Origin of the sequence: Maricaulis sp. (assembly GCF_030149425.1) — a bacterium.
GTDB lineage: Bacteria > Pseudomonadota > Alphaproteobacteria > Caulobacterales > Maricaulaceae > Maricaulis.
The window spans coordinates 1-54,498 of sequence record NZ_JASBRQ010000010.1 but is presented as its reverse complement, the minus strand read 5'-3'; the positions used below and the strand labels follow the sequence as shown (position 1 = coordinate 54,498).

Below are 54,498 nucleotides of genomic sequence, written 5' to 3'. Positions count from 1 at the left end.
AAGCCTTCGGCATCACCGAAGAGCACGACCTCTACCTGCCGCCGGAAGAGCGCGTCTCGATCTGGTAAGACGCCAGAACCGACAGCCTAAAAAGCGGCCCGGTGCAGTCTTGCGCCGGGCCGTTTTCTTTGTCCGCGTATCAACGGCTCTGGACGGCTGACGTTACAAGCCCCACCTTGGACCCATGACCCAGCGCGACTTCATGATCGGATACGGCTCCATTCTCAGCCGCGAGAGCCGCCAGCGCTCCGGTCTGACCGGCGTGGCCCACAAGGTCGACCTCCTGGGCTGGCGTCGGGCCTGGTCGGTGCGCTATCGCGACGAGGCGGCGACCTATCTCGGCCTGGTGGCCGATGAGACGGCGCGTCTGCATGCCGTCCTGGTCCCGGTCGAAATCAACCCGCATATGCGCCATCGCGAGCGCGGCTATTCCTGGACCGAAGTGGATGGATCAAGGCTGCATGTCGAGGGCGATCTGCCGGAAGGGCGGTTCTGGATCGTGGTCAACCATGCGCACGAACCTGCCGATGCAGATCACCCGATCCCGCAAACCTATGTCGACACCTGTCTGATCGGCGCGCTTGAAACCGGCGGTGAGGCCATGTTGCGCGACTTCATCGCCATGACCGATCATTGGGATACGCACTGGGTCGATGACCGGTTCGAACCGGTCTATCCGCGCCGCGCGCCACTGGACAAGGCAAGCCACACCCTGATCGATGACCACCTCAACGATGCCGGCGTTCTCCGGCACCGCAAGACCCGCTAGAGCAAGCGGTCCGGCATGACGGCACCGTCACTGCGCTGGCGACGGTGCGTCCAGCTGCCTTCCACCGCATCGCAGCGATAATCCTCGGCCATGGTTTCAGCTTCGCAGGCGATGTGCTCGACGGCGGAAATGATGCGGGAGACCTCCTCGTCATCCATCAACCAGTGCAGCGAGAGCCGGCACCAGCCGGGCCGGGCGCCGGTTTCCCCGGCCAGCACGCGCTTGCGGATAGCAGCGGTTTCCTCGGCACTGATCTGCAGCAGATCATGCCCGTAAGGACCGGCACAGGAGCATCCGGCACGGGTCTGGATGCCATAGAAATCATTCAACAATGCCGTCACCAGACGCGGAGACAGGCGCTGCCCCGCGCTGTCGAGAATGTTGAATGCAACGATCCCCAGCCGCCGTTCCGGGGCGGCCGGACCGAGGATTTCGATGTTCGGATTGTCCTGCCAGGCAGAGAATGCCCGGCGCAGATAGCTGCGCTCACGCGTCTCGATCGCGGCAAAACCGATCTCGGCCTGTAACTGCAGCGCCAGGGCGGCCCGGACGATCTGGGGCAGGCCGGGCGTACCGGCCTGTTCGCGCGCATCGATATCTTCAATGAAATCATGCCCGTCTTTCCAGACATAGCGCACCGTGCCGCCGGCGCTCTGGGTCGGTGGCAGGTCCTGACGGTAAAGCGCCTTGTTCAGAGCCAGCACGCCGCACGCCCCGGGGCCGCCGATGAATTTGTGCGGCGAGAAATAGACCGCGTCGATCGCCGCCATCGGATCTTGAGCAGGATGCATATCGATCTGGCGATACGGGGCGCTGGCGGCGCAATCGAGGCAGAGAATGGCATCGTGGCGGTGCAGCAGGCGCGCCAGAGCCGGCACATCTGTCTCAACGCCGGTTACGTTGGAGGCGGCAGAAAAGGCACCGATCTTCTGCCGGGTACGGTAGGCCTTGTCGCTCAGCGCACGTTCCAGTGCCGCCATGTCAATCCCGCCACTCTTATCGAGCGGGATGGAGACCACTTCGGCCAGGCTTTCGCGCCAGCTCAACTCATTGGAATGATGTTCGTACGGACCGACAAACACGACCGGCCGGTCTGCCGGCGCCAGCGACACCCGCTGGGCCGTGGCCGGAGGCAGGGTCAGACCGAGGATTTCCTGCAGTTTATGGATCCCCGCCGTTGCCCCGGCACCGTACAGGATCAGCGCGTCATCCTCAGAGGCGTTGATGGCGGATTTGATGCGCGCCCGGGCCTCGTGCAACCACTGCCCCGCGCGGCGGCCGGTGAGGCTGTCGATCGAATGCGGGTTGGCATAATCAGCCATCAGGCGGTCAATCTGACGCTCGACCGTCGCCAGCCCCCGCCCCGAAGCGGTGTAATCTGCGTAGAGCAGGCTTTGCTCGCCCACCGGGGTTGGGATCATCCGGCCATGACCGATCAGTGCGCTACGCAAGCGGTCGATCGGATCTGTCGTGGCATCTGTGAGAATATTGCGGTCCATGTTCACTCCCGGGGCAGTGGGAGTATTGGAACAGATTTCCACGAGCGCTTTTCACCCTTTTCCGCTATAACTGGACCCTATTCTGGTGATTTTCGCTACTAGACGGGGTCTTCGTGCAGATGGACGTGACTGATCAGCGCATTTTGCGCCATATTCAAACCAATTCGGACATGTCGATCCAGGCTCTGGCCGATGCCATCGGGCTCAGCGCCACCCCGACGGCCCGGCGGCTCAAACGGCTGGAAGAGGCCGGCTATATCCGCAAACGCGTGGCCCTGCTCGATCCGGAAAAACTGGGGTTGAACGCCACCCTCTTCGTCTCGATCCGCACCAGCCGGCATGACGCGGAATGGCTGCAGCGCTTTTCCAGCGGGGTGGAGCGCATGCCGGAGGTCGTCGAATTCTACCGTATGGGCGGAGATATCGATTATCTGCTGAAGATCTGCGTCCCCGACGTGAAGGATTATGACGAGGTCTACAAAAAGCTGATTGCCATCGCACCGCTCTCCGATGTCAGCGCCAGCTTCGCCATGGAGGCCATCAAGAATACGACCGAATTGCCGCTATGACCGCGTTCAGAGGATACGCCGCATCAAAAAGGCCAGCTCTGAACGCCGTTTGACCCCCAGCTTCAAGAAGCTGGCCTTGAGATGGGCAGCAACGGTCCAGTGGCTTATTCCGAGAAGACGCGCTGTCTCCTTGTTGGAAAAACCCTTGGCGACACAGCGGGTGATCTCCAGCTCGCGCGGCGAAAGCAAAGCCAGTTCAACCGTTTCATCCATGGGAACAGGTGGTTGTTCAACCACTGGCTGGCCCTGGACATACTCTTCCGGCTTCAACTCGGTATTCGCCGCCATATTTTCACCTCCCCTTGTTATCGATATTTTTAACACGCTAAACGCGCTATCACGTGTGACGGCCGTTACGCTGGTTTCTTAATGCGGCTAGCGGGTCGAAAATCGATCACATGACCCTGACGATCGCCGAGTTGACGGCGCAGGCCGAGAGATTCCGCACTGGTCAGCCAGTCATCACTGGCATCGACAATGGCTTCAAGCAGGGCCTCGAAATCCGTCCGCACATCGGTCAGGACATAGTCCTCCGCCAGCCAGCGCAAGATATCGCGGCCGGTCACGGCGAGGCGATTACGCTGCGAGGTAACCGGGCGTTCGTGCAAATGGCGCTTAAGCACTTCCTCCAGCACATCCCACCCGGTGTCGGCACCAAACAGGCGTGTAATGTCCGGAGCGTTGAGGATCTCGAATGCATCCCGCAGCAACACCATCACTTCCGAGCGCAACACGGCGACATTGCCATAGGAGGCCTGTTTGAGATTATGGCGCAGATCCAGTCCGGCACGCCGCACCACCGCCATGGACCCGAAGGTCTCGCGGGTATTGTTCGGCCGCAGCACTTCGGAGACCCGCTTATTCTCAAAGAAGGATGAGACATGGCGGCAGAAATTCGACATCAGGGCATGGAAGGGACCGTTCGGTTCGGCTCCGTCCGGCGGGGTCGCATCGGTATAACCAAACACCTTCCTGTAGGCCGCCTTGCGTTCGCTCGCCGTGTAGCGCAGCACACGTTTACGGTCATACTGGTACAGCGCCATGGCACCGGGACCGTCTGACAGCCGGACTTCGCCGGACTTGAACAATTGCTGCAGTTTCAGCACGACGCGGAACGTGCCCAGCCGTTCCATCTGGTAGATGTAATACAAGTCCGCCAGCGCCCAGATCCGTTCACGATTGATCTGGTCGTCGTAATTGGGCACGAGATTGCTCGAGGCGCTGTCCCCGAGCGAGCGGGCAACCTCATCACCCAAGCCGATCATCGGCATCAGGCCACCATCATCGCGCGGATCTCCCGGGGCCGGGTTGAGCAACGACATAATCGCGCCTTCGGCATCGGCAATATACTGGTTGATCAGCTCCGCCTGTCCGGGCCGGCGGGATAATTCATCACGGGCATCGCGGACCATGGTGGTGCGCAATTGTTGCAGCCGGCCGAGAATCCCATTCAATTCTCCAAGCGTGTCGACGCGTTCATCTGTCATGTCAGCTCTCCTGTATCCTGGGGCCTAGCCGGCCGTGTCCGCGAGGGCGCTGGCCCATTGCAGGGCGTTTTCCAGCTGCGACTGGAATTCGCGGGTCTGCACGTAGACCGGGCTCAGTTTGAAGGCGAAATCGAACTCATCAGCCTGGGCCATCAAGGCGCTGAGCATGTGGCATTGCAGCGCCAGTTCACCGGTCACCAGCTTCACCTCACGCGCGCTCAAACTCGCGGCCTGGTGTTCCGGACCGACATGGGGGTCGGTCAGGGTAATCACCCAATCGATCAGCTGGGCCACGCTGATCATGCTCGCCGGCCGTGTCGGACGGTAACGCGTGGCGCGAATCTTCTGGATTGAGACCGGCCGCGTCGCAAACAACATGACATTGCGTTCGCTCGCACTGGTGCCGGTGCTGGCCAGGATATCGCGCAGATCATGCGCCGAGCCATTGAGGACGTGCAATGTTTCCTCGAGCCGGGCGGCATAGGTGCCGGCATCATCGGCAGCAAAATCGCGCAGGCGCATGGCCAGGGTTCTGAAGACATAGGCTAAGCGCTGGATTCCGGCCCTGTATCGGCTGTCGTCGATAACGCTGCGTTCGATCGAGAGCTCATCCGGGTCATTGATCGTGTCAGCATCCACGACGAGCGCGAACAACCCGTACCAGAGCTCACTGCCCTGCCCGTTCGGCTGCAGTTCCGACAAATCGAGATAGCGTGCGATATCCAGCCCGACCCAGGCCAATAGCATGTTGGCGCGCGCCCGGTTGACCCCGAACGGGTCCTCCATCACGGCGACCAGTTCTTCCAGCCGCTCGGCGATACGGGCGCGATAGGTCTCCGCGGTCGGCACACCTGGCTGAACGCGGAAACGCAGGATCGTCTGCAGTCCGTCGAGCGCCGCCAGCAAGTGCTGGCTCTCCGTTTCGATAACATGGGCTTCAACGCGGGCGGCGCCGGCCAGGAGGGGCGAGTTACGGCTCACCGAGCGGCGCGATGTCGGCGCCTGGGACAGGCGATAGCTTGTTTTTCCGTCGGCCTCGACCGCTTCAAAACTGTCGCTGAGCGCATCGATCATGTCGAGCGCTGCATGGCTGCGGCGGTCATCGCGGGCGAAGGCGACACCATATTGCGGAGCACCGACAGCCTGCAGGGTCGCGTTCATCTGCGTGGGCACTTCGCGATAGTCGCCGGCACCGGACGAACCACCGGCCGCCGGAGCGGTATTGTTACGGGCCAGCTGCACGCCGATAGAGGCGACCGCATTGGCCAATTCATCGAGCTGGGGTGTATCGGGCATGGGCCTCTCCTTGCTGGTCCGGCTTGCCAGTACGCCGAGGATGTCATCGCCGGCGGCGGCTTGGGTTTCGATATCCGCGAGGACACGTTTGAGCGCGTCGATGCGCGAAAGATTGGCGCTGTGTGGCGCTTTGCGGCTCTTTGCGGCGGCCTTGCGGGCCTCCTTGGCTTCTTCCTCGACCGCATCAAGATCGAGGCGGAGCGCGGAGCTGAGCAGGTTATCCCGCACTTCGCCGAGCAGGTCGGTGAACCGCGCTTGCAGCAGGTCCTGCTCGGAGCTCGCCTTGGCCTTCTCGACCTCTGCGAGGATCAGCGTGCAGGCCTCCAGACTCTTGCCGAGGTAATCGAGCGACAGCGCCTGCAGATAGTCCTGGGAGGAGTTTCGCAATTCGGCCGTCAGGGACTGAGCCCGGGTGATTTGCGGTATAAGGGCCTGGAAGAATTCGGCGACAGTGTCCGTCGTATCGGGCTTGGTCATCATTCATCCCCGGCCTAACGATTTAAAGAAGTTACGCGCAACAATGCTGGTCTTGGCGCCGGGCCGGGCTATTGCCTGGCGACTTGCGGCAATCAAGAAACGCTCGGGCAGGATCCCGGTATTCATCCCTTTGAGCAGCCGGCTGGCCGCCTCGGCGACCAGGACCTGATCACCAGGATCATATGACACTACCTTAGATAGTTTCTTTCCGCCATACTCCGGTTTCTCGGAGAAACAAATCGCCTCCACCATGGCCGCCATGCCGCGGCCGAGCGAGGTCCGGAAGTCCTCCGGCAGATCATGGAAAGCGTCGCCCGGATAGAGCCCGCGCCAGGTTGTGCGGAATTGCTCGGCTTCTCGAGCAAACCCCATGCGGCGAAGCAGCTCGCAATTCATCAACACCCGGACAATGGGTGTTGGATGAACACCGGTAGGATTGAAGGTGGTCGCCTTACGCGGTGCCTTGCCGACAATATCGATCAGCGACTCCACATAGGCCGGCCCGATCAGCAGCACGCCGCACAGATCGGCATAGCTTTCCTTGTGCCAGCGCGCCCAGACCGCTGCGGCACTATCGGGAACAACCCCGCGCATGACTTTGCGGATGTGCGACGGCAGCACCTTCCAGAGCCCGAGATCATTCTGCAGATTATGCGCGACCTCATGCGGGATGGCGCCGAGCGTCCAGGGATTGATCAGGCGGTGCTGGGGGAGTTTGACCAGGGGGAAGGGGTTGGGCCGCTTGCCAAGCACGGTCAGCTTGACGCCGCGGCGATAAGTGGCGGGACCGCGTCCATCTTCGACATAACAGAAGGGAACCGGTGCAGGCAGGCTGCGCGGGCGGCCGATATTGAGCCAGATGGCCTGGTAACAATCGCGGGCAATCCGGTCGAGGCCGAGCAGGGACTGACCGATATCACCGGTGCGCTGCTCGAACATGCCGGCATAGAACGCCCGCAATGTCTCCAATTCCTTGATCTGCGCGATCACCGCGTCATGAGCGTTGAGAAAGCCGGCGAAGCCAGTTTCGCTGCTCGCGGCCTCGGCGCCCATGGCCGCCAGACCACCGACCTTCTCCCGCAAGCGGGCGCGAGCCTCGTCGAGCAGCTGATTGACGGCATGGATATGGGCTGCTGAAGGGGCTTCGGCACCGCGCCCGAACCCATCCGGCTTGAAGCTCTCCATTGCTGCCAGATTACGCTTGGCATTGAGGATCTGGCGCGACAGATAGCGCTGGGTGGTGAATGCGGGGAGCTTTACCGGCGGCAAGGGCTTGGCACCTTGTACCGGCCGCTCCTTCTGACCGCGGACCGGAGCCTTGCGGCCGGCCCCAGCGCTACTGTGCGGACGTATCCTTGTCTGGGCCGTCGACATCACAGCGCCCGCCGGGACTGCGCAGCCGCCAGGCTGTCCAGCGTCGTCAGCGCATCAACCAGGGTGCGCCGCAGCACCGCCAGCTGGTCGCTGTCCGGACCGGCGGCGGGCGTCTCATTGGTCTCCTGGTTCACGCTGCGCGGAGCGGCCAATGCCTCATCACCATCGAGCCGCAGCACCCGGACCGGAATCAGGTCAGTGATCGCCGCGACCAGCGCATCGGTGTCCTGCTTGGTCAGTTCATTGCGGAAACGGCGGGCCAGGCGGGCCGAGGTGCAGGCCAGAACCGGAGTAAGACGCAATTCGCGCCCAATGGCCGCCCGCTCCGCTCCTGCAGCCTGCTCATTCCGCGCAAAAAGGCGCCCGGCACACAACGGAAACTCAACAGAAAGGCCACGCATACAAGCCTGGTGCAGGCGGGCCCGCTCCGCCGGAGCGCGATAGGCCAGCAGTCCGGACTGTTGCAGGGCATGAGGCAGAATGGCGGCAATGTGCTCGCGCAGCAGACGCTTGGCTGCTTCCCGCGCCTGATTGCGCAATTGCTCGCGGCCATTGCCACTGCTGGCCACCGGCTGCGCGGCTTCACGGGGTGTGGCAGAGACCAGATCCTGGTAGCTCGGCTCATCGAGCGGGACTGTATCGTCAGCTTCAGCTTCCGTATCCAGCAGGTCTTCGACATTGTCTTCATCCCAGGCGTCGAAGTCCGGATCATCAATGTCGTAGGACGAAGGCATGGTGCGTCTCCAAACGGTGAAGGGGTCGGACGATTACAGGGGTGTTGCGTGTTCGCGTCACAGGCGCTGCCGGGCGGCGGCAGACAGGCCACCGCCCCGCAGCATCAGGCTCAGTAGAAGCGCTCGGCCTTGGCGATCGCCGCCTTGTCGAGCTTGCGGCGCTTGATCGCATTGTTGGCGAGGGCCTTTTCCAGGCGCTTGGGCGACGCCAGGGTACGCTTGGCCTGTTTGGCCATGACGCGGACCGCCGTTTTCGGCGTCACCGGCTTACCCTTGGCTGCCTTCTTACGCAGCGTACCGGCCGTCTGCTTGACGATAGTCGGCAGAGTCTTCACCAGCGGCTTGGCTGCCGGATCGCTGGCCAGGCTCTTGGCGACACGCCCCGCTGCGCTGGCCAGGGCCGGGGTGACCTTCTTGACCTCGATCGGGGTTTTCGACGTGATGGTAATCGCAATCGCACCACCCAGAGCCTGGGCATCAGTGGGACGCGACTTCGAAGCGGCGGTTGCCATGCTCTCGGCCAGGCCTTCATCAATGACCGAGACCGGCGCCATGGCGTCCATTTCGTCCTCGGAATCATAATCGTCGGCGTCTTCCAGATTTTGGACAAAACCGCCGATCTTGCTGCCGAGCGCGGCTCCGGCCGGACCGCCGATCACGCCACCGAGCAGGCCACCGATCTTGCCGGCATGGGCTTTTGCAATCGGCGCCAGCTTCTTGGCCGCGCGTTTGACGAAGCCACCAATCCGGCGGAAGGCCTTGCCGAAGAAGGGATCGACTTCGTCATACCCTTCCCAGTCACCTTCGAGATCGATGTAGTCCTCGTCATACCCGTCATATTCGCCGAGCATCTCATAGTCCGAGTAATCATCGAAATCGTCCACGAATTCGTCGCCATAGTCTTCGAAATCCATGTCGAGTTCGTCTTGCATGTCCAACATGTCGGGCCTCCGGTTTTGGAACAGTTCGCGGCCGCGGCATGCACAGCCAGTTGTCCGCAAAAGTGTCCGTCCCGCGCCGTTCGACCGCAATTGCTCGCTTGAACTAGCAAAGGCGAGCTAACCTGTTTGAGGGAGGCAGATCGTTCGCCCGCAATAAAAAAGCCGGAACGGCGCGCGTTCCGGCTTCGGGCAGACAAGGGCATTTGAGGGTCAGATGTAGAGCGCGTCGGTCTCGTCTTCGAATACGGCCCCACCCAGGCGAGCGAGCAAGCCGAGCACCGTGCGAGCAGTATTGGTTCGCGACCGGTAGGCGGCGACGAGCTGCCGGGTCAAAGCATGGGATGGTGAGGCATGGCCATGCACCTGGCGATAGACTGATCGCACCGCCTGCATGAGCAGAAGATTGCTGACTTGATTGCGGTACAGGCTGTCGCTCGCCAAACGCCGCGCCTGGAAACGGCCTCGCCTGACACCCTTGACCAGCAAAGCACTGAATACCCGCGTCACGGCCGCTAGCCGGGCGGCGTTCATGAACAGGCTGGCTTCATAACGATCGGTAGAAACCGGTCGTGCCAGGGCTCTGGAACTCATGGCGTCATAGCCGTCGAGTTCATCATCCAGCCAGCCCGCGTCTTCCAGGTCCAATACATCATATGACATTGCCGCCACTCCGGTTTGCTTGCTCTGAAGCTGACCGATCCGGAGCGGCGGCGATATTGCTTGAACAGGTTAGCTAACGCGCGCTAGGCGGCCTCAACGGCTTTGAGGAAGTTTGTCACCGAGCGACGCAGCTCACCGGCGCGGCTTTCCAATTGCTCGCCGATCTCGGCAACGGATTGCGATTCCTCGCTCGCCTTGCTGGCCGCGGCCCGGATACCACTGACATGCTCTGCGGTCTGCCGGGCACCCTCGGCGGCTTCCTGCGCGGCGCTGGCGATTTCGCTAACCGCTCCGCCCTGTTGCGCGACCACGGTGGCCGTTGCCGTTGACTGGCCGCGAATACCCTCGAGCGCCTCGATAATCTCCGTCGTCGCCCGGCTCACATCGGTCGAGCGCTCTTTGACCCCGCGGACCTTGTCGGCAATCTGCTCATTGAGATGCTGAGCCTGATTGGCCAGGGTTTTCACTTCCGAGGCGACCACGGCAAACCCCTTGCCGGCCTCTCCCGCCCGGGCCGCCTCAATGGTGGCATTGAGCGCGAGAAGATTGGTCTGTTCGGCGACGGAATTGATCAACTCGATCGAGGCGACCATATCGCTGACCGCAGTTTCCATCTCATCCAGATCAGAGCGCGCCGTATCGGCGCGGGTGACCGCTCCATTAACCAGCTCATTGACCTGATCGCTGACCCGCTGGATCTCACCGATCGATGCGCCAAGCTCCTCGGCAGAGCTGGCAACAGTCTGCACGCTGGCGCTGGCTTCCTCGGAATTGGCAGCGACGGTCGTCGTCGTTTCCTCGCTGGCCGACATGGAGCGGCTCATCTCGGCCGATGCATCGCGCAGGCTGCGCGCGAATTCATCGACATTGTCGACAGCGCCACCGACCTCCGACTGGAATTGCTCCACCAGGCTATTCAAGCGGCGGGCGCGCTCGGCCTCGGCCCGCTGCATAGCCTCACGCTCATAGCGCAATTCCTCGCCTTCCATCAGCTGTTTGCGGAAGGCGTCCATGGCGCTGGCCAGGTCGCCGATCTCGTCATGCCGGTCAACACCGCGCATCGGACGCTCGAACTCACCGGCCTCCAAGCGCTTCGTACCGCGCAACAGAGCCGCCAGAGGAGAAACAATGGATTTCGCGATCAGGAAGGCACCGGCGGCAACAGTGATCGCTCCAATAAAGGCGATGCAGACGATGATCAGTTTGGAAAGCTCCAAAGCCCCAACAGTTTGCTCGCGCAGCCCATAGGCGCTTGCCGTCAGGCGATCCGCCTCGGTTTCCGACAGGTCCAGCATTTCGGGACCGATCAGATCGAGGCTTTCACGGAACACCGCATTGCGCGCAATGATGGCTTGTTCAACAGCGTCGAGCCGGTCGACGAAACTTGCTCCCAGGGTCGCCGGAGCCAAACCGTTATCCACCAAGCGCTGGATTTGCGCCTTGGCCGCTTCTGCGTCTTCCATATTGTTATCGAGCAGGAAGCGCTCGGCGGCGAACACCGCCTGGCCGATCTGGCGCAAGTCGCCATCCTGTTGATTGAGCAATTGGGTTGCCGCGGCCCGGTACTGGGTGAAGGCCCGGTTTCGCGTCCCCTGATGTGCCAGGGCTTGGTCGAACTCGACCAGATATTGTTCAGCGAGGCTGCGCAGACGATTGCCCAGGGTCGGATTGATCTGCGCCAACTGCCCTGAATCGCGCACCACCTCACCCAGATTTTGCGCCACCTCATCGGCTTTCGCCTGCGTGCCCGTCGCACGCCAGCCGAACGCGGCCAGGCGTGCCTCGGTGACATCCTCCTGGATGGCCGCGAGTAGCCGGGCAGTATCAACCTCGGCCTCATAATCGTGGAACTGCTCGACAGAGGACGACATCGTCGCAAACGCGATCAGGCCGAGACTGATGGAAACGCAAAGCGCCAGGCCAAAACCGGTATAGAGGCGCGTCGGGATCCGGATACGGGAAAGCATGGGAGGGCTCCTGGGTTATTTTGTAAAACCCTGTGCCATCGATGGTTAACTAGAACTTTAGGCTGCATTCGATCTGAGCGCCGGAATTCGACATCGCATGACGACCCTTTGTAACTACGACCAAAAACAAAATTTTTGTGGGAAACATTAATATATACACGATCAGGGTGTGATCCACTTTATCATATATACTTGGAAAAAACGGAATTCGAAACCGATTTCCAGCGCACCGTACCTCCAGAGCCAAGCGCCATTATTTCATGGATTTCTGAATCGCTTTTGAGTTGATTTTTCATTCGAGACGGTCGGCTGCAGCCGCGTTTTTTCCAATTCACAGACTCGGAAATGGCGGGGGTTCTAGCCATCAATCCGCACCCGCCCGATCATCTACGGGAACAAGTTTTTTCCTATGATCGGGCAGTAGGTTGCAGTTAACCACCTTGGGCGAGTGTCGCCTTGCTCGAGACGCGCTTCCCTCCCGCTCGTTCGAGTTTGACCGGGCCGTCTGATCTCCCCCCGGGCCCGGATCCGCGCCCTGCCTTCCCCCCCAAGGCAGGGCGCCCTCTCATTCCGCACAGATCGCTATCCGTGGGCAACGCGCCTCGCTATGCTCACCGCTATGTCGCTCCTGATTTGTCCGCCCGAAACACCCTTCGCCCCTCATGACGCCCGGCTGAGCCATTCGGGCAAGCGATATCGCTGTGCGGTGGGACGCACCGGCCTCATTGCTGAAGGCGAGAAATGTGAAGGTGACGGAGCGACGCCGATCGGTCGCTATCGCCTGCTGAGCGGTTTCTACCGGGCCGACCGGATCGCCAGACCGCTGACTGCGGGCCTCGTCATGACCCCGATCCAGCCCGGCATGGGCTGGCAGGACGACCCAGCTTCATCTCGCTATAACTGTCTCATCCCTGACGGCTACCCAATGGAAGGCGAGGAGAGCTTTCTCAGGCAGGATGATCGGTACGATATTATCGTGGTACTTGACCACAACGCCGCCTGGCCACACCCGGAAGCCCGGCCACCAGACGTCGCGGTCAAACCCGGCGGCGGCTCCGCAATCTTCCTGCATGTCTGGAACGAGACAGATGGCAAACCAACTGGAACTGCGGGCTGTGTGGCGATGCGCCAAGCGGACTTGCTGGCCGTCCTGGCGCAGTGCGCGACGGGAGCGGAGATCGTTATCCGCGAAGCCTAATCCGCCCTCGCGGCAAACGGGGCCGCGATGCGGGAGAACACGACACGTCGCAACAGGCGACAGGCTCGGGTCGAGCGAAGCGAAAACGAAGCAAAAGTGGCGCACCGGGGAGGATTCGAACCCCCGACCCCCAGATTCGTAGTCTGGTGCTCTATCCAGCTGAGCTACCGGTGCAGGCCGTGTCCGGGGCAAGCCCCGAAGAGGCGCGGAACCTAGCGGCGTGTTTCGTGGAAAGCAAGTGGTCTTGAGCGCTTAAAGCAGAGGCTTTTACACACCGCACACCGTCGCCCTGAAAAGCCATAGAATGATTATGCGTAATCATAACTTATCTCGCGAAATCCGGCTCAATTCCCGGGGCGGGAAAGCACGCGTTAAGACCCGGGGACAACATAGTTAACGCGCATGCCGGCGCTGTCCCCCCCGTCTCAGGCGCAGCCCGGGCAAGCACCGGAACACTGGCATCGCCGATACGGCCGTGTCTTCGCTAGGGAAAATGGATTAATGGCTATCTTCAACCTCACCGCACTCTCGCTCAAGGCGCGCTTGCTTCTGATGGCGGGCGTTTCGATTTGCCTCATGCTCGCCTTTGTGCTGGCAAAGGAAACGCTCACGCGCTCGATCCAGGCGGCCGAGACCAATGCCCGCAATGCCACCGACGGTCTTGTCGCCGCACTGTCTCTGGAAAAAGACCTGACATCGCTGTTGCGAGACACTTATCTCATGGCCGGTGCGCCGGACAGTGACCGGATTGATGCGGCGATGGGCAATCTCGCCGATTTCGGCGTATCGCTTGAGGATACCGAGGCCGTCATCTCCGCCCCCGCCTATATGGCAGCCCTGGCCGATGTGCGCCGGGACTATGGCGAACTCGATGGGCTGATCAGCGATGCCGCAGCCCGCATCACGCAAATGTCGGATGCCCAGATCGGCGAATTCTTCAATGCGCTCGCGGTGTTTGATGATAATATGGACACCCAGATCGAAGTCGTCCGCGACGGCAGCCGCGACGACCTGGCTGCCGCTCAGGCCCAGAGCGACCGGCTTGCCGGAATAAGTATGTGGCTGTCCGGCCTGGCTGTCCTGATCACGGTCGGCGGCATGTTCATCCTGACCCAGCTGATCGGACGCACCATTATCAACTCAGTCGGACGGATTGAAACCGCGCTTTCCCGCATGGCCGATGGCGAACGCGGGCTGAATATCGAGGATACCGACCGCGACGATCAATTCGGCGCCCTGGCGCGTGCCCTGGTGCATTTGCAGGCAGCGCTCAGCGATGCCGATGAAGTCCGCGCCCGCGAGCGCGCCGAGGCGGAGCAACGCTCCGAGCGCGAAGCTGGACTGCGTAGCGCCATCGAGCGCTTCGAAGTGGCCTCGAGCTCGCTGCTCAATGATGTCCAGCAATCGACCACGGACCTTTCAAATGCGGCCAATCAGATGCAATCGACATCCGGCGAGGCGGCGAATCTGTCGGCCGATGCCCGGTCCTCTGCCCAGGATGCTGCCAGCAGCGTGCAGGCCGTCGCCGCCGCCGCTGAGGAATTGGCCGCCTCGATCGGCGAAGTCTCAGACCAGGTCAATCAGACCAGCGATCTTTCTGAAGTCGCCAGTGCCCAGACCCAGGCCAGTGCCAGCACCATCGTTGAACTGGTTGAATCCGCCGAGTCAATCGGCGCCATTGTTGAGCTGATCGAGAATGTTGCCGAGCAGACCAACCTCCTGGCTCTCAATGCGACCATTGAAGCGGCCCGGGCAGGCGAGGCCGGCAAGGGCTTTGCCGTGGTCGCCTCGGAAGTGAAGACCCTGGCCGAACAGACCGCCACCGCGACGCAACAGATTGCCGAACGGATCGCGGCGGTCCAGACCGCCTCGAAAGCCTGCTCGACCTCGTCTCAGAAGGCGCTCGACGCGGTCAATCAGCTCGGCGAGCTGGCCACCGCCTCGGCTTCAGCCATCAGTCAGCAGCGCTCGGCGACGGCGGAGATCGCCCAATCGGCACAACGCGCCCAGACCGGCACCACCGGTGCGGCAAGCGGGGTCGACAAGGTCGCCGCCTTTACCGGCCAAACCGATGAAGTCTCCCGCGCGGTTCTGTCGGCGGCCGAGACCATGTCCAGCCGCCAAGACAGCTGGAAGCGCGAATTCGAGGACTTCCTCTCGACCATCCGCGCCGCCTGAAACCGGCCCAGCGCCGCCCGTCTCTAGCGGGCGGCGTGCACGCCGCGGGCAATGGCCCGGGCCAGACAATCGGCAGCCAGCGAGCCGAGCCGCGTCAGGGTGAAATCACCCCCCTCGCCCAGCTCGCGCCTGGCTGTCGACAGGGCGAAAACCACATCCCCGTCAAAAGGCGTATGCACCGGGCGGATCGCCCGGGCGAAACCGTCCTGGGCCATGATGGCCAGGCGCTGCGCTTGCGGCGGGGTCAGGGCGGCGTCGGTGGCAATACAGGCGATCGTGGTATTCTCACGCGGCGCCGGATTGAGCTTGGCGTCGCCCCAATCCTCCGGTGCAAAACTGTGCTCTTCAGGCGGACGGCCTCCCCCGAACTCGCCGTCGATTTCGTAGGGCCAGGCCCAGTAGGCGTCCGAGCCGGGTAATTTGACCGAGCCAAACGAATTGACGCAGACCAGGGCCGCGACGGTGAAGCCGTCTGCGGTGACGATACTGGCGGATCCGGTGCCGCCGCGATGCGTGCCCGCCATGGCACCGAAACCGGCCCCGGCCGCACCCAGCTGGATATCGCGGGACACCGCGGCCAGGGCCTCGCGGCCGAGCTGGCGATAAGGTGGCTCTGCCCCCCAATCCTTGGCACCGCCATTGGCCAGATCATACAGGATCGCTGCGGGGACCACCGGTGACACCGGCACCCCGTCCCGCGCAACCAGGGAAAAACCGCGGCCACTCGCCCCCAGTTCGGCAGCCACGCCATCGCCAGCCGCAAGCCCGTATGAGGAGCCCCCGGATAGCACGACCGCATCGACAGCATCGACCAGTGTATGCGCAGCCAGGGCGTCGGTTTCGCGCGTACCCGGCCCGCCACCGCGCACATCGACAGCGCAGACCGCGCGCTCATCGGGCAGGATGACGGTCACGCCGGTGCGGATGTTTTCGTCATGCGCCTGTCCGACGCGGAGTCCGGCGACATCGGTCAGCGTGTTGTTTTCCCCCGGCAAAGCCATCAGCGCCCTCTTAACTGTTGCAAAGCGGCTGCTATGGTGACGGCACAATCCTCAGGGGCAAGTCTCATGATCCGAATTCTGCTGTCCGCCACAGCTCTGACCACACTTGCCGCGCTGACGGCCTGCAGCCCTCAAGCCGCTGAAACACCTGCAGAAACACCCGCCCCCGCAGGCCCTGCCATGGTCTCTGCCGCCAATCCACACGCCGTTGAGGCGGGCCTGCAGGCGCTGCGCAATGGCGGCGATGCCATCGATGCGGCGATCGCGGTGCAAAGTGTTCTCGGCCTGGTCGAGCCGCAGAGTTCCGGTCTCGGCGGCGGCGCCTTCCTGCTCTATTTCGACGCCCAGACCGGCGATCTTACCGTCTATGATGGTCGTGAAACTGCGCCCGCGAGTGCCTCTCCGGGACTGTTCCTGGATGCCAATGGGGCGCCTTTGGGTTTCTTCGAGGCGGTATTTTCGGGGCATTCCGTCGGTGTTCCGGGGGCCATTCCGGCCTTGCATGCCGCCCACCGCGATTACGGCACGTTGGACTGGGCCGAGGGCTTCGATGCGGCGACCGGACTGGCCTCGGACGGATTTGAGATCTCCCCGCGCCTCGCCGGCTTCATCGCCCGTGTCGCACCGCGCACGCCGCTCGACGAGTGGGAGGCTCCGCGCAATTACTTCTTCGATGCCGAGGGCGACCCGCTGCCGGCCGGGCATGTGCTGACCAATCCGGCCTATGCCGAAACGACCCGCGCCCTGGCGGCCAATCCGCGCGCCCTGCACGAAGGACCGATCGCCGAGGAGATCATCGCTGCGGTCCAGGCCGAACCCCGGCCGGGCGGGCTGACACTGGCTGACCTGGCCGACTATGAAATCACCGAACGCGGCCCGCTATGCCGCCCCTACCGGCAATACACGGTATGCAGCGCCCCGCCGCCGGCCTCGGGCGGAGTGACGGTGAACCAGATCCTCGGCCTGCTGGAACGCTATGACATGGCGGCAACCGGTCCGGACACGCTGGAGGGCTGGCGCCGCTTCATCGAGGCCAGCCGCCTGGCCTATGCCGATCGCGATGCCTATGTGGCCGACGCGGACTTCGTCACAGTCCCGGTCGAAGGCCTGCTCGACGCGGATTACATCGCCGCCCGCTCGGCGCTGATCGACCGGGAGACAGCCCTACCGGCGGCCCAGCCCGGTATTCCGGCCGGTATAGACCGCCCCGGTGCCGACGCCACACCGGACAGTCCGGGCACCAGCCATTTCGTTGTCGTCGACAGTGATGGCGATGTGGTGTCCATGACAACGACGGTGGAAAGCGTGTTCGGCAGCCATCGCATGGCCGGCGGCTTCTTCCTCAATAACCAGCTGACCGATTTCTCCCGCAACCCGGTCAATGCCGAGGGGGCGCTGGTGCCCAATGCGCCCGATAGCGGCAAGCGGCCGCGCTCATCCATGTCGCCGACCATTGTGTTTGATGAGAACGGCGAATTCGTACTGGCCACCGGCTCGCCGGGCGGCTCCTCAATCATCGCCTATACCGCCAAGACGCTGGTCGCGATGCTGGACTGGGGGCTGACGCCGCAAGACGCGATCGAGCTGCCCAATATCGTCGCCCGCGGCAATGTGGTGCGTATCGAGGAAGGCATGGACATTTCACTGATCGCGGGATTGCAGCAGCTGGGCTTCGAACTCGACGCCAATCGCGGCGAAAACTCCGGCATTCATATCGTGCGCCGGCTGGAAGACGGCTCGCTGATCGGCGGTGCCGATCCGCGCCGCGAAGGTATTGTCGGCACGCCATAGCGCGACGGGCCTGCCGGACACCTGTGGCGTTGGGCGCAAACGCCCTCTAAGGCGCGCCTTCGGCGGCTGTGACCGGCAGGATCACACCAAACACCGTGCCCTCATCGCCGGTTTTGACCAGGACCAGATCGCCGCCATGACCGCGGGCGAGCTCCCGGGCAATGGTCAGGCCAAGGCCGGTGCCGCCCTTGCGGGTCGATCCGGTAAAGGCCTTGAACAGGTTGGCGCGAGCCTTGTCGGGCAGGCCGGGCCCGTTATCACGCACCCATATATGCAATTGCCCCTGCTGTAATTGCGCCGAGGCCGAGAGCCGGGCCGGGCTGCCCGTAGCGTTCATGGCCTGGGCGCTCATAGCCTGGATCGCATTCCGGAACAGATTGAGCAGTATGCGGTGGGCATGATCGGGGTCGGCTTCGATCTCGATCATGGCATCAACCTCGTTGAGCCACTCCACGGATCCCTCCGACAGGCGCGCATCCTCGGCAGCCTCCTCGACCAGGTCGCGGATCTGTACCGGACGCCGTTGCGGCGGGATATCCTCGGCCCGGCCATATTCAAGCGTCGCCTGGCAGAGCCGCACGCCGCGGTCGACGGCCCGGACCAGGCGCTCACCCATTTTGCGGACGCGCTCATCGCTATCCATGGCCAGCCGGTCGGAAACAAGCTGGGCGCTGGCGAGCACATTGCGCAGATCGTGATTGATCTTGGCGACCGCTTCGCCGAGAGCCGCCAGGCGCTCACGCTGCTGCAATGCCTGATAGATCTCGCCCTGCATGCGAGCCAGTTCCTCCTCTGCCCGGCCGATCTCATTACGGCTACCGGACAGGGCGATGCGCCGGGTCGGATCGCCCGGATCGTCACGGAAATGCATCATCGCCCCGCCGAGCCGGCGCATGGGCTGCACGAAGCGGAAGAACATGGCGAGGTAGATCGCCCCGCCGAGGATAACCGCGACCCCGGTGAAATAGACCAGCAAACGTCCCGAATAGGCGCCCAGCGCCCGCTTCAGCTCGCGTTCGTAGATAATCAGGTCGATGGTCTCGTCCGCGCGGCCCTGCGGCATGGCGCGAATGCGCAGAATGCGTCCATCCGGAGCCCAGAGCGTGTCGACAGTGTCGAACAGGTGATCCATCCAGTTGGCCTTGCGCAGATCGGTCTGCACCTGGTTGGCCTGCACCTGGCCGCGATAGAGAACAAGTTCATTGCGCCCGTCGCGGACAAAGGAGACCGCGATCATCTGCTCCCCCAGCAATCGCTCCACGGTCATATCGGCAATGCGGCCGGAGTCCTCGGCGACATCCGCAGCCAGAGAGGCACGATAGGCCAGCTCGACCTGCCGCTCCATCCAGTCGAGGCGGTGCGACGCCATCGCCGGGAAATACACCAGGACCAGCCCCAGCGCCGACATGACGACAATAATCACCAGCAATTGGCCGGGAAGACTCTCGAACAAGGCACGGAACAGCCCGGTGAACGCACGCGCGGTGCGGCGCAGGACGCCGGGAGCAGCGCCAGGGTCGGAAGACGGGTTCGCGTTCATACCCTTTGGCGCTTAACCCAGCGCTCACACCGCCGCAAGGCGGCGTCTTAGCTCTTCTCGCGCCAATGCCGGTGCAAAAGCGGCACGAATGCCAGCAGGACCGACATTGCCAGCACGATGAGGAAGGAGGGGCGCTGCAGGTCCGACCAGCCCGGCATCGCGCCCGCATCGAGCAATTCGCCAAGGCCGGCGCCGAGATTGATGTAGAGCAAGGTCGCCGGCACCGTTCCGATTAACGTACCCAGCGCATATTGCCGCAAACGGGCCCCAAGCAGGGCGGCGGCGACATTGACCAGAAAGAACGGCACCGGGATCATGCGCAGGAAGATCAAATAGGTGAAATCATTGCGCCGGAATCCGGCCGCAAACTTCGCGACCCGCCCGTCAAACCGATGATGAAAGCGCTCACCCGCGACATAGCGGGCAATGAGGAAGATATTGGTCGCCCCCACCGTCACCCCGATCAATGACACGGGTATGGCCCAGACCGCGCCGAGCAAATACCCCGCACCAATGGTGAACCAGAGCGCACCGGGCAGCGAGATGGTGACGGCGAGGACATAGAACAGCGTATAGGCCAGAGCCGCCTGTAAAGGATGTTCGGCAATCCAGCCGGCCCAGCTCTGTCGATTCTCGCGCAGCAGCTCAGCCAGACCTTGCGGCGTCAGCCCCGCCATCAACGCCGCCGACAGCACGGCGACGATCAGGACGAGCATGAAAACCTGGCGCCAATGCTGCGCCAGAAATGCTTGAAATCTTGCCCACACCATGCGCTTTGTCCGGCGGCCCATCGCCCAACTGCGACGAAACCCGGCATCGCATGTGATAATTGCCGCGTCCAGACTTGACGTGAGCCCGGCTGCCGCGTAATGACCGCCGCTCTTTATTTCTACGCGATGGAGCGCCACCGTGAAACGCACATTCCAACCGTCCAAGCTCGTCCGCAAGCGTCGGCACGGTTTCCGCGCGCGCATGGCCACCAAGTCCGGCCGCCAGATTCTGGCTCGCCGCCGGGCTAAAGGTCGCAAGCGCCTGTCCGCCTAAGGACTATGATCGCGCCGCCGATCGCCGTCAGGCGACTGAAAAAGCGGCGCGAATTCCTTTACGTCGCCAAGGGCCGCAAAGCGGTTCAACGTGGTGTGGTCATCCAGGCCCGCCGCCGCGACGGCAATCCCCATTGCTCTATCGGCTTCACTGCCAGTAAGAAGGTCGGCAATGCGGTGCTGCGCAATCGCGCCAAGCGCCGGCTGAGGGAGACAGCGCGGCTGCTACTCCCCCTCCACGGAGAGCCGGGCTTTGACTATGTATTCATCGCACGCGCGGCCACGCCCGACCGGGAGTGGCCGAAGCTTATGAAGGATGTTGAGTCCGCTCTCGTCAGTTTGAAGCCTGGCGAGCCGGGGGACCGCGCTGAGAAGAAAGCCTGAGGGGCCTGCCGTTATGGGCGAAGAAAACCGTAATTTATTCCTGGCCATGGGCCTGATGCTGGTGATCTGGCTCGGCTTCACGATTTTCGTGTTCGAGCCGGCCGCACAGGAACGCCGGGAAGAACAGGCAGCGATTGAGGCTGCCGAGCTGGCCCAGCAGGCCATGGACCCGGATCTGCCGGCGGAGACGGCAACCAGCTCCGGCGTTGGCACGACGCTGGATCGCCCGGACGCGCTTGCCACCGCCCCGCGCATCGAAATCGACGCGCCGAGCGTTGAGGGCACGCTGTCGCTGGATGGCGCGCGCCTGGATGATCTACGCCTGCGCCGTCACTTCACCGAGGTCGGCTCGGACGAGATGATCGCCCTGCTCAACCCGATCGGGACAGACCATGTTTTCTACGCCCGCGACGGATGGCAATCGGCAACGCCGGGCATGAATGACCTGCCGGGCGGTTCGACGCGATGGACCCTGTTGTCCGGTGACCGTCTGACGCCGGAAACGCCGGTCGTGCTCGGCTATGAGAGCGAGAGCGGTCTCAGCTTCGAGCGCACCATCGAGATCAATGACAATTATCTCTTCACCCTGACCGACCGCGTCACCAACACCACGTCCAGCGAAGCCGAATTGCAGCGCTATGGCCTGGTGCGCCATGAGGGCCTGCCGGACGACCTGGCGAACAATATGGCCGCATTTGAAGGTGCGATCGCCGTCGTCGACGGCGTCATGACGCGCGAGAAATTCGGCGCCCTGGAAGACGGTGCCAGCGCGGAAGAGAACGGCACCGGCGGCTGGGTCGGCATCACGACCCGTTACTGGATGGCGGCTGCCATTCCTGAGCTGGACACCGCTTTCACGGCCCGTTTCCGCACCATCGAGCGCGGCGATATCGATGCCTTCGAAAGCTCCTATGTGGAACGCGCAGAAGTGCTGGCCCCGGGCGCCAGCCTGACCTCGACGACCTATATCTTTGCCGGCGCCAAGGAACTCGATGTCCTCGCCTATGTGCAGAACGAGATCGGCGTCGAGAAATTCGACATGGCCTATAACTGGGGCTGGCTCTGGTTCCTGGTGCGCCCGTTCGTGTGGCTGCTCACCCTTCTGGAAAACGTTCTCGGCGATGTCGGCCTGGCCATTCTCGCCCTGACGCTGCTCATCAAGGTTTTGATGTTCCCGCTGGCCAACCGCTCCTATGCCTCGCTGGCGCGGATGAAAATCGTGCAGCCGAAAATGCAGGAGATCCGTGAGCGCTATGCCTCGGATACCCAGAAGCAACAGCAGGCGATGATGGAATTGTATCGTCGCGAGAAGATCAATCCGCTGGCCGGCTGTCTGCCTATCCTGCCACAGATCCCGATCTTCTTCGCCCTGTTCCAGACCCTGGTAAATGCGCTGGAGCTGCGCACGCGCCCTTCTTTGGCTGGATTTCCGACATGTCGGCACCAGACCCGACCAATATGTGGAACTTGTTCGGCCTGTTGCCGTTTGACCCGTCGGGCATGTTCCTGATCGGCGGCATTCTGGGCCTTGGCGCCTGGCCGATCATCATGGGCATCACCATGGCCGCGCAGCAGGCGCTCAACCCGCCGCCGCCGGACCCGGTGCAGGCCCGTATCTTCGCTTTCCTGCCGATCGTTTTCACCTTCGTCCTCGCCGGCTTCGCCGCCGGTCTGGTGATCTACTGGGCGTGGAACAACTTCCTTACGGTGATCCAGCAGTATGTGATCATGCGCCGCCACGGTAACGAGACCCAGCTCGACAAGCTGATCGCGCGCCTGCGCAACAAGGCGTCCGGGAGCGAAAGCTGAGCTCGAACGACGATCTGGATCTCACGGCCGGGCGCAAACTCTTTGGGCGCCCGGTCAATTTCCTTATGGGTGCGGTGGATCTTGAACGACTGCCGCCGCCGGACCGGATCGAGATCGCCTTTGCCGGCCGTTCCAATGTCGGCAAGTCCTCGCTGATCAATGCCCTGACCAACCAGAAGGGGCTCGCCCGGGCCTCCGGCGAGCCGGGCCGGACCCGTGAGCTGAATTTCTTCGACATCGAAGACAGCGAGCTCCGAATTGTCGACCTGCCGGGCTATGGCTATGCCAAGGCGCCCAAGGATGTGGTCGAGAAATGGACCCGCCTGACCCGGGCCTTCCTGCGCGGCCGGGTCAATCTGAAGCGCGTCTACCTGCTCATCGACAGCCGTCATGGCCTGAAGAAAGTCGATGAAAGCATTATGGATGTCTTTGATGAGAGCGCGGTCAGCTACCAGATCGTTCTGACCAAGACCGACAAGATCAAACCGCCAGCGGTCAAGCGTATCACCGAGGAAACCGCTGCTGCCGTCATCAAGCGTCCCGCTGCGTTTCCGCGCGTGCTGAGTACCTCCTCGGCCAAGCGTGACGGCGTCGATGAGCTGCGCGCAGAGATCGCCGCCCTTGCCAAACTGGGCTGATGGCGCCAAGACAAATCCCATGTGGATCCGTCTTGTTCTATTGCTTGCCCTGATGACCCCGCTCTCCGCCCCGTCCCAGGCGGCGGAGCTGTGCAACTCCACCAGCTATGTCATCCGCCTGGCGACTGGCTGGACTACGGATGAGGGAGTCGCCATCCAGGGCTGGCAGCGTATCCGCCCCGGCGAGTGCACCGAAACCCCGGCGCAGATCGATTTCGACAGCGAGCTGCCTGTTTTCTACTACGCCAAGACGTCCGAAGCCTATCTCGGCGGAGTACGCGAATGGCGCGGATCGGTGCCGCTCTGCGCCGATGATGCGGATTTCGATGTCGTCGCCAACACGGTGTGCTCGGCCTTCGGCTTGGCGACGCGGGAGTTCATCATGCGCGAGGGCGCAGACCGCGAACGCACGGTGCTGGTCGAACCGGACCGGTATGAGTTGCCGCCGGAAACCGGCCGCCGCCGCCAGAGCGCGCCCTTTGCCGACACGGCGGGTATTCAGCGCTTACTGGAAAGCTCGGGCTATTCGATTTCCTCCGTGGACGGGTTTGAAGGGCGTGGCACACGACGCGCCATTTCCGATTTCCTCGAGGATGCCGGGCTCAGCGCCCGCCCTTCCCAGGCCGAACTGATTGATGCATTGGAATCGGCGGCCCTGGCCCGCAATGCGACCAGCGGCATCACCGTGTGCAATCGCTCTTTGCGTGACGTCACCATCGCCATCGCTCACCGCACCAATGGTGACTGGGAGTCACGCGGTTGGTGGCGGCTCTTCTCCAGCGAATGCGCCCGCACGCTGGCGGCCAATCTGGAGACCGCCAACGCCTATATCTATGCCGAACAGATCTCCACCGCCGGCCGGCGCTATATGCGCGATGGCGAGGAGGCGTTCTGCATTGCGCCGGCGCGTTTCGTCGCCGAGGGCCAGGAGGCCTGTGCCGAGCGCGGCTATGGCGAAGCGCTTTTCCGCCCGGTCCCCGATCCGGTTGATGGCGGCGTGCGTATTGATATCCAGGACAGCGATTTCCAGGATACTCCGCCTTGAGCTCTCAACGCCCCGACCTGACCCATATCGATCATTGGGTCTTCGATCTCGATCACACGCTCTACCCCTCCGACGCGGCCATCATGGTCCAGATCGACAAGCGCATGACGCAATACGTCATGAAATTGCTCGACCTGCCGCACGACAAGGCGCGCGAGGTCCAGAAAACCTACTGGCATGATTACGGCACGACGCTGAACGGGCTGATGGAAAACCATAGCGTCGACATGCACGACTTCCTCGACTTCGTGCACGATGTCGACGCCAGCGTCATCGATCCCGATCCGCTGCTCGCCGAACGCATTGCCGCCCTGCCCGGCCGCCGCCTCGTCTACACCAATGGCTCGGTCGGCCATGCCGAGAACATTCTCGGCCGCCTGGGGCTGGCTCACCTGTTCGAAGACATTTTCGACGTCGCCGCTTCGGGCTTCACGCCCAAGCCGCAGCGGGCCGGCTTTGACCGCTTCGCCGAACGCTTCAACCTGCCGGTCAAACAGAGCGTGATGTTCGAGGACAGTGTGCGCAATCTGAAAACGGCACACGAGATGGGCTTTACCACCGTGCTCATTCAGGCCAAAGACGGCGAACACAATCACGACAGCGTCCCGCCGGGCGTTCATCCCGACCATGTCCACTATGCCGTGGAATGCCTGAGAACTTTCCTGGGCGATATCGAAACGGCTGAGACCAAAGAGCCAAAAGCATGACCACCGACCTGCAATCCGTCATCGAAACCGCCTGGGATAATCGCGACGGCGTCACCGCCGACACGACCGGTGAAGTCCGCGAGGCCGTCGAAGCGGCGATCGGCCTGCTCGACAGCGGTGAAGCGCGGGTCGCGTCCCGGGAAGGCAATGGCGACTGGGTCGTGCATCAATGGCTGAAAAAAGCCGTGCTGCTCGGCTTCCGGCTCAACTCCATGGACATGATCGAGGGCGGCGTCGCCGGCTCGAAGTGGTGGGACAAGGTGCCCTCCAAGTTTGAAGGCTGGAGCGCCGAGGACTTCACCAAGGCCGGTTTCCGGGCCGTCCCGCCCTGCGCCGTGCGCCGCGGCTCCTACATCGCGCCAGGCGCTGTCCTGATGCCGTCCTACGTCAATCTGGGCGCCTATGTTGATGAAGGCACCATGGTCGACACCTGGGCCACGGTCGGGTCCTGTGCCCAGATCGGCAAGCGCGTGCACATCTCCTGCGGTTTCGGCATTTGTGGCGTGCTGGAACCGCTGCAGGCCGGTCCGGTGATCATCGAGGACGATGTCTTCATCGGGGCCCGTTCGGAAGTGGCTGAAGGCGTCATCGTGCGCGAGGGCGCGGTGATTTCCATGGGGGTTTTCCTCGGCCAGTCGACCAAGATCGTCGATCGCGAGACCGGCGAAATCACCCGCGGCGAGGTGCCGGCCTATGCGGTCGTCGTCCCGGGCACGCTGCCCGACCCCAAAGGCGGTCCGTCGCTGGCCTGCGCGGTCATCGTCAAGCGCGTCGATGCCCAGACCCGCTCGAAAACCGCGATCAACGAGCTGCTGCGCTAAGCCAGGTCTCGATCCCGCGCGCGGCGGCCATGCCGGTGGCAAAGGTCGCCTGCAGGAGATAGCCGCCGGTCGGGGCATCCCAGTCGAGCATTTCACCGGCGGCGAACACGCCGGGCCGGGCCTTGAGCATCAGTGCATCGCTGAGCGCGTCGCGTCGAATACCGCCGGATGAGGAAATCGCCCGGTCGAGACCACGCTGGGCCCTCACATTCAGCGCGATGGCCTTGATGCGGCGCGCCAATGCCTCCGGCTCACGGGGGACATCGCCGCTTTCAAACACCAGGGCGGCGGCCTGCGGGGACAGTTTGAGGGTTTTCTTCAACAGATTGGGCAGCGACTGACCGGCGCGGGCCCGGCTCAGCCTGGCCGCCAATTGCTCGACACTCTGGTTGGGCCGCAGGTCGAGCTGCAATTCTGCCTCGCCGTCTTCCAGCGCCGCGCGCGTGGGCGCAGACAGGGCATAGACCGCCCCGCCCTCCAGGCCATAGTCGGCAATCATGGCCTCGCCCTTTACCGTCTCATCGCCCAGACGAAGCCCGATCGTTTTCAGCGGAATACCGGCAAACCGGGTCCGGAGATGCTCGCTCCAGGCGATCTCAACGCCGCAATTGGAGGCCTGGAAGGTGGCGATATCCACGCCCGCATCCTGCAACCAGGGGACCCAGGCCGCATCGGAGCCGAGCCGGGGCCAGCTGGCCCCGCCAAGTGCCAGCAGGGTCGCGCTGGGCTCAACACGAAGGACCGCGCCCGCCCCGGACTCGAATATCAGCGCACCACCGTCCCAGCCCATCCAGCGATGACGCAGGTGAAACGCCACGCCCAGCCCCTCAAGGCGGGCTCGCCAGGCGCGCAGGAGCGGTGATGCCTTCATCGCCTTGGGAAAGACCCGGCCGCTGGACCCGATGAAAGTTTCCGCCTCCAGCCCGTCCGCCCAGGCCCGCAGGTCAGCCGGCGTAAAGGCATCGAGATAGGGCTGCAACCACCCCGCAGCCTCGCGATATCGCCCGTCAAAGCGCGCTCGCGCTTCGGAATGGGTCAGATTGAGGCCGCCGCGCCCGGCCATGAGGAATTTGCGCCCCGGCGTCGGCATGCGCTCGAACACGTGAACGGCATAGCCCTGACTGGCAAGGTATTCAGCAGCGATCAGACCGGCCGGTCCGGCCCCGATTATGGCGATGTACGAGCCCGCAGACATGGCGCATGTCTAGGCGGGCTCGCGGCAAACACCAAGCCTAGCGCTGCGCCTCGGCGTAATGGGTTTCAAACCAGTCGATAATCGCAGGATAGAGATCAGCCACAGTCTCGCGGTCAGCGCGGGCTTCATAGAGCTCGATCAGAACCGGCCGCAGAGCGCCATATTGCGGAAAGCCGCGGCGCTCCATGATTGCATCCAGTGTATCGAACATCAGCTGGCGTTCCGCTTCGCTCTCAACATGGTCGAGATAGTACAGCGCCGGCAGGGCCCAGTTCAAATATTCGAGGAAGACCGCAAGCGGGCTGCCATAGGAGGTCGCTGAGCGGCTGTCATCGGCCCAGAACGCGCGATCATGCAGGATTGTGTTGATCCGCGCGGCATAACGCTCGCCTTCCGGGTTGATAAAACCGTGATTGAACTCAGTGAAGAGGATCAGGCCGCGCCAGAGCGCATCGGCCTCACTGTCCAGCCCGGCGATGGAACGATAGGGAAAGTTCACGTGCGGCTGCAGCTCTCGATACCCGTTGCTTTGCAGCCACGTCACCGATTGGTTGTTGCCAACCAGAGGTGAAAACACGACCCGCACCCCGTCATAGGCGGCGACATCGGGAAACTGGTCGGAGAGCCATTGCCACATGGCCGGGGCATCGGCCTGGCGGGTCAGGAAGTCGACCTGGCTGGCGTAGAAATCGCGTTCCGACCGGTAGAAGTCGAGAAAACGGCTGTCGCGGGCGAAGGCGCGCATCTCCTCAAAATACGGCATCAACGCATTATTCCGGCTACCGGCGAAACCCGTACGGTCATAGACCGCGCTGCGGCGAAGCTCGCCATCATCGCCGATCTCGAAAGCGAAGCCGTTCATTTTGAGATTGTGATATTGGCTCCAGCCGGCAGAGAGCAGCTGGTCGAGCGCCTGGACGAATTCATGATCGCGGACGTCAGCAAAATGCGCCTGCACCCGCTCGTAGTACGGCGTATCGCGCACCACGATACCGGGCCGGTCGTGCAGGCTTTCCGTCAGAGCCAGGGCGATATTGACCAGTTCGTAGGCCGCCGGAATAGTGATGTCGATCTCGCCACCATGCTCGGCCTGATAAGCAGCATCGAAGCGCGCCGCGGGCACGAAGTAATGCGCCGTAATTCGCTGATTATGGTCTTGGCCATTATAACGCACGGTGAAGTCGACCGTATCGCCAGCATCGATCGCAGCACAGAAACGGTCGATATCGGAAACAAAGCAGACTTCATCGCCATCGCCGTCTTCAATACTGGCGTCGAGAATATCCGGGTCGAGTTCGGCCACGAGGCGCCAGCCATCGGTCAACAGATCGCCGTTCTGATACACGGCAATGGTGCCGACGCCAGACTCCAGCACTGGCCGTTCGGCAGGCTGGTTTAGTGCGGCACTGATCATGGCCGCGCTGAGCAAGGTGAAAGTCAAAATAATGTCCCCATTTAGTCTACGGGACATTCAATCGCAGGGCGGTGCTCGCAGCCGGCTTGCCCCGCGGTTACATTTTACACATTATTTCAGATGATTAATCAAAGTCTGTGGGACGCCTGACCTGCGCCACCCCGCCGCTATCGGAGGGCCGTCGAATCTGGTGAAATGGAGATTAATCCAGATCAGTAAAGAAGGGCCGCGCCATGAGCGATGAAATGATCAAAGACAAACCGGCGGCAGCAGATCCGGCAGCGCCCTATGGTTCCGCCGACAATCCCTCGGAATTCGACGTGCTTGGCCGCATGGGCAAGGACGAGCCGTATTTCATCATCCGCGGCGGTGATCCGCTGTCGGACGCACTGGTCGAACTGCATGCCTATATCGGTGCGGGCCAGACCGGTGCCGCGCATGACACGCTTGAGCGTATCCTCGCCCTGACGGCACAGAACCCGCCGCGCCCGGTCGGTTCGCCGAAATATCGCGAGACGTTCAAGATCTCGGTCTCCATGGAGCGCTATCGCGAGACCCACGGCCGCTCGCACTGAGGCAGCGCCTGCAGCGGGCAAGCTGCTCGCTTCCTGACACCAGAACCCGGCGGGTATCCCACCTGCCGGGTTTTGTTTTGACCCAACCGGTCGGCGCCAGCCCGCGGCCCTATGGAGTCGCGCTTGAGGTTCTTGCTGAGCGGAGCCCGCAAGAGGCCCGCGAGCATCTGCGCTCGCCCGCTCGCAACCGCACCAATACCCCGTTCAATCCGCTCCTCCAGACCGCAGGCGGGAGGGGGGTCGAACCGTATCTCGACCGCAGATTGGACGGCAAATCGAGCCGCAATAGCGGCCTCGCACGCGGGTTTTACAATCCTTATAAGGGATATTATTGAGTTTTGACGCGCAACAGTTAGGATGGATGAGGGTTTTCTGGCTGTTGACCGGGCATCGGGTAGGCGGGGGGCAGGTTTCATGACAGCAAGGGTCGAACTGGACCTCGAGAGCTTCAAGTCCGTGGAGCAATTGCGCCAATCAGTGGATGAAACCCACCTTGATATTATCAAGCGAGCTCTGATGATTGCCCACGATCATCAAACCGGAATCGGCCAGGCCGGCCAGCTCGTTTCACAGCCCTCCGGCCAACCGCAAAGTGCGATCGCGACTTCCGATTCCCTGCGCGTTTTCTTCCCCGACTATGAGTGCACCCGCTCGACTGGACCCCGGCTTGTTTCCTTAGAAGGGAAATACATCTATGCGGGCAGCCAGAAGTCGGCTTACAAAGGCGTGCTCCGCTGGCTTGGAGACAGGAACCCCGGACTGCTGGAAAGACTGTCGCGTGAAGAAGTGCGCGGACGCCGTATTGTTGCTGCTGCACCGGCCCGGCTCTACCCCCGCTCACCGCATCTTGCAAAAACCGCTGAAAGCCTGGTGGACGGCTGGTTTGTCGACATTAATTTATCCAAACAGCAAAAGCTGACCCGGATCAAAATCGCCTGCCATCTGGCGGGCCTGCACTATGGACAACATGTCGAAATCGATTTCTGACGTCGCGGCGGCGCCGGGGCGCGTCTGGGCCGACCCGCTGCCGCTGGCCCGCCGCCTGATCCAACGCCCCTCGATCACGCCGACCGACGCCGGTGCACTGGATGTCATGCAGGAAGGGCTCGAAGCGCTGGGTTTTGACTGCCGGCGCATGCCTTTTGATGACGTCGACAATCTCTATGCGCGGCTGGGAACAGCCAGTCCCTGCTTCATGTTTGCTGGCCATACCGATGTTGTGCCCGCCGGCGATGAAGCCGGCTGGACCCGGCCGCCTTTCGCCGCGGAAGAAGAGGATGGCGTGCTCTGGGGCCGAGGCGCGGCGGACATGAAAGGCGCGCTGGCGGCCATGGTTGCCGCTGTGCAGCGCTTTCTCGATGCCAAGGGTCAGCCTCAGGGGTCGATCGCCTTTCTCATAACCGGCGATGAGGAAGGCTGGGCCATCAACGGCACCCGCAAGGTGCTTGAAGCCCTCGATGCGGAGGGTATCACTTTCGACCATTGCCTGGTCGGCGAACCGACCAATCCGCATGAGATGGGCGAGGTTATCAAGTCCGGCCGTCGTGGTTCGCTCAATGGCCGCATCACGGTCAATGGCCGTCAGGGCCATGTCGCCTATCCGGAGCGGGCAGAAAATCCGATCCCTCCGCTGCTCGACCTGCTGAACCGCCTGCAGGCACGCGAACTGGACCAGGGCCATCCGCCTTTCCAGCCATCCAATTTGGAAATCATTTCCGTCGATGTCGGCAATGAGGCGACCAATGTGATTCCGGCCTCGGCCGAGGCGCGCTTCAATATCCGTTTCAATATCAAGCATAAGGGCGCCGAGCTGGCACAATGGATCGAGAATGAGGCGGCCAAGATCGACCTCTATTTCGACGGCACGATCGATCTCGACCTGCGCATTTCCGGTGAGGCTTTCCTGACCCCGGCGGGTGAATTCACCACCCTGATCCAGGACGCTGCAGAAGCAGAAACCAGACGTCGACCGGCGCTGTCGACCGGCGGTGGCACCTCGGACGCGCGCTTTATCCAGGCCTATGGCCCGGTAGCTGAGTTCGGCCTTGTCGGCGCGACCATGCACCAGGTCGACGAACGCGTCGATATCGCCGATATAGAGTGCCTGACCGCGATCTATACGCGGATCCTGGAGCGTTATTTCGAGGACACGCCGGCATGATAAGGCTCGCCGCCGAGGCCTTCCTATCCTTGAACAGCCTCTACAAGGCCCTGACCTTCAAAAAGGACTGGCAAACCGGGCTCGATGTCTCATCGCGGGGGCTTTGGCATTCCTTCGCCGCGGCTTTGATCTGCCTGCCCTTTTTCCTGCTCATCCTCGCTGGTGGCAGCCGGATTGGCTTGACTGAACAGGTCGCCCCCTTCTGGTGGCACTTCCTTCTGTCCTGGCCGCTTTTCATGCTGGTTGCCGGGGTGATCACCCGCCTGCTGGGCGCCACTGAACGCTTCACGCCCTGGGTCGTGATGCACAATTGGGGCGTTGTCTGGCTCTACGGCATCCTCGCCGTCATGTGGTCCCTGCAGATATCCGGCCTGATCGATGTGACCACGCTCGGCGTGCTGCTGGTCTTTGTCTATGACTATGTCCGCCTGCTGGTTCACTGGCGTATTGCCTATCTGGCGCTGGGCACACCGACGATCACCTCGGCCCTGATTGCCGCCGTGCCCATCCTCGTCAGCGAGATTCTCGGAGTCGGACTGATCCGGATTTACGGCGCCGGCGGGTAATCGACCGCCGTCAGGTAAAGCCCGTCCGGCGGGGCAACGGGCCCGCAGCGCTTGCGGTCGGCGGCATCGAGAGCCGACTTGAAATCCTTCGGCGTCCATTTGCCCACCCCGACCTCGACCAGCGAACCGGTGATCGAGCGCACCTGGCGATGCAGGAATGAGCGTGCCTCCACCGTGATCTGGACTTCCTCGCCCAGGCGCGCAACCGAGGCCTTGTCGATGGATTTGACCGGACTTTCCGCCTGGCACTGGGCATCACGGAACGTGGTGAAGTCATGCGTGCCGATGAGGTATTGCGCGGCGGCGTGCATCGCCTCGGCGTCGAGCCGCTTCGGTACCCGCCAGGCCTGGCCACGATCCAGGGTCAGCGGCACGCGGCGGTCAATGATGCGATAAAGATAGGCCCGGTTGACGGCAGAGAAGCGGGCGTGGAAATCCTCATCCACACGCTCGGCCTCGACCACGGCCACCGGATTGGGCTTAAGATGAAAATTCAGCGCGTCGCGGACCTTGTCCTCGGCCAGATCCTTGACCAGGTCGAGATGCGCCACCTGCCCCAGTGCGTGAACGCCACTATCGGTACGGCCGGCGCCCTGAACGATAACGGGGGCACCATCGAGCTTGGTGGCGGCCTGTTCAAGCGCGCCCTGGACCGAGGGTCCATTCTCCTGGCGCTGCCAGCCCTGGAAGGGGCCGCCATCATATTCGATTGTCAGCTTGTAGCGCGGCATCAGGCGAGCTTGGTCCCGGCCGGAACCGGCGTGCCACGCAGGAAGTCCTCAGCCGCCATGACGCCCTTGCCCTCGCGCTGAAGCCGGGTGAGACGCAGCGAATCCGTTCCGCAGGCAATGGTCAATTGGTCGTCCAGAGCTTCACCCGCATTTCCGGACTCACCGGCTTTTTCTGCCATCAAAACCTTGACGCGCACGGGCCCCTTCTCCCCGCCCAGCTCGAACCAGGCACCGGGGAAAGGCGACAGCCCGCGAATGTGATTGACCAGCTCTTCGGCCGGACGGTTCCAGTCGATACGGGCCTCGGCCGGGGAAATCTTCTTGGCATAGGTGGCCCCCGCTTCATCCTGAGCCACGGCTTCCAGAGAGCCACGTTCCAGGGCCGACAGGGCCCGCGACCACATCAGGGCACCGGCATCGCGCAGCTTGTTGTGCAGCGTTCCGGAGGTATCTTCCGGCGCGATCTTCACGCTTTCCGACAGCAGGATCGGGCCGGTGTCGAGCCCCGCCTCCATCTGCTGTATCTGCACACCTGTCACGTCATCACCGGCCATGATGGCGCGCTGGATCGGCGCGGCCCCGCGCCAGCGCGGCAGCAAGGAGGCATGCAGGTTGAGACAGCCATGGCGCGGTGCATCGAGCGCCGCCTGTGGCAGGATCTGGCCATAGGCGACAACGGCCGCCACATCGCAATCGAGCGCCTCGAAATCGGCGATGACTTCGGGGTCCTTGAAGCTTTTCGGCGTATGCACCGGGATACCGAGGATTTCGGCCAGCTGGTGCACCTCGGTTTTCTGCTCGGATTGCCCCCGGCCCCGGCGGCGCGGCGGCTGGGTATAGACGCGCACAACCTCATGGCCTGCCGCGGCGATCTCGGCGAGCGAGCGAGCGGCAAAGTCCGGCGTGCCCATAAAGGCGATACGAAGTGTCATGCAAAACCCCGTGCGTCATGTCACATTCAGATGGCTGGCGTTGTGATACGTCAGCTTGAAGACCCGCGCCAAGGGGGGAGGACATGATGACCCGGATTGCAGCCCTGATCGCCTTTATATTCCTGGCCGCCTGCCAGGCCACCTCACCGGAACCGCCGGCCGGGGAATTGCCCGTGCGCGAGCCGGTTGAAGTCGGTGGCCAGTGCGGCGGTATGATGGGGCTGGCCTGCGCCGGGGAGAATACCTTCTGTGACTATTCCCCCGATGCCATGTGCGGCGCGGCGGACCAGATGGGCACCTGCCGCGAAATGCATCCGATGTGCACCCGCGAATACCGCCCGGTCTGCGGCTGCGATGGCCAGACCTATTCCAATGCCTGCGTCGCCGCATCCAACGGCATCAGCGTCGCCAGCGAAGGGGCCTGCGAAAGCTAGCCCTATTCATGTCCCCCGGGCGCCGGCGGCGCCTCGACCGGGCGGGTCAGGTCAAACTCGGCCGCGAAATAGCGCTCCGGACGGCTTAGCTCATAGGTGAAGCTCGTCTCGGTGACGGTGATGGACCAGGTGTTTTCCATCGAGGCCGGGATGTTTTCCCGTTCGAACAGCTCGCGCGAATAAGGATCGGCCGGAAATTCCATACGGCCCGGCGTGGAGAAATCCGTGCCCGTGCCGCCATACATGGTCAGCACGTCCGCACTGCCATCCTCATGCCGGTGATCATGCTTCAGCGTCACCGACCGGTTCCAGCACTGGGCATCCATCATGATGACTTCCTGGCCGTTGAGCTGGGTCGGACCGGGGGCGAAATGCGGACAAATGCCCGGCCAACCCTCATAGGTCAGGATCCAGGTGCGCGAACGGTTTTCGCCGACATGCAGCGGCACGCGGATCTCGTCATCGCTGCACTCGCGGAAATGAATGGTCAGCACCTCGGCGGCCCAGTCCGCATCACGCGGGTCGTCCGAGATCACCCGCCCCTCAAAGGCCTGCCCGCAATACGGGCGCAGCTGGTTGAACACCGCTGGCGGTCCGAGGCGAACGACCCGCGGCATCCACATTCCGTTGATGATATTGGCATCGTCCACTTCCGGACCAACCGCCAACTCCGAGCTGGTCTGAGCCGACTGCGTAGCAGCCGGTGTGGTCACCGGAGCAGCCGTTTCAGGCGCGTCCTGCGCGCCTTGGCCACAGCCCGCCAGGGCCAGGCCGGCCGCCAGAATGATGATCCGCATGCTTTGTCTCCCGCCAGGCGACCTGTGTGATCGCTAACAACGTCCCCACGCAAACCTGAGATGCCCCAGCGTGCGGGTCAACCTCTTCCGGTGCGGAAACAGAGCCTTTCCCGTGCCGGCGATGGCGAACGCGCCGGATTGGCCTATCTGTCTGAGCGACAAAGGAGCGCGTCATGCCTGATACCCAACTTGATCTGACCCACCGCCCGATCATCAAGGTCTCACGCGGCATCCCGACCTCGGACGGGGCCGGAGTGAAGCTGACGCGCATGCTCGGCCATCAGGGGCTGATGCAGCTCGACCCCTTCCTGATGCTGGACTATTTCTCGTCGGACAATCCGGGCGACTACATCGCCGGCTTCCCGGAGCACCCGCATCGCGGCTTTGAAACCGTGACCATCATGCTCGAGGGCAAGATGCGTCATGGCGACAATAAGGGACATTCCGGGGTCATCGAAGATGGTGGCATACAGTGGATGACCGCGGGACGCGGCATTGTGCACTCGGAAACGCCGGAACAGGTTGATGGACGGATGTGGGGTTTTCAGCTCTGGGTCAACCTGCCCGCCAAGCTGAAGATGACCAAGCCGGGATATCAGGAGTTTGACAAGACCCAGATCCCGGTCGATCAGCGTGAGGGTGCCCGGGTACGCGTCCTGGCCGGCAAGATTGCCGGCGGGCTGAAAGGCCCTGCCAGGAGCGCGGCGATCGACCCGACCTTGCTGGATGTGACCCTTGAGCCGGGTGCTCGGTTCGAGGAAGCCATCAGCGATGACCATACGGCCTTTGTGGCGGTCTATCGCGGCGGGCTGAAAGGCATCGACGCCCCCAATCTGGGCGTTCTGGGCAAGGGCGATCTCGTCAATCTCGAGGCCGGCAAGGACGGCGCCAGCTTCCTCCTGGTAGCCGGCAGGCCCATCAATGAACCAGTGGCACGCTACGGGCCGTTCGTGATGAATACCGAGGCCGAGCTGCACCAGGCCGTGCGCGACTTCCAGACCGGCAAATTCTAGGCGTTTCAGGAGTTTATCATGGGGCTTCTCGTCGACGGCAAGTGGCAGGACAAATGGTATGATACCAAGGCCTCGAAAGGCCGCTTTGTCCGCTCCGAGGCGCAATTGCGGAACTGGATTACGCCGGATGGCGAACCCGGACCGAGCGGACGTGGCGGCTTCAAGGCCGAGCCGGGCCGCTACCACCTCTATATTTCCTACGCCTGTCCCTGGGCCCATCGGACGATGATCTATCGTGCCCTGAAGGGTCTGGAGAGCATGATCACGGTCTCAGTCGTGCACTGGTATATGGCAGAGAACGGCTGGACCTTCGCCCAAGACAAGGACGGGATTGTCGGCGACGACCTGTTTGCCAAGGACTTCATGTATGAGGTCTATCTGCAGTCCGAACCGGACTATTCCGGACGCGTCACCGTGCCGGTGCTGTGGGACAAGCAGACCAATCGTATCGTTTCCAATGAAAGCTCGGAGATCATCCGCATGTTCAACGCCGCCTTCGACGGTGTTGGCGCCAGGCCGGGTGATTACTATCCGGAGGACAAGCGCGCCGAGATCGATGCCATCAATGCCCGTATCTATGGCACGCTGAACAATGGCGTTTACCGCTCCGGCTTCGCAACCAGCCAGGACGCGTACGAAGAAGCCGTGATGCCGCTTTTCGAGACGTTGGACTGGATGGAGGACATCCTGTCACGCCAGCGCTTTCTCACGGGCGAAAGCCCGACCGAGGCCGATTGGCGCGCCCTGCCGACCCTGTTGCGCTTTGATCTGGTCTATTTCGGCCATTTCAAATGCAATCTGCGGCGCATCACCGATTACCCCAATCTTTGGGGCTATACGCGCGACCTGTTCCAACAGCCCGGCATCGCCACGACCTTCAACCCGGAGCACGCGCAAAAGCACTATTATGCCAGCCACGGCACCATCAATCCGACAGGGATCGTACCCAAAGGACCGGTCATCGATTTCATGGAGCCGCACGGTCGCGGCTAGGGGGCGCCGATTAGGGCACGAATATGCCCTGCCACCGCGTCCGGTGCATCCACATGGATGGCATGCGATACGCCATCCAGCGCGACGAGCCGGGCATGTGTGGACAGGCTGGTCAAATCCCGCGACAGGCGACGCGAGCGTTCCGCGAGCCGTTCCGAGGTCCATATCTCGTCGCCATTATAGCTGCGCGCATTCGCGAAGATGATGGTCAGCGGAATATCGCCGAGATGATAATCGGACCAGTGTTGGCCAATATATTCCAGCTCGTCAGAGAAGAATGTTCGCAGCCCCTGCGGCTGGCATATCGGTTGATTATAGGCGAGCCGGAGAATTTCGGCATCCGCTTCCGGCCAGTCCCGTGTAAGTTCACTGACATCGCGCTGCGGCGTAAAGCATCGCGTCTCAATACCCGCTGGTATCGGCTCGCGCGATACAGCCGGCACTCGACGCCCGCTCTGGCGCGTTCGCACTGCTTGCCAGGCGAAACTGCCATCCGCGGGATTGCGATAACGCAGCATCATATTGGGATGCGAGGAGTCGACGAGCACGACACCGGATACGCGGTCGCGGAATTGACGGGCGAACTCCAGAGCCACCAAGCCGCCACGCGAATGCCCGACCAGAATAAGCGGCCCTTCGGCATCCAGTTGAGCCAGCGCACGTTCAGCGTCAAACGCCTGTTGCCGCAGCGTCGCGTTCAAGGGCGCAAGGTCGGACCAGCCTGCACCCGGGTCATCGAATGCGAGATGGCGCCCTTCCCCTGCCAAGGCATTCATTACCGGCAGCCAGATTGCGGCCGCATTGCCCGCACCGTGAAAATAAACGACAGTCGCCGGCCCCTGGCCGCGTTCAATCACATGCAGCCGGTACCCGCCCAGCTCAACTTGGGCACCGGGCGCTGGGTGGATTTCTTGAGCCATTGCGGTGAGCGCAAGAGCCAAAGCCGGAATTGAGAATGTAAACATTATGACGCTCCCGCAGCCTTTCCCTTCTAGGCAGGCCGGAGGAACCGCTCAAATATCCATTTGGTAATCGAGGAGCCGGGATCAGGCCGCGTCGCGGGCCTTGTCCTTTTCCAGCTTTTTCACCTTCTGTACCGCGCGCTGACGCTTCAGGCGCGAGAGGTAATCGATGAAGAGCACGCCTTCGAGATGGTCCATCTCGTGCTGGATACAGGTGGCATACATGCCCTCGGCGATCTCCTCCACCTTGTTCCCGTCATAGTCGAGATAGGTGATCTTGATGCGGTCGGGGCGGTCGACGCTTTCATAATAGCCCGGCACGGACAGGCAGCCCTCTTCATAAGGACGCAGGCTGTCGGACGGGTCGGAAAGCACCGGATTGACGAAGAATTTTGGCGCCGCTTTTTCTTCCGGACCGGACAGATCCATAACGATGATGCGCTTGGGCACACCGACCTGGATCGCTGCCAGACCGATACCATCAGCCTCGTACATCGTCTCCAGCATGTCATCCATGAGTTCACGAAGCTCGTCGTCGACGCCGTCGACGGGCTTGGAGATCTCTTTCAAGATCGGATTCGGTACGGTCAGAATTTCACGAATAGCCATGAGCTCTAGATAAGGGCTGGGGCTTAACCGATCAAGAATGTGACGGAGCCTTGCGCCTGCTATAGCGACTTTTTTGCACCCTCACTCCACTGCCTCGGGTGCCGCCAGCGCCCGGGCGCTCTCCTCGACCTGTTTCGGTGTGTCGATGGCCGAGGTGGCCGCGGCATTGAGCTCGGCCAGCTTGCGACCGCTGACCAGCACCCGGCTCTCGAGCGAAGAGACCGCCTTGTTGTAGTTCGATGTCGCCGACCGCAGCCCCGAGCCAACGCGATCAAGATGACCGGCAAAAGTGTTGAGACGGTCATACAGCTCTGCCCCGAGATCGGAGATTTTCTGGGCATTATCCTCCAGCGCCTGCTGACGCCAGCCATAGGCCACCGCCTTGGCCAGGGCGAGCAGGGTCGCGGGCGTGGTGATGATAACGCCCGCCTTGATCGCCTCGTCAAAGAGGTTGGGGTCCTCATCAATCGCGGCGGCATAGAAACTCTCACCGGGAATGAACAGCGCCACGAAATCAATCGCGCCATCAACGGCCTGGGCATAGTCCTTCTTAGCCAGTTGTTTGACGTGCGTCTTCACCTGCGCGGCGTGACGGCGGCGGGCCTCCTTCTCACTCGCCTCGTCCGGCGCTTCAACCGCGTCAAGATAGGCGGTCAGGGCCACCTTGCTATCGATCACGAAACGGCCGCCGCCCGGCAAACGGACAACAAAGTCGGGGCGCAGTTTGTCGCCCTCGGTATTGGCGGTCTGGTGCTGGCTTTCATAGTCGATACCGCGCGTCAATCCGGCGAGCTCGAGGATGTTCTCGACCGTACGCTCGCCCCACTGACCGCGCGTGGTGGAGGAACGCTGCAGGGCGTTGACCAGTTTCGCGGTCTCCTGGTGCTGGCGGTTGAGCCCTGTGGAGAGATGACCGATCTGCTCGGCCAGTCCCGATTTATCGGCCAGGCGCTGCTTCTCCACCGCCTCGACCTGCTCACGCAAAGCCTTGAGACTGTCGCCAACCGGGCTGACCAGGCTCTTGAATTCGAGCACGGCCTTTTCCTGCTGAGCGCCCAGATTGGTCTTGGCGGTTTCGGCCAGTTTCTTCTGGCTCGTTTCCAGGACTTCGCCGGCCAGGGCCTTGAACTTGTCCTGGATATCGCTGCCCATGGCGGCCAGCTGTTCCTTTTCACGGGCAAAGGCGCGTTCACGCTCATCCGCTGAGGCTTTCATCGCCGCAACGGCTCGATCCGCCTCGGCGCGATGGCCGCGCTCCTCGGACAGTTCTTTTTCCAGCCCCTCGATGCGTCGCGCCTCCGCCTCGGCCTGCAAGCGCGCCGTCTGGCTCTCACTCAGCCGCTCGCGGGCCTCAGTCAGCTCCGTCTGTAACTGCCCCGCACGAGCGGTCAGCGTGCGTGTCCAGACCAGCAGGGCCGCAGAAATGGCGGCGAAGACGGCCAGACCGGCGAAGGCGGAAACAGCGAGTACATCCATGACACATATCCGAATCGTTCAATTGCCCCTGATGCTAGCACGCGTGAGGCGACAAAAGCGGTCACCCTGCTCGCTTCACCCAATCGGCCTGCAGCTTGCATTTCCCGCCTCAGGAGAAACGGAGACCTGAAATGCGCAGCCGGATCGTTTCAATCGGAGACATTAGCGCGGACGAGATCGTCCAGTGGAATGCCTGGGCGGCCCCGAACGGGACGCTGACCAGCCCGTATATGCGCTATGAATTCGCCGAAACCGTGCACTGGGCGCGCGGCGATGTCCGGGTCGCCGTGTTCGAGAACGAGAACGGCCCGATCGGTTTCCTGCCCCATCACGCGCCACGCGAGGGTGTCGCGCGTCCGGTCGGGGCTCCGATGAGCGACTATCAGGGCGTGATTGCAGGGGATTATTCCCAGTTAACGCCGAAAAAGGTCGTTGCTGCGACTGGTGCCTCGGCTCTGGTGTTCGACAACTGGTATTGTCCGATGGGCGGCCACAAGCCGAGCCGACGCGGCCGCGAAGGATCGGTCATCGCTGACCTGCGGGATGGGCCGGACGCCTATTTCGCGGCGCAGAAGGCGATGTTCAAGGATCATTTCAAGAAGACCGCCCGCCGCGCCCGGGCCGCCGAGCGCGAGTTCGGCCCGGTCCGGGTGGAGCTCGGCGATGCATCAGGCGAGGCCTTCGCTCAGCTCGCAGCCTGGAAACAGAAACAGTATCGCGACACCGGCAAGCTCAATGTCTTCGGCATCAGCTGGGTGCAGGACGTGTTACGCAATCTGCGCCGCCGCGAAGGCCAGGAATTTTCCGGCCTGACCGCCTCGCTCTGGTTCGGCGACCGTCTGGCCGCGGTCGAGTTCGGCCTTGTCGCCGATGATATGTATCACTCCTGGTTCCCGGCCTACGACCCGGAGCTGAGCCGCTTCTCGCCGGGCCTCCTGCTGCTGCACGGCCTGTTCGAGGGCGCGCCGGACCGCGGGCTCAAGCGCATCGATCTGGGTCGTGGCGGACAGCACTACAAGAAGTACTATGCCAGCTATGAAGTGCCGCTCGACCAGGGCCGTTTCCTCAAGCCCGGCCTCGCCTCACTCGGCATTGCCAGCTGGGAAACCGGCGAGAAAGCCGTACAGGCGCTTCCGGCACCACTGGCCAACCTGCCCGGGCGTGCCCGCCGCCGCTGGGCCCAGGTCAGCGCATTCGAACCGTCCTGGGGGCCGCGCCTGGCGAATTTCGCCGCCTCATTCTCGCTCTAGGCGCGCTTTAGCCGCCTATTAGGACCACTTCAGTGCGGCCTTTGCCTTGCCCCATTCTTCGCCCTATCTAGAGCGCAATGATAGGGAGAGACTTCATGCGTCGTGTTCTTGCGCTTTCCGCCGCCGCTCTTGTCCTGGGCTCTGCTGCCCACGCTCAGGAGGTCATCGAATCCACCCAGGCGGACTTCCGCGTCGCGAGCGTCGCTGAAGGCCTGGAATTTCCCTGGGGCATGGCCTTTCTGCCCGGAGGAGCGATGCTGGTCAGCGAACGTGAAGGCCGGCTGCGTTATGTCGATGAGAACGGCCTGCGCGAGCAGGAAGTCTCCGGCCTGCCGGACGATCTTCTGGTCGAACGCCAGGGTGGACTGCTCGGCCTCGCCCTGCACCCGCAGTTCGAAGATAATCGCCTGGTCTATTTCGCTTATTCTGCCGGAACACCGGCTGCCAATCACACGGCACTGGGCCGTGGACGCCTGAATGAAGACGCGACCGCGCTGACCGATGTCGAGGAGCTGTTCCAGGTCAATTTCGACAAGGAGCGCGGCTTCCATTTTGGCGGCCGCATCCAGTTCCTCACAGACGGTACGCTGATGCTGACCCTGGGCGATGGCGGGCTCCACCGGAATGAGAGCCAGAACCTGGCCAATCATCTCGGCACGCTGGTGCGGCTCAATGATGACGGGTCGGTACCGTTCGACAATCCCTTCGTCACCAGCCGTGGCGCCCAGCCGGAGATCTTTTCCTACGGCCACCGCAATATCCAGGGCATCGCCATCAACCCGGACACCGGTTCGGTATGGACACATGAGCACGGCGCGCGCGGCGGCGACGAGATCAACATCGTTGAATCCGGTCTCAATTATGGCTGGCCGGCCGTGACCTATGGCATCAATTACAATGGCTCCCCGATCTCCGACGCAACTGAGGGCGAGGGTTATGAGGAGCCGATCTGGTACTGGAACCCGTCCATCGCCCCGTCCGGCATGGCCTTTTACCAAGGCGACGCCTTCCCGGGCTGGCAGGGTGATGTCTTTGTCGGCGCCCTCGCGGGCTCGATGCTGGTGCGTTACGAGGTCGATGGCGACCGCGTTATCGGCGAAGAACAGCTCCTGACCGAAGCCGGTCACCGGATCCGCGACGTGCAGACCGGTCCGGACGGTTACATCTACATTCTGACAGATGATCTCGATGGCCAGGTCCTGCGCCTGGAGCCGGCGACGCGCTAACCCTTGAAGTCGAACAGCTTTCTTTCTGTCGCCAGATTGCGCAACAGGTAGACGAGCGGCGTGTCGAAGGCGGCGACGAGCAGTTTCACCACGATCTGGCCGATGATGAGACTGCCGATCGCCGTCCACGGCATGGTCCAGCCAAAAGCGGCGACGATGAAGAAGACGCTGTTGAACACCTGAGACAGCATGGTCGAGACATTATTGCGCAGCCATAACAGGTTCTTCCCTTCCTGACGTACATGCAGGAAGTGGAACAGGAAGACATCGACCAGCGCACTGATACCAAAGGCGATTACCCCGGCTATATTGATGCGCAAGGAGCTCCCGAGCACGCCCTCAAAGGCCTGCTGGCGCTCCGGCGTCCAACTGTCGGCGACACCGAGGAAACCGACGACGTTCTCGGCATAAAGCGCCACCAAGAACAAAACCAGGATGACGAAACGCATGGCCAGGCCGGCAAACACGACCATCAGCGCCGTCGCCCGCCCCCAAACCTCCGAAATCACATCAGTGGCCAGATAGGTCAGGGCGAAAGCCAGTGATCCGGCCGGAACCAGAAGCTCCCAGCCGAGGATCGAAACTGTATTGATCTTGATCGCTGTCACCGCGGCAGTGACCAGCGAGACCATGAACAGGCCAACACAAAAGATCAGCACGAAATCGCGCCGGTTGATGCGCTCTGCGCCCAGAAATCTCGGCTTAGTCTGATCCGTCATGCAAAGCCCCGCCCCGGACGCGAGAGTGCGTCCTCTACAAAGAGTAGGGCGATTTTGCAGAAAGCATAGAAAAATTCAGACGCTGGACCGGCTCTTGAAGGCCGCGGCCAGAGTGCCGTCGTCAAGATAATCCAGTTCGCCACCGACCGGGACACCGCGCGCCAGCGAGGTCACGCTGACCCCGGCACTCTCAAGGCGATCGGCGAGGTAATGGGCGGTGGTCTGTCCGTCGACCGTGGCATTGAGCGCCAGCACGATCTCGGTCACCTCGGGATCGGCAGCCCGCTCGACCAGCCGGGCGATATTGAGATCTTCCGGGCGCACACCGTCGAGCGCCGACAATACGCCGCCGAGGACGTGATAACGGCCCTTGAAAGCCCCGGCCCGTTCCAGGGCCCACAAATCACCGACCGTTTCCACAACACAGATCGCATTCGCCTGGCGGCCGGCGGCGCTGCAGACGGAACACGGATCGGACACATCCAGATTGCCGCACACGGAACAGGCGGTGATCTTGTCCGCTGCATCGGCCAGCGCATCGGCCAACGGGCGCATCAGCGGGTCGCGCTTGGACAGGAGGAAGAGCGCCGCTCGGCGCGCCGAACGGGGGCCGAGCCCCGGCAATTTGGCCAGAAGCGTGATCAGACGTTCAATTTCCGGTCCGGCAGAAGCGCTGCGCATGACTCTGGTCCGCTGGCTAGAAGGGCAGGTTCATGCCCGGGGGCAATTGCAGGCCGCCGGCAGCTTCTTTCATGACCTCGCGCTGAGCCTCCTCGGCCTTGCGGCGGGCATCATTATGCGCCGCAATGATCAGGTCTTCGAGGATCTCCGGCTCCTGCGGATCCATCATCGACTTGTCGATCTGCACGCCGCGCATATCGCCCTTGGCCGTGAGCGTGACGCGGACCATGCCGGCACCGCTTTCACCGGTCACCTCGGTCTCGTCCAGGCGCGCCTGCGCCTCGGACATTTTCTGCTGCATTTCCTGCGCCTGCTTCATCAGGCCCATCAGGTCTTTCATGCCTTATTCTCCGTCGATGCGGGCGCCGCGTCCTGCGGGACATCCGCGGGCGGCTCGATAATGCGTTTCAGCGTGGCGTCGGGGAAGAGTTCCATCGCTTGCACAAGTGCCGGGTCCTTGAGCGCCTGCTGGCGCCGTTCTTCCTTTTCGCGCTGGCGGCGCTCGAACCAGGTCTCTCCACCCACGGCCTCGACGTCAGCGAGAATGGCCCAGCGTTCGCCGGTCCATTCCAGCAGCCGCCGCGCCAACTTCTGCGCCAGGTCGGAGGGTGCCTCCTCGGCGGGCTGGAAGGTCATGCTCGGCGGTTTGAAGCTGACCGGGCGGACGAAGCGCTCGACATCGGACTGCAGAGCGATATCGCGCTTTTGCTGCAGCATGCGGATCAGGTCTTCAAAACTGTCCAGACCCGGGAAGGCAGGTTCTGCGGCAGCGCTTTCGGGAATGGCAGGCGGTGCGACCACCGCCTCGACCTGTCGCTCAGGCTTTCCCGGCGCCTCCATGGCCGCCGGAGCGGGTGCATCCGCAGGAGCCGGCGGGGTTGAGGCCAGCAGGCGTGCCGCATCTTCCGGCGCTGGCAGCCCGGCAGCGGCGATCAGGCGCAACAGCGTCATCTCCGCTGCGGCCAGGGCATCCGGCGCGGCGCGGACATCATCGAGCCCGGTGAGCATGATTTTCCAGAACCGGGTCAATTGACCCAGGCTCAAGGGGCCGGCCAGGGCGACAAGCCGGTCAAGCGTTTCCGCGCTTTCACCCAGATCGGCAGCGGAGCCGACCGCCTTTACCCGTGACAGGGCGTGGATGTATTCCAGCAGATCGCGCGAGATCACGACCGGATCGCCACCGGCATCATAGAGCGCAGCGAGTTCGTGGATGGCATCGGAGGTGCGCACCTGCAGCGCATGCTCGAGCAAGTCGAGCACGCGCGCCCGGTCGGCCAGCCCCAGCATGTCGCGGATCTGTGCGGCATCGACGGCGGCATCGCTGTCAGCACCTTGCACAATGGCCTGATCAAGCAGGGACAGGGCGTCGCGCACCGAGCCTTCGGCGGCACGCGCGATCAGCGAGAGCCCGTCACGCTCGACATTGGCCCCCTCCAGACCGCAAATGCGGGCCAGATGGTCGGTCAACACCTCGCGATCGATCCGCTTGAGGTCGAAACGCTGGCAGCGCGACAGCACGGTGACCGGAACTTTGCGGATCTCCGTCGTCGCGAAAATGAACTTGGCGTGCTCCGGCGGCTCCTCGAGCGTTTTCAGCAGGGCATTGAAGGCCGAGGTGGACAGCATGTGCACCTCGTCGATGATGTAGACCTTGTAGCGCCCGGATACCGGCGCATAGCGCACACCATCAAGAATTTCCCGGATATCGCCGACACCGGTCCGCGAGGCGGCATCCATTTCCATAACGTCGACATGCGCCGAGCGGGCAATGGCATCGCAATGCTCACCGCGTTCGGTGAGTTCCATATGCGGCGCGTCGACGGTCTCACTCTTATAGTTGAGGGCGCGCGCAATCAGGCGTGCCGTCGTCGTCTTGCCGACACCGCGTACACCGGTGAGCATATAGGCATGAGCGATACGGCCGGCGGCGAAGGCATTGGTCAGGGTGCGTACCATGGCATCCTGACCGATCAGGTCTTCGAACGTATCGGGACGGTATTTGCGCGCCAGGACCTGATAGCCCTGATCCACCGGCGTCTCCGGCAGATCGAGACCGGGCATGAGAGGCGCGTCCGCTCCTGGGCTTTCGGTCTGGAGCGGCGTCTCGTCCATGCGGGCTCTTGGGGGCAGAAGTTGCGGTACGGCGTTTAAGTGGAAGACCGGACAGCGACCCGGACCGGAACTCGTTACGGCTGCTTCCTTCCGGACCTGACCGGGTTGGCGAGGGATCCGTCCACCGCCGATCTTCCACAGTCTATATCGCGCGCGTAATCGCTGCGCGCAAGGGATGGGGTCACTGCAAGCTGGGAATTTCCGCACTTCGTCGCCGTGCGGCCGCCGCCAGGAAGTCGGCATGGGCATCCAGAGCGCCAACCAGTTCGAGCTCGCCACCAGCGGCGATCAGCACTTCGCGCCAATAACTCACCACGCGCGACTGGGTCTCCAGCCAATCCCTGACGGCTTCGCTTGCCGCATCCCCCGCCGGCGGACGGGGCGTAAAATTCGAACACATATCGGCACCTCCTGACCCGACAATATGCGACTCATTCTCAATCGCAATTTTTTTTCCACTGGGAACTGGCCTTTCGCGACAACTGGCCGCACATGTTGGCGAAATGGGAGGACCGCTGATGAATGACCGCTCACGCCTGGCCGGCCGCCAGCCCATGGTGTTTGCCGGATCGCCGATTGATCGCTGCGAGATCACGCGCCGCGACGAAGGCGCCCTCGCTGCGCTGCAGGACGATCCGCATGCCCGCATTCTCTTCCTGCACAAGGGAGACCCGGCCATGACCATGGAGAGCCGGCTCGACTGGCGCCCGCTCGATACAGCCATGAAGGCCCTGGTGACCCCGCCGCTGATCTTTCTTGGCCGCGACGCGCACGGCCCGCTTTTTACCGCCGAGGTCATCGAGGATCAGATCCACCCCGACACCACACCGCATATCAATGCCCGGCGGGCTGCGATGATGCTGCCGCACGAGGAAACCGCGATCTTTGCCCAGGCCAAGAGCCTGCTCGCCTGGCATGAACGGCACGGCTTCTGTGCCAATTGCGGCAGCGCCACCGGGGTCGCGGCGGGGGGGGCCAAACGGGCCTGCCCGTCCTGTGGCGCCGAGCATTTCCCGCGCGTCGACCCGGTCGTGATCATGCTGGCCACCGATGGTGATCATTGCCTGCTCGGGCGGCAGGCCGCCTGGCCGATGGGCATGTGGTCTGCGCTGGCGGGCTTCGTTGAACCGGCGGAGACATTGGAAGAAGCCTGCGCCCGGGAATTGCGCGAGGAAGCCGGTGTTGAGGCTGATATCGCCGCGATCGAATACATCTTCACCCAGCCCTGGCCTTTCCCCTCCTCCATCATGGTCGGCCTGGTCGCTCCGGTTTTGAATAATGCCGTGAAGGTCGACACGCACGAGCTGGAAGATGCCCGCTGGTTCAGCCGGGATGAGTTACGTGTCGCTTTGCAGGGCGGCCACCCCATGATCAATGTCCCGCCATCCATCGCAGTCGCCCGGCGCCTGGTTGAACTCTGGGTGGATGAAGCCATCTGATACCGCCCTGCGCACAAAAAAGCGGGCCGGCAAGCCGGCCCGCAGGCAGTCTAGGGAGGGTTTAAATGGGAACCTGGCCTATTCGGCGAGCTGCAGGATCGGCTTGCTCCAGGCCATGGGCTTGAACGCATCGTCCAGCGGCGTTTCAGCCAGCCGGTGGGTGTAGTTCGACATCGTCTTCAAGGAGACGCCGGTGATCACTTCAAGCACATTGGCCTTGGTGAAACCGGCTTCGAGGAAAGCCTCAAGTTCGGCCGGCTCGACCAGTCCGCGCTGTTCGACCACGAGGGTGGTAAAGCGACGAAGCGCCTCCAGACGCATATCATCAGCAATTTCGCGCCCCTCTCGGATGGCGAGAAGGATTTCGCGATCCAGCCCGATATTGAGGGCGATGGTGGAATGCACCGGGACACAATAATGGCAGCCATTCTCGACGCTGGTTGCCAGCAGCACGACCTGCTGCTCGACCGGGCTCAGGGTGGTCTGCCCGAATACCGTTGACAGTGTGGTGTAAGCGTCGAGGGCAGCCGGGGCTGCGGCCAGTTCAGCCATCAGGTTTGGCACGAAGCCATACTTGGCTTTGACGGCACGAAGGCCGGCTTTCGACTCGGCGGGGGCATTGGTTTCATCGAAACGGGTAAAGGCGGTCATGGAGAACCTTTCTCACGTGATTTCACGTGCATGAACCTGTCCGCCACTGGCTGCGTCCCGGGGGCAAACGCAACCAGGGACGCGCGATCCGGACGGCCAGGATCACGCTTCCGGCCTTCATCTGGTATCGCTACAAAACTCTATCACACTCCAGCCGCAAGAGCGAATCCCTTCGCAAACGCAACAGAGCCGCTCCGGTTGGGAGCGGCTCTGCAGGACCAATGGCAGGTCAGTGTCGGGTCGGGGTCACCCGGCCTTAGCCACCAAAGCGGCGAACATAGGAAACGCCGTAGAACTGGGTGCTGTCGTCATAATCAGCCCAGGTGTAGTCGAAGCGGACACCATTGGCGTCATCAAGGAACCACTCGGCTGCGACACCGGCGGCAAAGGCGCCGTCATCTTCAGAGGCTTCGAACCCGGCGAAATCAGCTTCCACTTCTGCGTGGACATAGCCGGCGCGGGCCAGGAGATTGACGCTGTCGGACGCCGCATAGCGGTAAACGCCATAGGCGCCGAAGGTGTAGTCGAGCTCGACATTGACGTCATTGCCCAGCACGTCGACCGTCTCATCGCCGAGACCGAAGCCGAGCTGGCCTTCAAGGCCGAAATTTTCGTTGAAGAAATAGCTGCCGCGGAACACTGCCGTGTCGAATTCGACAGCATCGAAATCGGCGGCTTCATAGCCGGCGGAAAGGGTGAAGTCCTGTGCCTGCGAAGCAGCGCCAAGGGTGAGAGCGGCGAGAGACGCCGTGATAGCGGTACGGATCATGGGGGGAGATACCTTTTCGTTATAATTCAAGGACAGGCCGGAGCGGCTGTCGTCCCGTGCCGCGCATGTGGCGAGCCCCCATGTCCGGTGCAAGCCGGATACTGCGGAAACACTCTTTATCCTGCAGTGACAAAATCGTGAGCGGTTGTTGGCGGCGTGTGTCGAACACAAAAAAGGGCCGCTCCGGAAGGAGCGGCCCCGTTTCAGGCATAGCGGCCGGATGGCCGGGAATGCTTAGCCGCCGAAGCGACGGACGTAGGAAACGCCCCAGAAGCTGGCTGCTTCGTCGTAGTTCGCCCAGGTGTAGTCGAAACGCACACCATTGCGGTCATCCCAGAAGGTCTCAGCAGCAAGACCAGCAGCGAAAGCACCATCGTCTTCGCTAACTTCGAAACCGTTTGCGTCTGCGCTGATTTCAGCGTGGACATAACCGGCACGGAACAGGAAGTTGAAGTTGTCGCTGCTTGCAACGCGGTAGACGCCGAAACCGCCGATGGCGTAATCCATGCTGACGTCAACGTCAGTGCTGAGGATGTTCACCGTGTCGTCGCCGAGACCGAACATGGCCTCGCCTTCAAAGCCCCAGTTCTCGTCGAAGAAGTGGCCATAGCGCACGGACGCGGTGGTGAACTCGGCACCATCGAAGTCAGCAATGCCGAGGCCGGCAGAGAAGGTCGAATCCTGAGCCTGAGCACCAGCTGCAACAGACACCATCAGCGCAGACGCGCAGAGAAATTTGCGGAACATATTGAAGTTTCCCCGATAATTAACTTGGCACAGGCCCCACCAGCCCGGCCCTGCGCGCATACACACCGTGTTCTGGCGCGATTTACAAGTAAATGGATTTTACATCCTGAGATCGCAGAGCAATCGTTGCAAAAACAACACACTTCATGGTTGAAAAACACGACTCACCGCACGCCCAGCGGACTCAACACCTGCCCCGCGTCTTCTTACCGCATGCAGTTGGCGGTGCTCCGCTGTTGCCTGTCAGCGCGCTGCATGCCAAACACGGGCAAATTTCGGCTGACTGATGAATTGGGGGCGTCGATGGGCGAACTCTTCTGGAACAAGGTGGCAGGTGTCGTTATCGGCGCTGTCCTTGTCGTACTTTTGATCATGGAACTCGGTCACATGCTTGTGCCGAGCCACAGCAAGGGCGAACTGACCGCCGAGAACACGGCTTATCCGTTCGACTGGGCGGCCATTGAGTCCGGCTCCACCGGAGCGGCCATGGAAGAAGTCGATACCGGTCCGGTTGATTTCGGCCTGCTCCTCGCCGCGGCTGACATCGGCGCAGGCGAGCGTGTGATTCGCCGCTGCGTGTCTTGCCACACGGTTGAAGAAGGCGGCGCCAACGGCACCGGCCCGGCTCTGTGGGATGTCGTCGGACGCGCCATCGGCGGCGTCGACGGCTTTGGCTATTCCAGCGCTCTGGGTGAAATGGGCGGCGAGTGGTCCTATGAAGCCCTCTACGGCTTCCTGGAAAGCCCGGCCAATTACGCTCCGGGCACAACCATGTCCTTCCGCGGCCTGGCGCAGCAGGAACAGCGTATCAACCTGATCGCCTATCTGCGCAGCCTGTCGAACAATCCGGCCGCGCTGCCTGACCCGCTGCCGGCAATGGAAGAAGCCGCGCCGATGGACGAGGCACTGGCTGAGGGCACCGTGGCTGAAGAGGCCCCGGCAGAAGAGCCGACCGAGCAGTAAGCTCGGCGCACGCGACAACAAGAAACCCCGGAGCTCGCTGCTCCGGGGTTTTTTCTTTGTCCGGCACCAACCGATCAGACCGCGGGAGGGCGCGCGATCATGCGGACCGGGTTCTCCTTCTGACGGATACGCGCTTCCGCTTCAGCAAAGGGCTCCAGCGTGGTGTCCATGGTATGGGCGTTGGCATGCAGGAGATGCTCGCTGTCAGTCATGATACCGACATGGCCGGGCCAGAACACGACATCGCCGCGCTCACGGGCGCGGTCACCCGTCACATCGCCCCAGCGCGCCTTGAGAAACCCCTCCTGCTGATCGGCATCGCGCGGCGCGGCGATACCGGCCGCCACCAGTGCCATTTGCACCAGCCCGGAACAATCCAGGCCCAGGCTCTCCTTGCCGCCCCACAGGTAAGGCGCACCGAGAAAGCCCTCGGCCACAGCAACAAAGTCCGCTGCCGCATAATCGAGCGGCGCGCAGTGATCACTGACGACCCAGCCCAGATTAGCGGCTTCGACAAAACGCCCTTCGGTACGGCCGGACTGGAAGCCGGCATTGAGGCTGATCAACGCCGCCGGCGGTGATTTGAAATCCGGTTCGGAGAACGCATAGGTGCGCAGCGCGACCACCTTGCGGTCGACGGGATGAAGCTCGCGGCTGAGCCCGCTCACCTCGACCCAGCCGACATAACCATCGGCGCGGGAATAGCCCCAGGCCCAGCCATCGCGCTCGTCCAGTACGGCAAAGCCATCACCGAACAGGAGCTGGTCATCCATGCCGGCCAGACGGTCCGGGCCGCGCCGGATCGGCAACACCGGATCAATGGCCTGGTACTCGATCGGGTCAACGAAGCGCTCGGCTTCGACCTGGCCTTCTAGATGGCTTGCTGCAAGGTCTTTTCTTGCGGGTGTAAGTCTTGGATCCAGGACGGACACGTAGCGGTTTCCTCGGCACGATGAGCGACGTTTTCACCGTAATCGTACAGGAAGACCGCCCCTTTGACAGTGCGATGTACCGAGACATCACGCTTGTCGGCGCGGTCGCGCTTGCGGCGCACGAAACCGTATTTCTCCAGCACGTCCAGAGCGCGCGTGACCGCCGGTTTGGGCAGATCAAGACGGGAGGCCAATTCGCGCACGGCATGAGGGCCGGGGCGCATGAAAATGGCCAGGAGCACGGCGAACTGCCGGGCGGTGAGATCGAAAGATGCCTCGCGTACGGTATCGGCCGAAACGCGATGCATCATTTCAAGCGATTGCATCGCTTGAGACGCCATGACGGACTCCTATAGACGCGAGTTGAAACTTGGCGTCAGTTTTGGAATCGAGTCTTGAGCAAAAAGTAAACGGCTCGAACCGCTTGAATCTCGCCGCCTTTTGGACGGCCCGGTTTCGGCTTCGGGTTCCAGGCAAAGATATCGAAGTGGGCCCAGACCGATTCGCCGACGAATCGGCGGAGGAAAAGCGCGGCAGTTATCGAGCCGGCCATCGGCGTCGGCGCGCCATTGACCAGGTCGGTAAACTCGCCGTCCATTTCGCTGTCATAGCCATCCCAGAGCGGCATACGCCACACCGGGTCGGAAACCGCAGCTCCGCCCTCGGCGATACCGGCGGCCAGATCCTCATCATCGGTATAGAAGGGCATCACCTCTGGGCCCAACGCCACCCGCGCCGCACCGGTCAGGGTGGCGAAGTCGAGCAGGAGTTCGGGATCATCCTCGGTCGCCCGCACCAGGGCATCGCCGAGGACGAGACGCCCTTCCGCATCGGTATTGTCGATCTCCACGGTCAGGCCATTACGCGCCGTGAGCACATCGCCGGGACGGAAGGCGTTGGAGGAGACGGCATTCTCGACAGCCGGGACCAGCAGGTGAAGCCGGACCGGCAGATTGGTCGCCATGATCATGGAGGCCAGACCCATGGCGTTGGCCGCGCCCCCCATATCCTTCTTCATCAGCCGCATATATTGCGCCGCCTTGAGATCGAGACCGCCGCTATCGAAGCACACGCCCTTGCCGACCAGCGCGACGCGCGGATGCGAGGGGTCACCCCACTCCAGCTCCAGCAGGCGCGGCGCTTCAGCGGCGGCGCGTCCGACCGCGTGGATCATCGGGTAGTTCTGGGTCAGCAGGTCCTCGCCTTCAGTGACCCGCACCTCGGCCCCGAAACGCCCGGCCAGAGCACGGAACGCCGCCTCCAGTCCGACCGGTCCCATCGCATCGGCCGGCGTATTGACCAGATCGCGCACCAGCCAGGCCGCCTCGCCCACAGCCTGGGCCGTGGCCATATCGCATGCGTCGGGCACCACCAGGCGCGCCGGCTTGCGCGCGGCCTCCTTATAGCGGGTGAACTGATAAGCCCCCATCGCCCAGGCAATCGCACCGAGCGTGGCATCAAGCGTTTCAGGCAGGCCGGTGAGCTGCCAGTCCCCCTCCGGCAACGCGGTGGAGGCATTGCCCAGGGCGAACGGGTCCGTGCCGCTGCCCGCACCCAGCCAGGCATCCACCTCGCCGCCTTCCGGGAAGCGCACACTCTGGCCCGGCTTGCCCTTGAAGTCTGCCGCCAGCCAGCGCTGGGCCTCGGGCAGGGTGTCAATCGCCGCCGCCGCCTCACCAGCCGTGATCAGGCGGACGCGCCGCGCGCTTGTCGAGGAATTGAGAAGAACGTCCATGGGGTAAGCCTTTCTGCCAGCCGGGCGGGTGCGAGTTAACGCATTTTTGACCCGCAGCGCGCAAGTTCAAGGCGTACCCGCAGTCCTGTTCGCCTGCCCGAGGTCTTACCATGCCCCGCCTCCTCGTCACCCTTGCCGTTTCCGCCTTTGCCCTGTCGGCCTGTGCGACAACGTCCTCGACATCTGATGAGGCCGCCTTCGCGGCAGATATGCAGAATTCCGGAGATATCCTTCCGGCGTCCCGGGCCGAACGCGATGCCATTCGCAGCCAGGACCTTCTGACCCAGGCCACCTTCTGGGCCGAGGCTTACGAGCTCAACCCGTCCGACAAGGAAGCCGCCACGGAGCTGTCCGACACGCTGCGCCAGCTGGGTAATACCCAGCGCGCTGCAGAAGTGGCGCAGCAGGCCCTGGCACTTTATCCGGATGATGTCGAACTGCTGTTCGCCTTCGGCAGCGCGGCCGCCGCCTCCGGGCGTGGCGCCATGGCGCTGGAATCGCTGCAGCGCGCGGCCGTCGCCGCTCCAGCGGACTGGCGTATCCATAACGCGCTGGGCGTTGCCTATGAACAGAGCAGCCAGAGCGAACGGGCCCTGGCCAGTTTCCAGGCCGCGCTTGAGCGCGCGCCCGGCGAGCCGGCGGTGATGTCCAACCTCGCCCTTTCCTACGCCCTGGCCGGCGATCCGGCCTCGGCCGAACGCCTGCTGCGCGAAGCCATGATCCGCCCCGGAGCGGACGGCACGGTGCGGCAGAACCTCGCCCTCGTCATTGCCCTGCAGGGCCGCTTTACCGAAGCAGAAGAGATGGCGCGGGTCGATGTGCCGACGGAGATGGCGGAAGCCAATATCGCCTTTGTGCGCTCCATGCTGACCTCGCGCCGGCGCTATGACGCGCTGGCCGACAACTAGTCAGCTCATCGCCGGCGGCGGTGGGGGCGGCGAGGCCGTCTCAGGCGCTTCCGGATCAAGCTTGCGGAGCGGGAAGTCGCTGCGCAATTCCGGGTCCACCAGGGTGTGATCGAAGCGGAAATCCTCGACCAGTTCACGCAGTTCAACCGGGGCCTTGCGGTCCTTGGTCACTTCGCTCGAACGATACAGCGCGTAAAGCCGCAGATAATTCTTGTCGTCCTTGGACAGGGACGTGTCGTCGAGACGGCTGCACACAGCGACGAGTTTGGATGTCCCCGATCGCCGCCGGCCCGATTTGAGATCGATCATGGCGCCGGCGAGGCCGGTCTTCCAGCCGACATCGGCGAAATGGGTTTTCGGTGCGCCGGACAGAGCCGAACGTGCACCATCGAGATCCTCGGCATTGAGGGCCTGCATAGCCTCACGGACCGCTTCCTGAGCGGTCTCGATCTGCTCGCGACGTTTCTCCGCCGATTTGCGCCCGGAAAACATGGGCTGGGTCCACCTGTGCAACATGAAGGCTCACTATTCAAATAGCGCGCCAAATCACTTTCGTCACAGACTATTGAAGCGGATTATG

General features: G+C 62.7%; 58 protein-coding genes, 1 tRNA gene and 1 other RNA gene (1 of these 60 only partly in view). 26 read left to right on the top strand and 34 right to left on the bottom strand.

The genetic code is table 11. From position 1 onward, the window contains the following. Together Q1V57_RS02250 and Q1V57_RS02245 are read left to right on the top strand one after the other, a co-directional pair. Nucleotides 1-68, top strand: the final stretch of a protein-coding gene (locus Q1V57_RS02250) for a M13 family metallopeptidase (RefSeq protein ID WP_300527286.1). It extends 2,011 nt beyond the left edge of the window; the window shows 68 of its 2,079 coding nt (coding positions 2,012-2,079); its start codon lies beyond the left edge, outside the window; it ends in the stop codon at nucleotides 66-68. 116 nt (nucleotides 69-184) lie between these two features. After that, nucleotides 185-769 (top strand): hypothetical protein, encoded by a 585-nt coding sequence (locus Q1V57_RS02245; protein ID WP_300527285.1) that lies wholly within the window; start codon nucleotides 185-187, stop codon nucleotides 767-769. Here Q1V57_RS02245 and Q1V57_RS02240 read toward each other — a convergent pair. Continuing rightward, on the bottom strand, nucleotides 766-2,268 hold the full coding sequence (locus tag Q1V57_RS02240; RefSeq protein ID WP_300527284.1) for an aminotransferase class V-fold PLP-dependent enzyme: 1,503 nt from the start codon (nucleotides 2,266-2,268) through the stop codon (nucleotides 766-768). The two genes, Q1V57_RS02245 and Q1V57_RS02240, sit on opposite strands and share 4 nt — an antisense overlap. A 119-nt stretch (nucleotides 2,269-2,387) precedes the next feature. Here Q1V57_RS02240 and Q1V57_RS02235 point away from each other — a divergent pair, with 119 nt between their 5' ends. After that, a complete protein-coding gene (locus Q1V57_RS02235; RefSeq protein ID WP_300527282.1) occupies nucleotides 2,388-2,837 on the top strand; it encodes an Lrp/AsnC family transcriptional regulator in 450 nt (149 codons plus the stop codon). Nucleotides 2,838-2,843: 6 nt separating this feature from the next. Here Q1V57_RS02235 and Q1V57_RS02230 read toward each other — a convergent pair whose 3' ends face one another. From Q1V57_RS02230 to Q1V57_RS02195, 8 genes are all read right to left on the bottom strand, one after another. Continuing rightward, entirely contained in the window at nucleotides 2,844-3,125 is a 282-nt protein-coding gene (locus tag Q1V57_RS02230; protein WP_300527281.1) for a LuxR C-terminal-related transcriptional regulator, read from the bottom strand. A 65-nt stretch (nucleotides 3,126-3,190) separates the two neighbouring features. After that, on the bottom strand, nucleotides 3,191-4,324 hold the full coding sequence (locus Q1V57_RS02225) for a hypothetical protein (protein ID WP_300527280.1): 1,134 nt from the start codon (nucleotides 4,322-4,324) through the stop codon (nucleotides 3,191-3,193). Between the two features lie 24 nt (nucleotides 4,325-4,348). After that, complete coding sequence (locus Q1V57_RS02220) at nucleotides 4,349-6,097, bottom strand: hypothetical protein (protein ID WP_300527279.1); 1,749 nt, start codon at nucleotides 6,095-6,097, stop codon at nucleotides 4,349-4,351. A 3-nt stretch (nucleotides 6,098-6,100) separates the two neighbouring features. After that, nucleotides 6,101-7,471, bottom strand: a complete 1,371-nt coding sequence (locus tag Q1V57_RS02215; protein WP_300527278.1) for a hypothetical protein — start codon at nucleotides 7,469-7,471, stop codon at nucleotides 6,101-6,103. Further along, nucleotides 7,471-8,205 (bottom strand): hypothetical protein, encoded by a 735-nt coding sequence (locus tag Q1V57_RS02210; RefSeq protein ID WP_300527277.1) that lies wholly within the window; start codon nucleotides 8,203-8,205, stop codon nucleotides 7,471-7,473. Before Q1V57_RS02210 ends, Q1V57_RS02215 begins: the two co-directional genes overlap by 1 nt. Before the next feature lie 110 nt (nucleotides 8,206-8,315). After that, nucleotides 8,316-9,146 (bottom strand): hypothetical protein, encoded by an 831-nt coding sequence (locus tag Q1V57_RS02205; RefSeq protein WP_300527276.1) that lies wholly within the window; start codon nucleotides 9,144-9,146, stop codon nucleotides 8,316-8,318. Between the two features lie 210 nt (nucleotides 9,147-9,356). Continuing rightward, nucleotides 9,357-9,806, bottom strand: a complete 450-nt coding sequence (locus Q1V57_RS02200) for a hypothetical protein (protein ID WP_300527274.1) — start codon at nucleotides 9,804-9,806, stop codon at nucleotides 9,357-9,359. A gap of 83 nt (nucleotides 9,807-9,889) precedes the next feature. Further along, nucleotides 9,890-11,773, bottom strand: coding sequence for a HAMP domain-containing methyl-accepting chemotaxis protein (locus tag Q1V57_RS02195; protein WP_300527273.1), 1,884 nt, complete (start codon nucleotides 11,771-11,773; stop codon nucleotides 9,890-9,892). Between the two features lie 607 nt (nucleotides 11,774-12,380). Here Q1V57_RS02195 and Q1V57_RS02190 point away from each other — a divergent pair. Then, a complete protein-coding gene (locus Q1V57_RS02190; protein ID WP_300527272.1) occupies nucleotides 12,381-12,971 on the top strand; it encodes a L,D-transpeptidase family protein in 591 nt (196 codons plus the stop codon). A gap of 97 nt (nucleotides 12,972-13,068) precedes the next feature. Here the strand turns inward: Q1V57_RS02190 and Q1V57_RS02185 are convergent. Then, nucleotides 13,069-13,145, bottom strand: a tRNA-Arg gene (locus Q1V57_RS02185). Nucleotides 13,146-13,472: 327 nt separating this feature from the next. Between Q1V57_RS02185 and Q1V57_RS02180 the strand changes: the two genes are divergently transcribed. Continuing rightward, nucleotides 13,473-15,149 (top strand): methyl-accepting chemotaxis protein, encoded by a 1,677-nt coding sequence (locus Q1V57_RS02180; RefSeq protein ID WP_300527270.1) that lies wholly within the window; start codon nucleotides 13,473-13,475, stop codon nucleotides 15,147-15,149. A 23-nt stretch (nucleotides 15,150-15,172) separates the two neighbouring features. Here Q1V57_RS02180 and Q1V57_RS02175 read toward each other — a convergent pair whose 3' ends face one another. Next, nucleotides 15,173-16,150 carry a P1 family peptidase gene (locus tag Q1V57_RS02175; RefSeq protein WP_300527269.1) on the bottom strand — a complete coding sequence of 326 codons (978 nt, stop codon included), beginning with the start codon at nucleotides 16,148-16,150 and terminating at the stop codon, nucleotides 15,173-15,175. A gap of 66 nt (nucleotides 16,151-16,216) precedes the next feature. Here Q1V57_RS02175 and ggt point away from each other — a divergent pair, with 66 nt between their 5' ends. Continuing rightward, nucleotides 16,217-17,941 (top strand): gamma-glutamyltransferase, encoded by a 1,725-nt coding sequence (gene ggt, locus Q1V57_RS02170; RefSeq protein WP_300527267.1) that lies wholly within the window; start codon nucleotides 16,217-16,219, stop codon nucleotides 17,939-17,941. Nucleotides 17,942-17,987: 46 nt separating this feature from the next. On the opposite strand, the gene Q1V57_RS02165 is transcribed toward ggt, so the two are convergent. Continuing rightward, a complete protein-coding gene (locus Q1V57_RS02165) occupies nucleotides 17,988-19,481 on the bottom strand; it encodes a HAMP domain-containing sensor histidine kinase (RefSeq protein WP_300527266.1) in 1,494 nt (497 codons plus the stop codon). 47 nt (nucleotides 19,482-19,528) lie between these two features. Next, complete coding sequence (locus tag Q1V57_RS02160) at nucleotides 19,529-20,251, bottom strand: VTT domain-containing protein (RefSeq protein ID WP_300527265.1); 723 nt, start codon at nucleotides 20,249-20,251, stop codon at nucleotides 19,529-19,531. A 139-nt stretch (nucleotides 20,252-20,390) separates the two neighbouring features. Between Q1V57_RS02160 and rpmH the strand changes: the two genes are divergently transcribed. The 8 genes from rpmH (at nucleotide 20,391) to dapD (ending at nucleotide 25,928) form a co-directional block, all read left to right on the top strand. Continuing rightward, nucleotides 20,391-20,525 carry a 50S ribosomal protein L34 gene (gene rpmH / locus Q1V57_RS02155; protein WP_297736733.1) on the top strand — a complete coding sequence of 45 codons (135 nt, stop codon included), beginning with the start codon at nucleotides 20,391-20,393 and terminating at the stop codon, nucleotides 20,523-20,525. 5 nt (nucleotides 20,526-20,530) lie between these two features. Then, nucleotides 20,531-20,908 carry a ribonuclease P protein component gene (gene rnpA, locus Q1V57_RS02150; RefSeq protein ID WP_300527263.1) on the top strand — a complete coding sequence of 126 codons (378 nt, stop codon included), beginning with the start codon at nucleotides 20,531-20,533 and terminating at the stop codon, nucleotides 20,906-20,908. A 13-nt stretch (nucleotides 20,909-20,921) separates the two neighbouring features. Next, complete coding sequence (yidC, locus tag Q1V57_RS02145) at nucleotides 20,922-22,418, top strand: membrane protein insertase YidC (RefSeq protein WP_300527261.1); 1,497 nt, start codon at nucleotides 20,922-20,924, stop codon at nucleotides 22,416-22,418. Continuing rightward, nucleotides 22,343-22,717 carry a YidC/Oxa1 family membrane protein insertase gene (locus Q1V57_RS02140; protein WP_300527259.1) on the top strand — a complete coding sequence of 125 codons (375 nt, stop codon included), beginning with the start codon at nucleotides 22,343-22,345 and terminating at the stop codon, nucleotides 22,715-22,717. The genes yidC and Q1V57_RS02140 overlap by 76 nt, the downstream gene beginning before the upstream one ends. A gap of 65 nt (nucleotides 22,718-22,782) precedes the next feature. Then, nucleotides 22,783-23,355: a ribosome biogenesis GTP-binding protein YihA/YsxC gene (gene yihA, locus Q1V57_RS02135; RefSeq protein ID WP_300527258.1), complete on the top strand. Its 573-nt coding sequence runs from the start codon at nucleotides 22,783-22,785 to the stop codon at nucleotides 23,353-23,355. Between the two features lie 19 nt (nucleotides 23,356-23,374). Then, a complete protein-coding gene (locus Q1V57_RS02130) occupies nucleotides 23,375-24,400 on the top strand; it encodes a DUF1036 domain-containing protein (protein ID WP_300527257.1) in 1,026 nt (341 codons plus the stop codon). After that, on the top strand, nucleotides 24,397-25,107 hold the full coding sequence (locus Q1V57_RS02125) for a pyrimidine 5'-nucleotidase (RefSeq protein ID WP_300527256.1): 711 nt from the start codon (nucleotides 24,397-24,399) through the stop codon (nucleotides 25,105-25,107). The genes Q1V57_RS02130 and Q1V57_RS02125 overlap by 4 nt, the downstream gene beginning before the upstream one ends. Beyond that, entirely contained in the window at nucleotides 25,104-25,928 is an 825-nt protein-coding gene (gene dapD / locus Q1V57_RS02120; RefSeq protein WP_300527255.1) for a 2,3,4,5-tetrahydropyridine-2,6-dicarboxylate N-succinyltransferase, read from the top strand. The genes Q1V57_RS02125 and dapD overlap by 4 nt, the downstream gene beginning before the upstream one ends. Here dapD and Q1V57_RS02115 read toward each other — a convergent pair. Both Q1V57_RS02115 and Q1V57_RS02110 read right to left on the bottom strand, forming a co-directional pair. After that, a complete protein-coding gene (locus Q1V57_RS02115) occupies nucleotides 25,909-27,123 on the bottom strand; it encodes a TIGR03862 family flavoprotein (protein ID WP_300527253.1) in 1,215 nt (404 codons plus the stop codon). The two genes, dapD and Q1V57_RS02115, sit on opposite strands and share 20 nt — an antisense overlap. A gap of 37 nt (nucleotides 27,124-27,160) precedes the next feature. After that, on the bottom strand, nucleotides 27,161-28,564 hold the full coding sequence (locus Q1V57_RS02110; RefSeq protein ID WP_300527252.1) for a DUF4932 domain-containing protein: 1,404 nt from the start codon (nucleotides 28,562-28,564) through the stop codon (nucleotides 27,161-27,163). A gap of 206 nt (nucleotides 28,565-28,770) precedes the next feature. Between Q1V57_RS02110 and Q1V57_RS02105 the strand changes: the two genes are divergently transcribed. The 4 genes from Q1V57_RS02105 (at nucleotide 28,771) to Q1V57_RS02090 (ending at nucleotide 31,839) form a co-directional block, all read left to right on the top strand. Then, nucleotides 28,771-29,112 (top strand): aspartate decarboxylase, encoded by a 342-nt coding sequence (locus Q1V57_RS02105; RefSeq protein WP_300527251.1) that lies wholly within the window; start codon nucleotides 28,771-28,773, stop codon nucleotides 29,110-29,112. Nucleotides 29,113-29,526: 414 nt separating this feature from the next. Continuing rightward, nucleotides 29,527-30,099, top strand: a complete 573-nt coding sequence (locus tag Q1V57_RS02100; RefSeq protein WP_300527250.1) for a hypothetical protein — start codon at nucleotides 29,527-29,529, stop codon at nucleotides 30,097-30,099. Beyond that, on the top strand, nucleotides 30,080-31,273 hold the full coding sequence (gene dapE, locus Q1V57_RS02095) for a succinyl-diaminopimelate desuccinylase (protein WP_300527248.1): 1,194 nt from the start codon (nucleotides 30,080-30,082) through the stop codon (nucleotides 31,271-31,273). The genes Q1V57_RS02100 and dapE overlap by 20 nt, the downstream gene beginning before the upstream one ends. After that, on the top strand, nucleotides 31,270-31,839 hold the full coding sequence (locus tag Q1V57_RS02090; protein ID WP_300527246.1) for a hypothetical protein: 570 nt from the start codon (nucleotides 31,270-31,272) through the stop codon (nucleotides 31,837-31,839). Before dapE ends, Q1V57_RS02090 begins: the two co-directional genes overlap by 4 nt. Here the strand turns inward: Q1V57_RS02090 and truA are convergent. Together truA and fmt are read right to left on the bottom strand one after the other, a co-directional pair. After that, the gene (gene truA, locus Q1V57_RS02085) at nucleotides 31,821-32,570 is read right to left on the bottom strand and encodes a tRNA pseudouridine(38-40) synthase TruA (protein ID WP_300527245.1); all 750 of its coding nucleotides are present in this window, start codon (nucleotides 32,568-32,570) and stop codon (nucleotides 31,821-31,823) included. The genes Q1V57_RS02090 and truA overlap by 19 nt on opposite strands. Next, on the bottom strand, nucleotides 32,570-33,502 hold the full coding sequence (fmt, locus tag Q1V57_RS02080) for a methionyl-tRNA formyltransferase (protein ID WP_300527243.1): 933 nt from the start codon (nucleotides 33,500-33,502) through the stop codon (nucleotides 32,570-32,572). The genes truA and fmt overlap by 1 nt, the downstream gene beginning before the upstream one ends. A gap of 83 nt (nucleotides 33,503-33,585) precedes the next feature. On the opposite strand from fmt, the gene Q1V57_RS02075 reads away from it, so the two are divergent. Beyond that, nucleotides 33,586-33,936 (top strand): Kazal-type serine protease inhibitor, encoded by a 351-nt coding sequence (locus Q1V57_RS02075; protein WP_300527242.1) that lies wholly within the window; start codon nucleotides 33,586-33,588, stop codon nucleotides 33,934-33,936. A gap of 2 nt (nucleotides 33,937-33,938) precedes the next feature. On the opposite strand, the gene Q1V57_RS02070 is transcribed toward Q1V57_RS02075, so the two are convergent. Beyond that, a complete protein-coding gene (locus Q1V57_RS02070; protein ID WP_300527240.1) occupies nucleotides 33,939-34,733 on the bottom strand; it encodes a hypothetical protein in 795 nt (264 codons plus the stop codon). A 173-nt stretch (nucleotides 34,734-34,906) separates the two neighbouring features. Between Q1V57_RS02070 and Q1V57_RS02065 the strand changes: the two genes are divergently transcribed. Then, a complete protein-coding gene (locus Q1V57_RS02065; protein ID WP_300527239.1) occupies nucleotides 34,907-35,746 on the top strand; it encodes a pirin family protein in 840 nt (279 codons plus the stop codon). Between the two features lie 18 nt (nucleotides 35,747-35,764). Next, nucleotides 35,765-36,739, top strand: a complete 975-nt coding sequence (locus tag Q1V57_RS02060) for a glutathione S-transferase family protein (protein ID WP_300527237.1) — start codon at nucleotides 35,765-35,767, stop codon at nucleotides 36,737-36,739. Here Q1V57_RS02060 and Q1V57_RS02055 read toward each other — a convergent pair. From Q1V57_RS02055 to rmuC, 3 genes are all read right to left on the bottom strand, one after another. After that, nucleotides 36,736-37,704 (bottom strand): alpha/beta hydrolase, encoded by a 969-nt coding sequence (locus Q1V57_RS02055; RefSeq protein WP_300527236.1) that lies wholly within the window; start codon nucleotides 37,702-37,704, stop codon nucleotides 36,736-36,738. The genes Q1V57_RS02060 and Q1V57_RS02055 overlap by 4 nt on opposite strands. Before the next feature lie 81 nt (nucleotides 37,705-37,785). Next, entirely contained in the window at nucleotides 37,786-38,310 is a 525-nt protein-coding gene (def, locus tag Q1V57_RS02050) for a peptide deformylase (RefSeq protein WP_300527235.1), read from the bottom strand. 81 nt (nucleotides 38,311-38,391) lie between these two features. Then, on the bottom strand, nucleotides 38,392-39,786 hold the full coding sequence (rmuC, locus tag Q1V57_RS02045) for a DNA recombination protein RmuC (protein WP_300527234.1): 1,395 nt from the start codon (nucleotides 39,784-39,786) through the stop codon (nucleotides 38,392-38,394). A 131-nt stretch (nucleotides 39,787-39,917) separates the two neighbouring features. Here rmuC and Q1V57_RS02040 point away from each other — a divergent pair, with 131 nt between their 5' ends. Further along, entirely contained in the window at nucleotides 39,918-41,036 is a 1,119-nt protein-coding gene (locus Q1V57_RS02040; protein ID WP_300527233.1) for a GNAT family N-acetyltransferase, read from the top strand. Between the two features lie 95 nt (nucleotides 41,037-41,131). Further along, nucleotides 41,132-42,262: a PQQ-dependent sugar dehydrogenase gene (locus Q1V57_RS02035; protein WP_300527232.1), complete on the top strand. Its 1,131-nt coding sequence runs from the start codon at nucleotides 41,132-41,134 to the stop codon at nucleotides 42,260-42,262. Here Q1V57_RS02035 and Q1V57_RS02030 read toward each other — a convergent pair. From Q1V57_RS02030 to Q1V57_RS02005, 6 genes are all read right to left on the bottom strand, one after another. Further along, a complete protein-coding gene (locus Q1V57_RS02030) occupies nucleotides 42,259-42,981 on the bottom strand; it encodes a queuosine precursor transporter (RefSeq protein WP_300527231.1) in 723 nt (240 codons plus the stop codon). The genes Q1V57_RS02035 and Q1V57_RS02030 overlap by 4 nt on opposite strands. Nucleotides 42,982-43,056: 75 nt before the next feature. Further along, nucleotides 43,057-43,662, bottom strand: a complete 606-nt coding sequence (gene recR, locus Q1V57_RS02025; protein WP_300527230.1) for a recombination mediator RecR — start codon at nucleotides 43,660-43,662, stop codon at nucleotides 43,057-43,059. A 16-nt stretch (nucleotides 43,663-43,678) separates the two neighbouring features. After that, complete coding sequence (locus tag Q1V57_RS02020) at nucleotides 43,679-44,002, bottom strand: YbaB/EbfC family nucleoid-associated protein (protein WP_300527229.1); 324 nt, start codon at nucleotides 44,000-44,002, stop codon at nucleotides 43,679-43,681. Next, nucleotides 43,999-45,774, bottom strand: coding sequence for a DNA polymerase III subunit gamma/tau (locus Q1V57_RS02015; protein ID WP_300527228.1), 1,776 nt, complete (start codon nucleotides 45,772-45,774; stop codon nucleotides 43,999-44,001). The genes Q1V57_RS02020 and Q1V57_RS02015 overlap by 4 nt, the downstream gene beginning before the upstream one ends. A gap of 38 nt (nucleotides 45,775-45,812) precedes the next feature. Next, nucleotides 45,813-45,911: signal recognition particle sRNA small type (ffs, locus tag Q1V57_RS02010), an RNA gene on the bottom strand. 44 nt (nucleotides 45,912-45,955) lie between these two features. Next, nucleotides 45,956-46,174: a hypothetical protein gene (locus Q1V57_RS02005; protein WP_300527227.1), complete on the bottom strand. Its 219-nt coding sequence runs from the start codon at nucleotides 46,172-46,174 to the stop codon at nucleotides 45,956-45,958. A gap of 118 nt (nucleotides 46,175-46,292) precedes the next feature. On the opposite strand from Q1V57_RS02005, the gene nudC reads away from it, so the two are divergent. Continuing rightward, nucleotides 46,293-47,213 carry an NAD(+) diphosphatase gene (gene nudC / locus Q1V57_RS02000; RefSeq protein WP_300527226.1) on the top strand — a complete coding sequence of 307 codons (921 nt, stop codon included), beginning with the start codon at nucleotides 46,293-46,295 and terminating at the stop codon, nucleotides 47,211-47,213. A gap of 78 nt (nucleotides 47,214-47,291) precedes the next feature. Here nudC and Q1V57_RS01995 read toward each other — a convergent pair whose 3' ends face one another. The 3 genes from Q1V57_RS01995 to Q1V57_RS01985 all read right to left on the bottom strand — a co-directional run bounded on the left by Q1V57_RS01995 (nucleotide 47,292) and on the right by Q1V57_RS01985 (nucleotide 49,380). Beyond that, nucleotides 47,292-47,864, bottom strand: a complete 573-nt coding sequence (locus tag Q1V57_RS01995) for a carboxymuconolactone decarboxylase family protein (RefSeq protein WP_300527225.1) — start codon at nucleotides 47,862-47,864, stop codon at nucleotides 47,292-47,294. Nucleotides 47,865-48,120: 256 nt separating this feature from the next. Continuing rightward, entirely contained in the window at nucleotides 48,121-48,633 is a 513-nt protein-coding gene (locus tag Q1V57_RS01990; protein ID WP_300527223.1) for a porin family protein, read from the bottom strand. A gap of 234 nt (nucleotides 48,634-48,867) precedes the next feature. Next, nucleotides 48,868-49,380, bottom strand: a complete 513-nt coding sequence (locus tag Q1V57_RS01985; protein ID WP_300527222.1) for a porin family protein — start codon at nucleotides 49,378-49,380, stop codon at nucleotides 48,868-48,870. Between the two features lie 303 nt (nucleotides 49,381-49,683). On the opposite strand from Q1V57_RS01985, the gene Q1V57_RS01980 reads away from it, so the two are divergent. Next, entirely contained in the window at nucleotides 49,684-50,343 is a 660-nt protein-coding gene (locus Q1V57_RS01980) for a cytochrome c family protein (RefSeq protein ID WP_300527220.1), read from the top strand. Between the two features lie 74 nt (nucleotides 50,344-50,417). On the opposite strand, the gene Q1V57_RS01975 is transcribed toward Q1V57_RS01980, so the two are convergent. From Q1V57_RS01975 to Q1V57_RS01965, 3 genes are read right to left on the bottom strand one after another with little or no spacing between them, the layout of a single operon-like run. Next, nucleotides 50,418-51,275, bottom strand: coding sequence for an NlpC/P60 family protein (locus Q1V57_RS01975; RefSeq protein WP_300527218.1), 858 nt, complete (start codon nucleotides 51,273-51,275; stop codon nucleotides 50,418-50,420). Continuing rightward, on the bottom strand, nucleotides 51,215-51,616 hold the full coding sequence (locus tag Q1V57_RS01970; RefSeq protein WP_300527217.1) for a MarR family transcriptional regulator: 402 nt from the start codon (nucleotides 51,614-51,616) through the stop codon (nucleotides 51,215-51,217). Before Q1V57_RS01970 ends, Q1V57_RS01975 begins: the two co-directional genes overlap by 61 nt. A gap of 35 nt (nucleotides 51,617-51,651) precedes the next feature. Continuing rightward, nucleotides 51,652-53,010, bottom strand: coding sequence for a M17 family metallopeptidase (locus tag Q1V57_RS01965; protein WP_300527216.1), 1,359 nt, complete (start codon nucleotides 53,008-53,010; stop codon nucleotides 51,652-51,654). A 110-nt stretch (nucleotides 53,011-53,120) separates the two neighbouring features. Between Q1V57_RS01965 and Q1V57_RS01960 the strand changes: the two genes are divergently transcribed. Then, nucleotides 53,121-53,918, top strand: a complete 798-nt coding sequence (locus tag Q1V57_RS01960) for a tetratricopeptide repeat protein (RefSeq protein WP_300527215.1) — start codon at nucleotides 53,121-53,123, stop codon at nucleotides 53,916-53,918. Here the strand turns inward: Q1V57_RS01960 and Q1V57_RS01955 are convergent, their stop codons facing one another. Next, nucleotides 53,919-54,434 (bottom strand): hypothetical protein, encoded by a 516-nt coding sequence (locus Q1V57_RS01955; protein ID WP_300527213.1) that lies wholly within the window; start codon nucleotides 54,432-54,434, stop codon nucleotides 53,919-53,921. Nucleotides 54,435-54,498: the final 64 nt, after the last annotated feature.

Excerpts from the sequence above, each read along its gene's own strand:
- Q1V57_RS02245 (WP_300527285.1), top strand. The coding sequence starts at position 185 with ATGACCCAGCGCGACTTCATGATCGGATACGGCTCCATTCTCAGCCGC.
- Q1V57_RS02240 (WP_300527284.1), bottom strand. The coding sequence starts at position 2,268 with ATGGACCGCAATATTCTCACAGATGCCACGACAGATCCGATCGACCGC.
- Q1V57_RS02235 (WP_300527282.1), top strand. The coding sequence starts at position 2,388 with ATGGACGTGACTGATCAGCGCATTTTGCGCCATATTCAAACCAATTCG.
- Q1V57_RS02230 (WP_300527281.1), bottom strand. The coding sequence starts at position 3,125 with ATGGCGGCGAATACCGAGTTGAAGCCGGAAGAGTATGTCCAGGGCCAG.
- Q1V57_RS02225 (WP_300527280.1), bottom strand. The coding sequence starts at position 4,324 with ATGACAGATGAACGCGTCGACACGCTTGGAGAATTGAATGGGATTCTC.
- Q1V57_RS02220 (WP_300527279.1), bottom strand. The coding sequence starts at position 6,097 with ATGACCAAGCCCGATACGACGGACACTGTCGCCGAATTCTTCCAGGCC.
- Q1V57_RS02215 (WP_300527278.1), bottom strand. The coding sequence starts at position 7,471 with ATGTCGACGGCCCAGACAAGGATACGTCCGCACAGTAGCGCTGGGGCC.
- Q1V57_RS02210 (WP_300527277.1), bottom strand. The coding sequence starts at position 8,205 with ATGCCTTCGTCCTACGACATTGATGATCCGGACTTCGACGCCTGGGAT.
- Q1V57_RS02205 (WP_300527276.1), bottom strand. The coding sequence starts at position 9,146 with ATGTTGGACATGCAAGACGAACTCGACATGGATTTCGAAGACTATGGC.
- Q1V57_RS02200 (WP_300527274.1), bottom strand. The coding sequence starts at position 9,806 with ATGTCATATGATGTATTGGACCTGGAAGACGCGGGCTGGCTGGATGAT.
- Q1V57_RS02195 (WP_300527273.1), bottom strand. The coding sequence starts at position 11,773 with ATGCTTTCCCGTATCCGGATCCCGACGCGCCTCTATACCGGTTTTGGC.
- Q1V57_RS02190 (WP_300527272.1), top strand. The coding sequence starts at position 12,381 with ATGCTCACCGCTATGTCGCTCCTGATTTGTCCGCCCGAAACACCCTTC.
- Q1V57_RS02180 (WP_300527270.1), top strand. The coding sequence starts at position 13,473 with ATGGCTATCTTCAACCTCACCGCACTCTCGCTCAAGGCGCGCTTGCTT.
- Q1V57_RS02175 (WP_300527269.1), bottom strand. The coding sequence starts at position 16,150 with ATGGCTTTGCCGGGGGAAAACAACACGCTGACCGATGTCGCCGGACTC.
- ggt (WP_300527267.1), top strand. The coding sequence starts at position 16,217 with ATGATCCGAATTCTGCTGTCCGCCACAGCTCTGACCACACTTGCCGCG.
- Q1V57_RS02165 (WP_300527266.1), bottom strand. The coding sequence starts at position 19,481 with ATGAACGCGAACCCGTCTTCCGACCCTGGCGCTGCTCCCGGCGTCCTG.
- Q1V57_RS02160 (WP_300527265.1), bottom strand. The coding sequence starts at position 20,251 with ATGGTGTGGGCAAGATTTCAAGCATTTCTGGCGCAGCATTGGCGCCAG.
- rnpA (WP_300527263.1), top strand. The coding sequence starts at position 20,531 with ATGATCGCGCCGCCGATCGCCGTCAGGCGACTGAAAAAGCGGCGCGAA.
- yidC (WP_300527261.1), top strand. The coding sequence starts at position 20,922 with ATGGGCGAAGAAAACCGTAATTTATTCCTGGCCATGGGCCTGATGCTG.
- Q1V57_RS02140 (WP_300527259.1), top strand. The coding sequence starts at position 22,343 with ATGTCGGCACCAGACCCGACCAATATGTGGAACTTGTTCGGCCTGTTG.
- yihA (WP_300527258.1), top strand. The coding sequence starts at position 22,783 with ATGGGTGCGGTGGATCTTGAACGACTGCCGCCGCCGGACCGGATCGAG.
- Q1V57_RS02130 (WP_300527257.1), top strand. The coding sequence starts at position 23,375 with ATGTGGATCCGTCTTGTTCTATTGCTTGCCCTGATGACCCCGCTCTCC.
- dapD (WP_300527255.1), top strand. The coding sequence starts at position 25,104 with ATGACCACCGACCTGCAATCCGTCATCGAAACCGCCTGGGATAATCGC.
- Q1V57_RS02115 (WP_300527253.1), bottom strand. The coding sequence starts at position 27,123 with ATGTCTGCGGGCTCGTACATCGCCATAATCGGGGCCGGACCGGCCGGT.
- Q1V57_RS02105 (WP_300527251.1), top strand. The coding sequence starts at position 28,771 with ATGAGCGATGAAATGATCAAAGACAAACCGGCGGCAGCAGATCCGGCA.
- Q1V57_RS02100 (WP_300527250.1), top strand. The coding sequence starts at position 29,527 with ATGACAGCAAGGGTCGAACTGGACCTCGAGAGCTTCAAGTCCGTGGAG.
- dapE (WP_300527248.1), top strand. The coding sequence starts at position 30,080 with ATGTCGAAATCGATTTCTGACGTCGCGGCGGCGCCGGGGCGCGTCTGG.
- Q1V57_RS02090 (WP_300527246.1), top strand. The coding sequence starts at position 31,270 with ATGATAAGGCTCGCCGCCGAGGCCTTCCTATCCTTGAACAGCCTCTAC.
- truA (WP_300527245.1), bottom strand. The coding sequence starts at position 32,570 with ATGCCGCGCTACAAGCTGACAATCGAATATGATGGCGGCCCCTTCCAG.
- fmt (WP_300527243.1), bottom strand. The coding sequence starts at position 33,502 with ATGACACTTCGTATCGCCTTTATGGGCACGCCGGACTTTGCCGCTCGC.
- Q1V57_RS02075 (WP_300527242.1), top strand. The coding sequence starts at position 33,586 with ATGATGACCCGGATTGCAGCCCTGATCGCCTTTATATTCCTGGCCGCC.
- Q1V57_RS02070 (WP_300527240.1), bottom strand. The coding sequence starts at position 34,733 with ATGCGGATCATCATTCTGGCGGCCGGCCTGGCCCTGGCGGGCTGTGGC.
- Q1V57_RS02065 (WP_300527239.1), top strand. The coding sequence starts at position 34,907 with ATGCCTGATACCCAACTTGATCTGACCCACCGCCCGATCATCAAGGTC.
- Q1V57_RS02060 (WP_300527237.1), top strand. The coding sequence starts at position 35,765 with ATGGGGCTTCTCGTCGACGGCAAGTGGCAGGACAAATGGTATGATACC.
- Q1V57_RS02055 (WP_300527236.1), bottom strand. The coding sequence starts at position 37,704 with ATGTTTACATTCTCAATTCCGGCTTTGGCTCTTGCGCTCACCGCAATG.
- def (WP_300527235.1), bottom strand. The coding sequence starts at position 38,310 with ATGGCTATTCGTGAAATTCTGACCGTACCGAATCCGATCTTGAAAGAG.
- rmuC (WP_300527234.1), bottom strand. The coding sequence starts at position 39,786 with ATGGATGTACTCGCTGTTTCCGCCTTCGCCGGTCTGGCCGTCTTCGCC.
- Q1V57_RS02040 (WP_300527233.1), top strand. The coding sequence starts at position 39,918 with ATGCGCAGCCGGATCGTTTCAATCGGAGACATTAGCGCGGACGAGATC.
- Q1V57_RS02035 (WP_300527232.1), top strand. The coding sequence starts at position 41,132 with ATGCGTCGTGTTCTTGCGCTTTCCGCCGCCGCTCTTGTCCTGGGCTCT.
- Q1V57_RS02030 (WP_300527231.1), bottom strand. The coding sequence starts at position 42,981 with ATGACGGATCAGACTAAGCCGAGATTTCTGGGCGCAGAGCGCATCAAC.
- recR (WP_300527230.1), bottom strand. The coding sequence starts at position 43,662 with ATGCGCAGCGCTTCTGCCGGACCGGAAATTGAACGTCTGATCACGCTT.
- Q1V57_RS02020 (WP_300527229.1), bottom strand. The coding sequence starts at position 44,002 with ATGAAAGACCTGATGGGCCTGATGAAGCAGGCGCAGGAAATGCAGCAG.
- Q1V57_RS02015 (WP_300527228.1), bottom strand. The coding sequence starts at position 45,774 with ATGGACGAGACGCCGCTCCAGACCGAAAGCCCAGGAGCGGACGCGCCT.
- Q1V57_RS02005 (WP_300527227.1), bottom strand. The coding sequence starts at position 46,174 with ATGTGTTCGAATTTTACGCCCCGTCCGCCGGCGGGGGATGCGGCAAGC.
- nudC (WP_300527226.1), top strand. The coding sequence starts at position 46,293 with ATGAATGACCGCTCACGCCTGGCCGGCCGCCAGCCCATGGTGTTTGCC.
- Q1V57_RS01995 (WP_300527225.1), bottom strand. The coding sequence starts at position 47,864 with ATGACCGCCTTTACCCGTTTCGATGAAACCAATGCCCCCGCCGAGTCG.
- Q1V57_RS01990 (WP_300527223.1), bottom strand. The coding sequence starts at position 48,633 with ATGATCCGTACCGCTATCACGGCGTCTCTCGCCGCTCTCACCCTTGGC.
- Q1V57_RS01985 (WP_300527222.1), bottom strand. The coding sequence starts at position 49,380 with ATGTTCCGCAAATTTCTCTGCGCGTCTGCGCTGATGGTGTCTGTTGCA.
- Q1V57_RS01980 (WP_300527220.1), top strand. The coding sequence starts at position 49,684 with ATGGGCGAACTCTTCTGGAACAAGGTGGCAGGTGTCGTTATCGGCGCT.
- Q1V57_RS01970 (WP_300527217.1), bottom strand. The coding sequence starts at position 51,616 with ATGGCGTCTCAAGCGATGCAATCGCTTGAAATGATGCATCGCGTTTCG.
- Q1V57_RS01965 (WP_300527216.1), bottom strand. The coding sequence starts at position 53,010 with ATGGACGTTCTTCTCAATTCCTCGACAAGCGCGCGGCGCGTCCGCCTG.
- Q1V57_RS01960 (WP_300527215.1), top strand. The coding sequence starts at position 53,121 with ATGCCCCGCCTCCTCGTCACCCTTGCCGTTTCCGCCTTTGCCCTGTCG.
- Q1V57_RS01955 (WP_300527213.1), bottom strand. The coding sequence starts at position 54,434 with ATGTTGCACAGGTGGACCCAGCCCATGTTTTCCGGGCGCAAATCGGCG.